Source organism: Mycoplana sp. ABR4_002, assembly GCF_056159645.1.
This window is the reverse complement of sequence record NZ_JBSWVO010000001.1, coordinates 950,753-1,006,946: the sequence shown is the minus strand read 5'-3', so window position 1 is coordinate 1,006,946 and position 56,194 is coordinate 950,753. Positions and strand designations below refer to the sequence as shown.

51 protein-coding genes and 1 riboswitch (2 of these 52 cut by a window edge) are annotated in these 56,194 nt (G+C 67.1%); of the genes, 29 read left to right on the top strand and 22 right to left on the bottom strand.

Annotation, left to right across the window (positions count from 1 at the left end):
• The 3 genes from ACXAGF_RS04765 to coxB form a co-directional block, all read right to left on the bottom strand.
• A protein-coding gene (locus tag ACXAGF_RS04765; protein WP_475014885.1) for a heme o synthase crosses the window boundary here: on the bottom strand, window positions 1-143 show its 5' portion. Its footprint begins 814 nt before the window's first position; only the first 143 of its 957 coding nucleotides appear in the window; it begins with the start codon at window positions 141-143; its stop codon lies off the left edge, out of view.
• An 85-nt stretch (window positions 144-228) separates the two neighbouring features.
• Complete coding sequence (gene ctaD, locus ACXAGF_RS04760) at window positions 229-1,893, bottom strand: cytochrome c oxidase subunit I (RefSeq protein WP_475014884.1); 1,665 nt, start codon at window positions 1,891-1,893, stop codon at window positions 229-231.
• Between the two features lie 19 nt (window positions 1,894-1,912).
• Complete coding sequence (gene coxB / locus ACXAGF_RS04755; RefSeq protein ID WP_475014882.1) at window positions 1,913-2,797, bottom strand: cytochrome c oxidase subunit II; 885 nt, start codon at window positions 2,795-2,797, stop codon at window positions 1,913-1,915.
• A 383-nt stretch (window positions 2,798-3,180) separates the two neighbouring features.
• Between coxB and ACXAGF_RS04750 the strand changes: the two genes are divergently transcribed.
• The 3 genes from ACXAGF_RS04750 (at window position 3,181) to ACXAGF_RS04740 (ending at window position 6,361) form a co-directional block, all read left to right on the top strand.
• Window positions 3,181-3,714, top strand: coding sequence for an invasion associated locus B family protein (locus ACXAGF_RS04750; protein WP_475014881.1), 534 nt, complete (start codon window positions 3,181-3,183; stop codon window positions 3,712-3,714).
• Window positions 3,715-3,795: 81 nt separating this feature from the next.
• Entirely contained in the window at window positions 3,796-5,211 is a 1,416-nt protein-coding gene (tldD, locus tag ACXAGF_RS04745; RefSeq protein WP_475014880.1) for a metalloprotease TldD, read from the top strand.
• A gap of 94 nt (window positions 5,212-5,305) precedes the next feature.
• On the top strand, window positions 5,306-6,361 hold the full coding sequence (locus tag ACXAGF_RS04740; RefSeq protein WP_475014879.1) for a polysaccharide deacetylase family protein: 1,056 nt from the start codon (window positions 5,306-5,308) through the stop codon (window positions 6,359-6,361).
• A 6-nt stretch (window positions 6,362-6,367) separates the two neighbouring features.
• Here ACXAGF_RS04740 and ACXAGF_RS04735 read toward each other — a convergent pair whose 3' ends face one another.
• The 3 genes from ACXAGF_RS04735 to pdxH all read right to left on the bottom strand — a co-directional run bounded on the left by ACXAGF_RS04735 (window position 6,368) and on the right by pdxH (window position 9,038).
• Entirely contained in the window at window positions 6,368-6,865 is a 498-nt protein-coding gene (locus ACXAGF_RS04735) for a hypothetical protein (RefSeq protein WP_475014877.1), read from the bottom strand.
• Window positions 6,866-6,961: 96 nt separating this feature from the next.
• Window positions 6,962-8,161: a DUF937 domain-containing protein gene (locus ACXAGF_RS04730; protein WP_475014876.1), complete on the bottom strand. Its 1,200-nt coding sequence runs from the start codon at window positions 8,159-8,161 to the stop codon at window positions 6,962-6,964.
• Window positions 8,162-8,417: 256 nt separating this feature from the next.
• Window positions 8,418-9,038 (bottom strand): pyridoxamine 5'-phosphate oxidase, encoded by a 621-nt coding sequence (gene pdxH / locus ACXAGF_RS04725; RefSeq protein WP_475014875.1) that lies wholly within the window; start codon window positions 9,036-9,038, stop codon window positions 8,418-8,420.
• An 84-nt stretch (window positions 9,039-9,122) separates the two neighbouring features.
• Here pdxH and ACXAGF_RS04720 point away from each other — a divergent pair, with 84 nt between their 5' ends.
• The 4 genes from ACXAGF_RS04720 (at window position 9,123) to ACXAGF_RS04705 (ending at window position 12,347) form a co-directional block, all read left to right on the top strand.
• Window positions 9,123-9,536 carry an RT0821/Lpp0805 family surface protein gene (locus ACXAGF_RS04720; RefSeq protein WP_475014874.1) on the top strand — a complete coding sequence of 138 codons (414 nt, stop codon included), beginning with the start codon at window positions 9,123-9,125 and terminating at the stop codon, window positions 9,534-9,536.
• Window positions 9,537-9,709: 173 nt separating this feature from the next.
• A complete protein-coding gene (locus tag ACXAGF_RS04715; RefSeq protein WP_475019209.1) occupies window positions 9,710-10,774 on the top strand; it encodes a DnaJ C-terminal domain-containing protein in 1,065 nt (354 codons plus the stop codon).
• Window positions 10,775-10,932: 158 nt separating this feature from the next.
• The gene (gene fabI, locus ACXAGF_RS04710; RefSeq protein WP_475014872.1) at window positions 10,933-11,745 is read left to right on the top strand and encodes an enoyl-ACP reductase FabI; all 813 of its coding nucleotides are present in this window, start codon (window positions 10,933-10,935) and stop codon (window positions 11,743-11,745) included.
• A gap of 20 nt (window positions 11,746-11,765) precedes the next feature.
• Entirely contained in the window at window positions 11,766-12,347 is a 582-nt protein-coding gene (locus ACXAGF_RS04705) for a histidine phosphatase family protein (protein ID WP_475014870.1), read from the top strand.
• Window positions 12,348-12,391: 44 nt separating this feature from the next.
• Here ACXAGF_RS04705 and ACXAGF_RS04700 read toward each other — a convergent pair whose 3' ends face one another.
• The gene (locus ACXAGF_RS04700) at window positions 12,392-12,652 is read right to left on the bottom strand and encodes a DUF1344 domain-containing protein (RefSeq protein WP_475014868.1); all 261 of its coding nucleotides are present in this window, start codon (window positions 12,650-12,652) and stop codon (window positions 12,392-12,394) included.
• Window positions 12,653-12,906: 254 nt separating this feature from the next.
• On the opposite strand from ACXAGF_RS04700, the gene ACXAGF_RS04695 reads away from it, so the two are divergent.
• The 4 genes from ACXAGF_RS04695 to ACXAGF_RS04680 all read left to right on the top strand — a co-directional run bounded on the left by ACXAGF_RS04695 (window position 12,907) and on the right by ACXAGF_RS04680 (window position 19,584).
• Entirely contained in the window at window positions 12,907-16,029 is a 3,123-nt protein-coding gene (locus ACXAGF_RS04695; protein ID WP_475014867.1) for a bifunctional diguanylate cyclase/phosphodiesterase, read from the top strand.
• A gap of 149 nt (window positions 16,030-16,178) precedes the next feature.
• Window positions 16,179-17,276, top strand: coding sequence for a chorismate synthase (gene aroC, locus ACXAGF_RS04690; protein WP_475014865.1), 1,098 nt, complete (start codon window positions 16,179-16,181; stop codon window positions 17,274-17,276).
• Between the two features lie 25 nt (window positions 17,277-17,301).
• On the top strand, window positions 17,302-18,402 hold the full coding sequence (gene ribB / locus ACXAGF_RS04685) for a 3,4-dihydroxy-2-butanone-4-phosphate synthase (protein WP_475014863.1): 1,101 nt from the start codon (window positions 17,302-17,304) through the stop codon (window positions 18,400-18,402).
• The gene (locus ACXAGF_RS04680) at window positions 18,403-19,584 is read left to right on the top strand and encodes a hypothetical protein (protein ID WP_475014861.1); all 1,182 of its coding nucleotides are present in this window, start codon (window positions 18,403-18,405) and stop codon (window positions 19,582-19,584) included.
• Between the two features lie 4 nt (window positions 19,585-19,588).
• Here ACXAGF_RS04680 and ACXAGF_RS04675 read toward each other — a convergent pair whose 3' ends face one another.
• Window positions 19,589-20,782, bottom strand: a complete 1,194-nt coding sequence (locus ACXAGF_RS04675) for a winged helix-turn-helix domain-containing protein (protein WP_475014859.1) — start codon at window positions 20,780-20,782, stop codon at window positions 19,589-19,591.
• 100 nt (window positions 20,783-20,882) lie between these two features.
• Here ACXAGF_RS04675 and ACXAGF_RS04670 point away from each other — a divergent pair, with 100 nt between their 5' ends.
• The 9 genes from ACXAGF_RS04670 to ACXAGF_RS04630 all read left to right on the top strand — a co-directional run bounded on the left by ACXAGF_RS04670 (window position 20,883) and on the right by ACXAGF_RS04630 (window position 29,363).
• Complete coding sequence (locus ACXAGF_RS04670) at window positions 20,883-21,563, top strand: energy-coupling factor ABC transporter ATP-binding protein (protein ID WP_475014858.1); 681 nt, start codon at window positions 20,883-20,885, stop codon at window positions 21,561-21,563.
• Entirely contained in the window at window positions 21,557-22,162 is a 606-nt protein-coding gene (locus ACXAGF_RS04665; RefSeq protein WP_475014856.1) for an energy-coupling factor transporter transmembrane component T family protein, read from the top strand. The genes ACXAGF_RS04670 and ACXAGF_RS04665 overlap by 7 nt, the downstream gene beginning before the upstream one ends.
• A gap of 71 nt (window positions 22,163-22,233) precedes the next feature.
• Entirely contained in the window at window positions 22,234-22,797 is a 564-nt protein-coding gene (locus ACXAGF_RS04660; RefSeq protein ID WP_475014854.1) for a biotin transporter BioY, read from the top strand.
• Window positions 22,798-22,921: 124 nt separating this feature from the next.
• On the top strand, window positions 22,922-23,848 hold the full coding sequence (locus tag ACXAGF_RS04655) for a histone deacetylase family protein (protein WP_475014852.1): 927 nt from the start codon (window positions 22,922-22,924) through the stop codon (window positions 23,846-23,848).
• Between the two features lie 2 nt (window positions 23,849-23,850).
• Entirely contained in the window at window positions 23,851-24,108 is a 258-nt protein-coding gene (locus ACXAGF_RS04650; RefSeq protein WP_475014850.1) for an exodeoxyribonuclease VII small subunit, read from the top strand.
• Window positions 24,109-24,229: 121 nt separating this feature from the next.
• A complete protein-coding gene (locus ACXAGF_RS04645) occupies window positions 24,230-25,153 on the top strand; it encodes a pirin family protein (protein WP_475014848.1) in 924 nt (307 codons plus the stop codon).
• A gap of 212 nt (window positions 25,154-25,365) precedes the next feature.
• Window positions 25,366-27,285, top strand: a complete 1,920-nt coding sequence (gene dxs / locus ACXAGF_RS04640) for a 1-deoxy-D-xylulose-5-phosphate synthase (protein WP_475014846.1) — start codon at window positions 25,366-25,368, stop codon at window positions 27,283-27,285.
• 48 nt (window positions 27,286-27,333) lie between these two features.
• A complete protein-coding gene (locus tag ACXAGF_RS04635; RefSeq protein ID WP_475014845.1) occupies window positions 27,334-28,116 on the top strand; it encodes a TlyA family RNA methyltransferase in 783 nt (260 codons plus the stop codon).
• Complete coding sequence (locus ACXAGF_RS04630; RefSeq protein WP_475014842.1) at window positions 28,113-29,363, top strand: class I SAM-dependent RNA methyltransferase; 1,251 nt, start codon at window positions 28,113-28,115, stop codon at window positions 29,361-29,363. The genes ACXAGF_RS04635 and ACXAGF_RS04630 overlap by 4 nt, the downstream gene beginning before the upstream one ends.
• 73 nt (window positions 29,364-29,436) lie before the next feature.
• On the opposite strand, the gene ACXAGF_RS04625 is transcribed toward ACXAGF_RS04630, so the two are convergent.
• The 5 genes from ACXAGF_RS04625 to ACXAGF_RS04605 all read right to left on the bottom strand — a co-directional run bounded on the left by ACXAGF_RS04625 (window position 29,437) and on the right by ACXAGF_RS04605 (window position 35,536).
• Entirely contained in the window at window positions 29,437-30,072 is a 636-nt protein-coding gene (locus ACXAGF_RS04625; protein WP_475014840.1) for an Isoquinoline 1-oxidoreductase subunit, read from the bottom strand.
• 2 nt (window positions 30,073-30,074) lie between these two features.
• Window positions 30,075-32,228, bottom strand: a complete 2,154-nt coding sequence (locus ACXAGF_RS04620) for a xanthine dehydrogenase family protein molybdopterin-binding subunit (protein WP_475014839.1) — start codon at window positions 32,226-32,228, stop codon at window positions 30,075-30,077.
• A 4-nt stretch (window positions 32,229-32,232) separates the two neighbouring features.
• Entirely contained in the window at window positions 32,233-32,688 is a 456-nt protein-coding gene (locus ACXAGF_RS04615; protein WP_475014837.1) for a (2Fe-2S)-binding protein, read from the bottom strand.
• Between the two features lie 299 nt (window positions 32,689-32,987).
• Window positions 32,988-33,737, bottom strand: a complete 750-nt coding sequence (locus ACXAGF_RS04610) for a crotonase/enoyl-CoA hydratase family protein (RefSeq protein WP_475014835.1) — start codon at window positions 33,735-33,737, stop codon at window positions 32,988-32,990.
• Window positions 33,738-33,754: 17 nt separating this feature from the next.
• Window positions 33,755-35,536, bottom strand: a complete 1,782-nt coding sequence (locus ACXAGF_RS04605; protein WP_475014833.1) for an acyl-CoA dehydrogenase — start codon at window positions 35,534-35,536, stop codon at window positions 33,755-33,757.
• Window positions 35,537-35,741: 205 nt separating this feature from the next.
• On the opposite strand from ACXAGF_RS04605, the gene ACXAGF_RS04600 reads away from it, so the two are divergent.
• On the top strand, window positions 35,742-36,734 hold the full coding sequence (locus ACXAGF_RS04600) for a transporter (RefSeq protein ID WP_475014832.1): 993 nt from the start codon (window positions 35,742-35,744) through the stop codon (window positions 36,732-36,734).
• Window positions 36,735-36,991: 257 nt separating this feature from the next.
• Window positions 36,992-38,104, top strand: a complete 1,113-nt coding sequence (locus tag ACXAGF_RS04595) for a glycoside hydrolase family 25 protein (protein ID WP_475019208.1) — start codon at window positions 36,992-36,994, stop codon at window positions 38,102-38,104.
• A gap of 34 nt (window positions 38,105-38,138) precedes the next feature.
• Here the strand turns inward: ACXAGF_RS04595 and ACXAGF_RS04590 are convergent, their stop codons facing one another.
• Both ACXAGF_RS04590 and ACXAGF_RS04585 read right to left on the bottom strand, forming a co-directional pair.
• Window positions 38,139-39,221, bottom strand: a complete 1,083-nt coding sequence (locus tag ACXAGF_RS04590) for an FAD-binding oxidoreductase (RefSeq protein WP_475014830.1) — start codon at window positions 39,219-39,221, stop codon at window positions 38,139-38,141.
• Between the two features lies 1 nt (window position 39,222).
• A complete protein-coding gene (locus ACXAGF_RS04585; RefSeq protein WP_475014828.1) occupies window positions 39,223-40,467 on the bottom strand; it encodes an aromatic ring-hydroxylating oxygenase subunit alpha in 1,245 nt (414 codons plus the stop codon).
• A 103-nt stretch (window positions 40,468-40,570) separates the two neighbouring features.
• Window positions 40,571-40,769, bottom strand: a riboswitch (cobalamin riboswitch).
• Between the two features lie 347 nt (window positions 40,770-41,116).
• On the opposite strand from ACXAGF_RS04585, the gene ACXAGF_RS04580 reads away from it, so the two are divergent.
• Window positions 41,117-41,722: a DUF6656 family protein gene (locus tag ACXAGF_RS04580; protein ID WP_475014826.1), complete on the top strand. Its 606-nt coding sequence runs from the start codon at window positions 41,117-41,119 to the stop codon at window positions 41,720-41,722.
• A 5-nt stretch (window positions 41,723-41,727) separates the two neighbouring features.
• Here the strand turns inward: ACXAGF_RS04580 and ACXAGF_RS04575 are convergent, their stop codons facing one another.
• The 3 genes from ACXAGF_RS04575 to ACXAGF_RS04565 all read right to left on the bottom strand — a co-directional run bounded on the left by ACXAGF_RS04575 (window position 41,728) and on the right by ACXAGF_RS04565 (window position 44,677).
• Window positions 41,728-42,768 (bottom strand): MBL fold metallo-hydrolase, encoded by a 1,041-nt coding sequence (locus ACXAGF_RS04575; RefSeq protein ID WP_475014824.1) that lies wholly within the window; start codon window positions 42,766-42,768, stop codon window positions 41,728-41,730.
• Between the two features lie 37 nt (window positions 42,769-42,805).
• Window positions 42,806-43,468: a peroxiredoxin gene (locus tag ACXAGF_RS04570; protein ID WP_475014823.1), complete on the bottom strand. Its 663-nt coding sequence runs from the start codon at window positions 43,466-43,468 to the stop codon at window positions 42,806-42,808.
• Between the two features lie 144 nt (window positions 43,469-43,612).
• Window positions 43,613-44,677: a diguanylate cyclase domain-containing protein gene (locus ACXAGF_RS04565; protein WP_475014822.1), complete on the bottom strand. Its 1,065-nt coding sequence runs from the start codon at window positions 44,675-44,677 to the stop codon at window positions 43,613-43,615.
• Window positions 44,678-44,860: 183 nt separating this feature from the next.
• Between ACXAGF_RS04565 and ACXAGF_RS04560 the strand changes: the two genes are divergently transcribed.
• Both ACXAGF_RS04560 and ACXAGF_RS04555 read left to right on the top strand, forming a co-directional pair.
• Window positions 44,861-45,835 (top strand): L-threonylcarbamoyladenylate synthase, encoded by a 975-nt coding sequence (locus ACXAGF_RS04560; RefSeq protein ID WP_475014820.1) that lies wholly within the window; start codon window positions 44,861-44,863, stop codon window positions 45,833-45,835.
• Window positions 45,836-45,837: 2 nt separating this feature from the next.
• Window positions 45,838-47,271: an FAD-binding oxidoreductase gene (locus ACXAGF_RS04555; RefSeq protein WP_475014818.1), complete on the top strand. Its 1,434-nt coding sequence runs from the start codon at window positions 45,838-45,840 to the stop codon at window positions 47,269-47,271.
• A gap of 22 nt (window positions 47,272-47,293) precedes the next feature.
• Here ACXAGF_RS04555 and ACXAGF_RS04550 read toward each other — a convergent pair whose 3' ends face one another.
• Window positions 47,294-49,600, bottom strand: a complete 2,307-nt coding sequence (locus ACXAGF_RS04550) for a DUF1217 domain-containing protein (RefSeq protein WP_475014817.1) — start codon at window positions 49,598-49,600, stop codon at window positions 47,294-47,296.
• A gap of 280 nt (window positions 49,601-49,880) precedes the next feature.
• On the opposite strand from ACXAGF_RS04550, the gene ACXAGF_RS04545 reads away from it, so the two are divergent.
• Window positions 49,881-50,447 carry a DUF6101 family protein gene (locus ACXAGF_RS04545; protein ID WP_475014814.1) on the top strand — a complete coding sequence of 189 codons (567 nt, stop codon included), beginning with the start codon at window positions 49,881-49,883 and terminating at the stop codon, window positions 50,445-50,447.
• A 62-nt stretch (window positions 50,448-50,509) separates the two neighbouring features.
• Here the strand turns inward: ACXAGF_RS04545 and ubiA are convergent, their stop codons facing one another.
• Window positions 50,510-51,463, bottom strand: coding sequence for a 4-hydroxybenzoate octaprenyltransferase (gene ubiA / locus ACXAGF_RS04540; protein WP_475014812.1), 954 nt, complete (start codon window positions 51,461-51,463; stop codon window positions 50,510-50,512).
• 131 nt (window positions 51,464-51,594) lie between these two features.
• Between ubiA and ACXAGF_RS04535 the strand changes: the two genes are divergently transcribed.
• The 3 genes from ACXAGF_RS04535 to ACXAGF_RS04525 all read left to right on the top strand — a co-directional run bounded on the left by ACXAGF_RS04535 (window position 51,595) and on the right by ACXAGF_RS04525 (window position 53,818).
• Window positions 51,595-51,894 (top strand): hypothetical protein, encoded by a 300-nt coding sequence (locus ACXAGF_RS04535; RefSeq protein ID WP_475014811.1) that lies wholly within the window; start codon window positions 51,595-51,597, stop codon window positions 51,892-51,894.
• A gap of 58 nt (window positions 51,895-51,952) precedes the next feature.
• The gene (gene purD, locus ACXAGF_RS04530; protein ID WP_475014810.1) at window positions 51,953-53,224 is read left to right on the top strand and encodes a phosphoribosylamine--glycine ligase; all 1,272 of its coding nucleotides are present in this window, start codon (window positions 51,953-51,955) and stop codon (window positions 53,222-53,224) included.
• Between the two features lie 117 nt (window positions 53,225-53,341).
• Window positions 53,342-53,818, top strand: coding sequence for a plant virulence effector HPE1-like domain-containing protein (locus ACXAGF_RS04525; RefSeq protein WP_475014808.1), 477 nt, complete (start codon window positions 53,342-53,344; stop codon window positions 53,816-53,818).
• 107 nt (window positions 53,819-53,925) lie between these two features.
• On the opposite strand, the gene ACXAGF_RS04520 is transcribed toward ACXAGF_RS04525, so the two are convergent.
• Both ACXAGF_RS04520 and glyS read right to left on the bottom strand, forming a co-directional pair.
• Window positions 53,926-54,432, bottom strand: coding sequence for a 2-thiouracil desulfurase family protein (locus ACXAGF_RS04520; protein ID WP_475014806.1), 507 nt, complete (start codon window positions 54,430-54,432; stop codon window positions 53,926-53,928).
• Window positions 54,433-54,445: 13 nt separating this feature from the next.
• A protein-coding gene (glyS, locus tag ACXAGF_RS04515; RefSeq protein ID WP_475014805.1) for a glycine--tRNA ligase subunit beta crosses the window boundary here: on the bottom strand, window positions 54,446-56,194 show its 3' portion. 366 nt of this gene lie beyond the right edge of the window; only the last 1,749 of its 2,115 coding nucleotides appear in the window; its start codon lies beyond the right edge, outside the window; it ends in the stop codon at window positions 54,446-54,448.

Here is a 56,194-nt window from a genome sequence, read left to right as displayed (position 1 = left end):
AGAACCAGGCCGGCCAGGGCCGTAAAGACAACGAGCGACATGACGCGCGGCTTCAGAAGCTCGAAGTAATCGCGCGCAGTCGCCTCAGAGAGGATCATGTCCCCGCCCCCCGCAGCTGCTTCGTGATGATCGATAATTGCCATTGGCCTGTCGCTTGCTGGTGGCCGCTCGTCCGGCCCGGGATTTGGAGAGGCCGCCAGCTGGCGGCCTCCGTGTTCGGTCAAGATCCTACTTGATCTTCGGGAGCTGTTCCCACTGGTGGAACGGCGGCGGCGACGAGAGCTGCCACTCGAGCGTGTTTGCGCCCTCACCCCACGGGTTGTCGCCGGCGACGCGCTTCTTGGCGAACGCCTCAAACACGCAGAAGAGGAAGATCAGGACGCCGACGGCCGAGATGTAGGAGCCGTAGGACGACACCAGGTTCCAGCCGGCAAAGGCATCGGGGTAGTCGATGTAGCGGCGCGGCATGCCGGCGAGGCCGAGGAAATGCTGCGGGAAGAACACGAGGTTCACGCCGACGAACATGACCCAGAAGTGCAGCTTGCCGAGGAACTCGGAGTACATGTAGCCGCTCATCTTCGGGAACCAGTAGTACCAGGCCGCGAAGATCGCAAAGACAGCGCCGAGCGACAGCACGTAGTGGAAGTGCGCGACCACGTAGTAGGTGTCGTGCAGGGCGCGGTCGAGGCCGGCGTTGGCGAGCTGGACGCCCGTGACGCCACCGACGGTGAACAGGAAGATGAAACCGATCGCCCAGACCATCGGCGTGGTGAAGCGGATCGAGCCGCCCCACATCGTCGCGATCCAGGAGAAGATCTTGATGCCCGTCGGGATGGCGATGACCATCGTCGCGAACACGAAGTAGCGCTGCGTGTCGAGCGACAGGCCGACCGTGTACATGTGGTGCGCCCACACGATGAAGCCGACGGCGCCGATCGCGACCATGGCGTAGGCCATGCCGAGATAACCGAAGATCGGCTTGCGCGCGAAGGTCGAGACGATGTGGCTGACGATGCCGAAGCCCGGCAGGATCAGGATGTACACTTCCGGGTGGCCGAAGAACCAGAACAGGTGCTGGAACAGGATCGGGTCACCGCCGCCTTCCGGCGCGAAGAAGGTCGTGCCGAAGTTGCGGTCGGTCAGCAGCATGGTGATGGCACCAGCGAGCACCGGCAGCGACAGCAGCAGCAGGAAGGCGGTGATCAGCACCGACCATGCGAACAGCGGCATCTTGTGCAGGGTCATGCCCGGCGCCCGCATGTTCAGGATGGTGGTGATGAAATTGATCGCACCCAGGATCGACGAGGCACCGGCAATGTGCAGGCCGAGGATGGCAAAGTCCATCGCCGGACCGGGCATGCCGGAGGTCGAGAACGGCGGGTAGATCGTCCAGCCGCCACCCGCGCCGTAAGCACCGGCCGGGCCCTCGACGAACATCGACAGGAACACCAGCGTGAAGGCCGGCGGCAGCAGCCAGAACGAGATGTTGTTCATGCGCGGAAACGCCATGTCCGGCGCGCCGATCATGATCGGCACCATCCAGTTGGCGAAGCCGCCGATCAGCGCCGGCATCACCATGAAGAAGATCATGATGAGCGCGTGCGCCGTGGTGAAGACGTTGAACATGTTCTTGCCGCCATCGATGGCGGCATCGCCTTCGTAGCCGTAGACCATCGAGGCCAGGCCGTGGAAGATCTGGATGCCCGGCTCCTGCAGCTCGGCGCGCATGGCGACCGAGAGCGCGCCGCCGATGATGCCGGCGAAGATCGCGAAGATCAGGTAGAGGGTTCCGATGTCCTTGTGGTTCGTCGAGAGGAACCAACGGACGAAGAACGAGGGCTTGTGGTCGTGATGACCGTGGTGGTCATCGTGGGCAGCGGTTGTTCCGGCCATGGATTGCACTCCCTTGGAATTACTGCGCGGCGTTCTGCGCGACGTCGAGGGTCTTCTTCTCGCCGTCGACCGATGCCAGCAGGGCCTTGTTGGCATCGCCGAGATTGGTCGCCGCGGCGGCCAGCCAGCTGTCGAAGCGCTCCTGCGAGACGACGCGGATGGCGATCGGCATGTAGGCGTGATCCTTGCCGCACAGCTCGGAACACTGGCCGTAGAACAGGCCTTCGCGATCGGCCTTGAACCAGGTCTCGTTCATGCGGCCCGGAACGGCGTCGATCTTGATGCCGAAGGACGGCATGGCGAAGGCATGGATCACATCGGCGCCGGTCACGAGAAGGCGGACGTGCTTGCCGACCGGAACCACGAACTCGTTGTCGACGGCGAGCAGGCGCGGATAGACCGCCTTGTCTTCCTTGCCGAGGGCGGCGCGGTCCGCGTCCTGCAGCAGCAGTGAATCAAAGGAAAGCGGCTCTTCGCCGACCTGGTACTCATAGCCCCAGTACCACTGGAAGCCGGTGGCCTTCACGGTCAGCTCCGGCTCTTCGGTCGGCGCAAGCTGCCTGGTGAGGAGCTGGAAGGACGGAACGGCCAGGAACAGCAGGATGATCACCGGGCCGATGGTCCAGATGACCTCGATGGCGGTGTTGTGGCTCGTGCGGGACGGAACCGGGTTCGCGCGCTCCCGGAACTTGATCACGATGACGGCGAGGAGAACAAGAACCAGCAGCGTGATCGGGACGATAAACCAGAGGGTATACTGTTCGAACCAGCGGATCTCTTCCATGATCGAAGTGGCGGCGGGCTGCAGCCCCCTCTGCCAATCGACCGGCTGGTCGGCAAAGGCGCCCGTAGCAAACAGCAGACAGCCGCTGGCGGCCAGTGCTGCAAAAGCCTTGTTTATCACAACATATCTCCCCAAAGCGTTTGATTGGGATCAAACAATGCGCAGAATCCCTGCAATGCTGAGTGCTTAAAATCACAGTTTGATGCGCACCGCAACCGCCTCGGAAGATTGCCCATGCGGCATTTTTGCGCAAAGCCAAGACAGCGGCACGAGCCGTCAGAATTTTGCCTGACTCATTATAATATGGGCCGCGATCGAGCCGGCGAAAGGAGGACCGTCGTGCCGCCAACCGATGCGATGCAGCGCACGGCCCGGCACGGCGCGGGGTTTTGCCGCCACGGTCCAATTTCCGCCGCATAGACTGGAAAAGAGCGCTAAGGGCTTTTCATTTGCCTGCGCGCTATTCAAGAATGGCGCGTGTGATTCGAGATTTCGAGGTTCTCATGGGTTCCGGTTTCCCTTCGCGTCTGGCCAGGACGGTTCGCGCGGTCGCGGCTCTCGCCATCGTCGCGACGGCAACGCCGGCATTGTCGCAGGCTCCGCAGCAGCCGGGCACGGTGAAGTCGAACCACGGCGCCTGGTCGATCGTCTGCGACCAGCCGGCCGGCGCCTCGGCCGAGCAGTGCGCGCTGATGCAGAACGTGATCGCCGAGGACCGTCCGGAAGTCGGGTTATCGGTGGTCGTGCTCAAGACCGCCGACCGCAAGGCCAAGATCCTACGCGTGCTGGCGCCGCTCGGCGTGCTGCTGCCGAACGGCCTCGGCCTCAACGTCGACGGCAAGGACATCGGCCGCGCCTACTTCGTCCGCTGCTTCTCCGACGGCTGCTATGCGGAAGTCGTACTGGAGGAAGAGCTGCTCAAGACCTTCCGTTCCGGCGCAACCGCCACCTTCATCGTGTTCCAGACGCCCGAGGAAGGGATCGGCATCCCCGTCGACCTGAAGGGCTTCGGCGAAGGATACGACGCCCTGCCGTAACGGACGGCCCAGCCAAAACTTGTCGATCGGCACTTGCGCCTCTACATGGGGCAGGATGACAGATTGCGCGCGGAGCCCCTCATGAACACCGACCTACTCTCCCTGTTCGACGCCGACGAGGCAACGGTGCGCACAGTCCTGGCCGAAACGCTGAAGGACGCGGACGACGGGGAGCTCTACCTTGAGCACGCGCAGGCCGAGTCCCTGACCTTCGACAACGGCCGGCTGAAGGGCGGCAGCTTCAACACCGACCAGGGGTTCGGGCTTCGCGCCGTCGCCGGCGAGGCGGTGGGCTATGCGCATTCGGGCGAGATGTCGCTGGCGGCGCTGAAGCGGGCCGCGGATGCCGCCGCCGCCGTCACGCGCGGCCATGCCGGCAGCTACGCCGCCGCACCGCAGGGAACCAACCGCCGGCTTTACGGGCCGGAGAACCCTATCGGCAGCCCGACCTTCGAGGACAAGGTGGCGCTGCTGCAGGACATCGACGCCTATCTGCGCGGCAAGGAGCCGAAGGTGCGCCAGGTCACGGCGTCGATCGCGGCGAGCTGGCAGGTGGTGAACATCCTGCGCGCCGACGGCCACAGGGTCACCGATATCCGTCCGATGACGCGGCTGAACATTTCCGTCGTCGTCGGCGAAGGCGACCGCCAGGAGACCGGCTCCTTCGGCATGGGCGGCCGGCGCGGGTTCGGCGAGTTCCTGACCAGCGAGAGCTGGCGCCAGGGGGCTGACGAGGCGCTGCGCCAGGCGCTGGTCAACCTCGAGGCGATCGAGGCGCCGGCCGGTACGATGGACGTCGTCCTCTCGTCCGGCTGGCCCGGCGTGATGCTGCACGAGGCCGTCGGCCACGGTCTCGAGGGCGACTTCAATCGCAAGAAGACCTCGGCCTTTTCCGGCCTGCTCGGCGAGCAGGTGGCGGCGAAGGGCGTGACCGTCGTCGACGACGGCACGATCGAGGCGCGCCGCGGGTCGCTGACCATCGACGACGAGGGCACCCCCTCTGGCTACAATGTGCTGATCGAGGACGGCAAGCTGGTCGGCTACATGCAGGACCGGCAGAACGCGCGGCTGATGGGGATGACGGCGACCGGCAACGGCCGCCGCCAGTCCTATGCGCACAGCCCCATGCCGCGCATGACCAACACCTACATGCTGTCCGGCGACAGGACGCCGGAGGAGATCATCGCCTCGGTGAAGAACGGCATCTATGCCGTCTCGTTCGGCGGCGGCCAGGTCGACATCACCTCCGGCAAGTTCGTGTTCGGCTGCACCGAAGCCTACCTGATCGAAAACGGCAAGGTCGGCGCGCCGGTCAAGGGCGCGATGATCATCGGCAACGGCCCGGACGCGATGCGCCGGGTATCGATGATCGGCAACGACTCCAAGCTCGATACCGGCATCGGCATGTGCGGCAAGGCCGGCCAGAGCGTGCCGGTCGGCGTCGGCCAGCCGCATCTGCGCATGGACCAGATCACCGTCGGCGGCACCAAGGCCTGACCCATCGCCGCGCACAACGCGGCGGGCCGTTAACCGCGCGGATACCATGGCACCCGCATAAAGGGCGGCGGGAGAACCGCCAACGGGAGCGCAGATGCCGACATTGAAGAATGCCGTGCGCCGGAACCTGAAGCGCGCAGCAATCGCTGGCGGGCTGGAACTGTCCAACCTTGCCGGCCGCGCCGGCCTGTTGACGTCGGCGCGGGGCCGCGGCGCGATCTTCACATTGCACCACGTGCGGCCGAAGGTCGATCATGCCTTCGACCCCAATGCCCATCTCGAGATCACGCCGGAGTTCCTCGACGAGACGATCCGCTTTCTCGCCGGCGAAGGCTACCAGTTCGTCGCCCTGCATCACCTCGCCGCCCGCATGGCCGTGGCCCGGCCCGAGGAACGCTTTGCCGCCTTCACCCTCGACGACGGCTATCGCAACAATGCCGTCCATGCCCAGCCGGTCTTCACCGAGCACCGGGTTCCCTTCACCGTGTTCATCACCGGCGGCTTTGCCTGCCGGACGCACAGCATCTGGTGGGAAACGCTGGCCGAACTGCTGCGCGCCCTCCCCCATGTCGAGTTCGACTTCGGCTCCGGGAAGGTGACGCTGCCGCTGGCGACCGCCGGGCACAAGCAGGCCGCGTTCGCACGCTTGTCCGCCTTCGTCCAGTCGGCCGACGAGGCCGGGGCGATCAAGGCGCTCGACCGGGCGGCACGGGCCAGCGGCATCGACCCGCTCCTGATCACCGAACGGCTGGTCATGCGCGAGCCGGAACTGAAGAGCCTGGTATTGAACCCGCTCGCCACCCTTGGCGCCCACACCATCAGCCACCGCGCGCTCGCGCGCCTTGGCGAGCACGAGGCGCGCGAGGAGATGCAGGCTTCGGCGGAGCGGATCGAATGCATCACCGGCGTCCGCCCGGTCGCGTTCGCCTATCCCTACGGCGGCAGTGCCGCCGTCTCGGCGCGCGAACACGGCTTTGCCGCCGAACTCGGCTTCCAGCTCGCCGTCACAACCGAGCCGGGTACGCTCGACGGCCGCAGCTTCGACGCACCGATGGCGCTGCCCCGCATTTCGCTGAACGGGCTGTACCAGAAGCGCAAGTACGTCTCGGCGCTCGCCTCGGGCATCCCGTTCCGGCTGTTGCGGCGCTGACGCGGCCTAGGCCAGTCTCAGGGCCGACGCGATCTCCTCGACCGTCGCCTTTTCGGCCGCGCTCACCGGGGTTCCGCCGAAGCCGAGGAAGCCGCCCTCCTTGGCGGCCTCGGCGACATTCCGGCTGATCTGCAGGAGCCAGGCCTTGAAGGCCGGTGCATCCTCGGGCGCCTTGGCATCGACGATATCGCCGGCCTGCCCGACCACCGCGACGCACTTTGCCTTGATCTCCTCCGCCTTTGCGCCTTCGAGCTCCGCCTGCAACCCCTCGCGGGCCGCATTGCGGTCCTGCGTCGACTCGAAACTCTCGACGATCGCCGTCATCAACTGGGTCGAGCCCGGGGCGGACTTGGCCTGAAACAAGGCGCGGCTGCTGGCGAGCCCTTCCTTCAGCATGCCCCACAGCCCGCTCGGCTCTGCGGCGGTGACGGCAATGCCGGCCGCCATCACACCTTGCATCAACTGGCGCCATTCGTCGGCGGTAAAGGTGGATCTGTCAGCCATGGCCGGGGGCCTCCTCTCGCAATTTTCAGCTGGCGGAAAAATCGAACGTGGTCGGAGGACCGCCGGGCGCACTGGCGGCGATCCGGTCCGCGCTGGTCACGGCGCCAGCGCCCCGAGTTTTGCCCTTATCGCGTCGATCGTCGGCTTCAGCACGTCGGACACACCCGGGATCGCCAGCACCTTGTCGAACAGCGCGTCGAGCGAGGTGATACCGGGCTTGACCATGGCCGACAGCGCCGCCTTCTGCTCCTCCGAAAGCTGCCCGAGCATGCCGCTGACACCGTCGATCGATTCGATCGCCATCTGTAGCTGCGGTGCCGCCGCCTGGGCGGAGGCTGCATCGGTCACTCCATTGAGCGTGCCCTCGAGGCTGGCGATGGCATCGCTGACCTGCGCTCCGAGGTCCACGCCACCGACCTCGAGCGATGGCGCAGCGGGCGTCGCAGGCTGGGTCTGGGTCTGGGTCTCGGGAGCGGCCGGCGTTTCAGCCGGTGCCGCCGGTTCGGCCGTATCTGACGGCGCCTCCGGCGCGGTCTCGGTCTCCGGTGCCGGGGCGGTCTGCTCGACGGCCTGTTCGGCCGGGCGGCCGAACAGGTAGTAGAAGACGACCAACAGGGCAAGCGCGCCGAGCAGCCAGTACAGCCAGTTGCTGCGCGTGGCGGCGGTCGCCGTGGCCGCCGTGTCACGGGCGGCAGAACGTGCCGAGGCGGCGGCGCGAGCCGCAGCGTCGCTTCCCGCGGCCGCCGCGGAGCTGCCGAGCCCGCCGAGCAGGCCGGTTCCGCCGAGCAGCCCCTTCAGCCCGGCCGGCATTGCCGCAGCGATGTTGTCCTTCTCGCGATCGAACAGGGCGGAGATGCTTTCCGGGCTGACATCGGCGCCGAGCTTCTTGGCAACGCCGCCCATGACGAGCGGAGCCAGCATCCCCAGCAGCGATCCGCCCGCGTTCTGGCCAAGGCCGGTGTAGCTTCCGACGGCCCCCGCCAAGGCGCCGGCATTTCCGCCGAGCAGCGAAGCGAGCAGTTGCGACCCGGACTGGGCGAGCGTGGCCGAACTGTCGCCGGAGAGCAGGCTGCCGAGGTTGTCGAGCACACCGCTCTGCTGGCGCGCCGCGTCTGCGATCTTCCCGGCTCCACCCGGTTGCGACGCCACACCCGCCAGCCCCGCGAGGATGGCCGGAACCGCGGCGGCGATGCCGCGCTGGGCCTTGTCGCTGTCGAGTCCAAGCGCGGTGGCAATTCGTGCGACCGTGTCCGGGGTCAGGAACGTCATGAGGTATGAAACAAGATTGCCGGCCATCGAACTCTCCTCCGCGTGATTGCCTTGGATTTCAGCCTGTTCCCATGCGTGAGCGCCGCGCAATGCAAAGCCGTGCGCTTCAAGGGGCTGTGAGGGAGATGCGTTCTTGCTTGGCGCAGAATATATCACACCAGTGCGAGTTGTATACCTCGCGGGCGGTATGCGCCTCGATTGCGCGACCCCGGGAGCCGGAAAGACGGCAATGTACGCGCACCAGAGGCCGGCCGGCGCTCAAGCGCTGGCCGCGCCGTTCCGGTCAGGGATACATCCGGACCTTTTCCCACCCCTCACCCTCGGCGGGGCGACGGAACTCGATGCGGTCGTGCAGGCGGAACGGGCGGTCGTGCCAGAACTCGATCGATACCGGCTTGATGCGGAAGCCGGACCAGTGCGGGGGGCGCGGGATGTCGCCGAGGCCGTAGCGCGCGGTATATTCGGCCACGGCCTTCTCCAGTGCAAAGCGGCTTTCCAGCGGGCGCGACTGCTTCGAGGCCCAGGCACCGATGCGGCTGCCGCGCGGGCGCGATCGATAGTAGGCATCGGCCTCCTCGGCGGACACGACCTCAACCGGCCCGCGCAGCCGCACCTGGCGCCGCAGCGATTTCCAGTGGAAACACATGGCCGCCTTTCCGGTCTCCAGCAATTCCTGGCCTTTCCGGCTTTCGAAATTGGTGTAAAAAACGAAACCGTCTTCGTCGAATCCCTTCAGGAGCACCATGCGCACATTGGGCAGGCCGGAAGCATCAACCGTCGCCAGCGCCACCGCGTTCGGATCATTCGGCTCGCTCTTCTCGGCGTCCTGCAACCACTTGCCGAACAGGGAAAAGGGCTCGCGCTCCTCGGTGAAGTCACCAGTTGTTAACTCTCTGTCGCTCATATTCGCTTCCGTTGCCGAAGATCGGTCCGTTGGGGCGTGCGGGAGTTGGAAGTCATAGCAAAGTCGCGACGGGAGACAATGATATTGTGGACGCAACCGCTACGGATCGCCCTCGCCGCCTTGTGCATTGGCCCGCTGTCGGGCTGCATGGGCAGCGGCTTCGACCTCCTGCCGGACCGTTCGGTCGACAGGGGCGTCCGGACGAGCGCGGTCGCCGAGCGGCCCGACAGCACCTCTGACGCCACCACCGTCGGCAATGCGGTGTCCTCCGCCGACCTCGCCCGCAATGCCGGCAACCCGATCCCGTGGGCCAATGCCGCCTCGGGCAGCGCCGGCATCGTCAGCAGCGTGGCCGAGAGCAGCGACGGGGCCGGACGGACCTGCCGCGACTTCACCACGACGCTGCACTCCTACAGCGGCATCGCCAATTACGACGGCCGGACCTGCACCGGCGGCAACGGCCTGTGGACGCTGACGCGCTTCGACCGCCAAGGCTAGTCTCGAGACCTGCGCGGGCCGTTTCCAGGCCTGCATCCTATGCTCTATTTCCCCCCATCCCGCGTAACCAACGGTTAGGAGGTTGCTGGCATCATCCGTCCGCGCGGGCCTTGCAGGGAGCCCGAAACACAAGGGGCGCAAAAGCCTCGACCAAGAAGAGCGGGTATATGTTGATGCGCGATCCGTATGCGGTGCTGGGTGTGAGGCGCGACGCGGGCCAGGAAGAGATCAAGGCCGCATGGCGCTCCGTAGCCAAGGCCGTCCATCCCGACCAGAACCAGGACGACCCGTTCGCCACCATCCGCTTCACCGAGGCCGGACGCGCCTATGACCTCCTGCGCGACCCGGAGAAGCGCAGCCGCTACGACCGCGCCCACCGCGACGCCGAGGTGCGGCGCGAGATGGAACTGCGCCGGATGGAACAGATGCGCCGCCAGCAGAGCGCCCGCAAGGCACAAGGCGGCAGCGCCCAAGGCGTGGGCGAAAGCGCCGAGGACATGGTCTCGCGCATCTTCGGCGTCGACGCGCGCCAGCATCAGGCCGCCAGCAATGCCGCCGCCTCTCCCCAGCCCGCCGCACCGGCCCCGGAACGGCAGGCCGCCGCTCCGAAGGCGCCCCCTCCGGCGAGCGAAGGGATCGACAGCGCGAAGGCGGCACCGCGTCCGGCGACGGCCGCCTCCGACATCATCTCCTCCCTCCTGCGGCGCATCCGCGGCTCGCGCCCGATGGTCGACAAGGCGCCCGACCTGGCCTGCGAGCTGACCGTCACCGTCGAGGACCTGCTGAACCAGGCGAAAATGACGCTGGAGATCAATGGCGAATCGCTCAGGGTGCCGCTGCCCGCCGGCACCACCGCGGGAACAGTCATCCGCCTGTCGGAACAGGGGCACCGCATCAACGACCTCAAGCGCGGCGACACGGTCGTGACGGTCCGCATCGCCCCCGGCCCCTTCCGCGTGGACGGCTTCGACCTGCGCACCAGCCTTCCGGTGACGATCGAGAACGCCGTTCTCGGCTGCGAGACGACCGTTCCGGGGCCTGCCGGCGACGACCTGCCGGTGACCGTGCCGGCCTGGTCCAGTTCCGACCACACCATCTGTATCGAGGGCCATGGCCTGATCGACCCCGACGGCAAGCGCGGGAACCTGATCGTCGAGGTCCGGCTACAACTGTGGGACAGGCCGGACGCCAAGATGATCGACCTGATGCGCAGCCTGCGCGAAGGGCTGTATCTGTAGGCGACGGGCTTTTCTGCAGGCATCGCCGGTTTCGTGACATTTCGGTGAAATACGCACCCATTGTTACGGGCGCTAACAGTTCCTGAACCTGTTGCGCTTGAACGGCATTGCGGCCTATGCCATAGGCAAAATCCAACGAAATCAGCAAGGGACATTCCATGGCTCAGGGTCTCATGAGCGGCAAGCGCGGCGTCATCATGGGCGTTGCCAACAACCGCTCGATTGCGTGGGGGATTGCCAAGGCCCTGCGTGCGCACGGGGCGGAGATTGCCCTCACCTATCAGGGCGACGCCCTCAAGAAGCGCGTCGAGCCGCTCGCGGCCGAGCTGGGCGGCGTCCTCGCCGGCCATTGCGATGTCGCCGACGAGGCCTCCATCGATGCCGTCTTCGAGAATGTCGAGAAGATGTGGGGCAAGATCGACTTCCTCGTTCATGCCATCGGCTTTTCCGACAAGGACGAGCTGACCGGCCGCTACATCGACACGTCGGCGGACAACTTCGCCAAAACGATGCAGATCTCGGTCTACTCGTTCACCTCGGTCGCCCGTCGCGCCGAGAAGCTCATGACCGACGGCGGGTCGATGCTGACGCTGACCTACTACGGCGCCGAAAAGGTGATGCCGAACTACAACGTCATGGGCGTTGCCAAGGCGGCGCTGGAAGCGAGCGTCAAGTACCTCGCGGTGGACCTCGGGCCGAAAAACATCCGCGTGAACGCGATCTCGGCCGGGCCGATCAAGACGCTTGCCGCCTCCGGGATCGGCGACTTCCGCTACATCCTGAAATGGAACGAGTACAACGCGCCGCTGCGCCGTACCGTCAGCATCGAGGAAGTGGGCGACGTCGGCCTGTACATGCTCTCCGACCTGTCCCGCTCCGTGACCGGCGAGGTACACCATGCCGACAGCGGCTACCACGTCGTCGGGATGAAGGCGGTGGACGCGCCCGACATCTCCGTCGTCAAGGACTGAGCAGCGCCGGAGCACGCAACGTGCTGGTATACATGATCCGCCACGGCCAGACCGACTGGAATGCCGAAGGCCGGCTGCAGGGGCAGAAGGATATTCCGCTCAACGACCTCGGGCGCCGGCAGGCGTCCGAGAACGGCGGCGCCCTGCGGCGCCTCCTCGGCGCCCACGCCGAGGCGTTCGATTTCGTCGCGAGCCCGCTCGGTCGCACGCGCGAGACGATGGAGCTCGTCCGCGCCGCGATGGGGATGGATCCCCGCCTCTACCGCACCGACGACCGGCTGATCGAGGTCTCCTTCGGCGACTGGGAAGGCTTCACCATTTCGGAACTGAAGAAGAGCGTTCGCGACCGGGTAAAGGAGCGCTCGCGCGCGAAATGGGACTTCATTCCGCCCGGCAACGACGCCGAGAGCTACGAGATCCTGTCCTGGCGCGTTGGCTCCTGGTTCAACAACATCACCCGGCCGACGGTATGCGTCAGCCATGGCGGCGTTGTCCGTGCGCTGTTGAAATTCAGCGGCATGCCGCTGCACGACGCCGCCAATGCCCCGATCCACCAGGACCGGATCCTGCGCGTCGACGACGAGGGAGCAACCTGGCTCTGACGTGGTCCGGCGCTTGCCGGGGCCGCGCCCGTTGCCGGTTCCGGCTACTGGATGATTTCCAGGTCGTCGATCACGCGCTTGCCGTCAACCTCGGTATAGAACACCAGCACCTTCACGCCCGGGGCAAGGCCTTCGAAGTTGAACTCTTCCGGCGCCTGGTAGCTCTTGCCGTCGTCCAGCGACAGGCTCAGCTCGGCGGTGTCGACGCTGGTGATCGTGGCCTCGACGTCGGCGCTCTCGGCATGGGCTGTCAGCGGCGCCAGGATGCTGGCCGCGGCCACCAGCGCGGCGATGATGAAACGCATCTTGCGAACCCCCTTGAGTATTCCAGTCTTGCTGCTCGTCACGCTTGATGCCCCTCGATTATGGCGAAATTCGCCGTGGCACCGCGCCGGTGTTCATGGATGCCGGGAAACGCCCGGCCGATCAAGCCCTTATGGCTCGCCATCCCCGACGCCGTTGCCGCCGCCGCGCACGGTCACAGGCCGGCCGGCGAACATCAATCCAATCTTAATTAAAACTGCCTAACGTGCAGGGCTGGTGTGGGGATGGCTGTGCAGTGCGGACCGGGCACATAACAAACAAAATCAAGAGCATTGCCGATTGGGCCAAGCCGTCGCTGTTTCCGGCCGCGATCGCCGCAACCGTCATTCTTCTCGCGGGCCAGGCGTATGAGCAACAGAACGAAAGGCTGTACCGAAACAAGCTGAACGCGCGCGTTTCCACCGACCTCAGCCTGATCGGGGCCCAGCTCGAAGGCGAGATCAACAGGGACGTGGCGGCGCTGCAGGGTCTGGCGAACATGTTTGCCGCCGCACCGAAACAGGCGGCCTCCCGGTTCAACCTCTTCGCCCGCAAGCTGCTGGTCCAGAACGTCCAGTTCCGGCGCATTGCCGCGGCGCCGGGTGCGGTCGTCGCCCAGACCTTTCCGCTGAGGGGCAACGAAAAGTACAACGGCACCGACCTCAATCGATTCCAGTCCTTCCGCCAGGCGGCGGAGACAAACCGGGCCTTCGGCCGCCCGGTGATGATCGGGCCGGTGCAGATGCCGGACGGCAGCCGCAGCTTCAACCTGCTGATCCCCGTGTTCGGCACCGAGGCCGGCCCGTTCGCCTTCTGGGGTTATGTCGAGGGCACCATAGACGAGTACCGGCTGTTCGCCGAGGCCGGCCTGATCAGCAAGGCAGGCGGCGCCCGGCGTGAACACGGCGCAGGCCACCCCGCGCTGCAGCTGGCGATCCGCGACACCAGCGTTGCAGACAGCAACCAGGAGCCGCTGTTCGGCAGGGCCGAGGTCTTTCGCAACGCGCCCGTCCGTCGCAACGTCGACTTCCCCGGCGGCACCTGGGAGCTTGCGGCCATTCCGGCAGAAGGTTGGGACACCCCCGCCGACAACCTGACGGAAATCCGGCTCCTGACCGCCGGCGCAGCCCTTGTCATCATCGTGCCGATCCTTCTGACCGGCGGTCTCGTCAGCGAACGGCAGCGGCACATCGCCGGGCTGAAGGCGCGCGAGACCCAGATCCGCTCGCTTTCGCAACGGCTCGACCTGGCGCTGGAGGCGTCCAAGACCGGAATCTGGGAAATTGCGCTCGCCGACCACAAATTCGAGTGGGACCGCCAGATGTACAATCTGCTCGGACTTGACGAGCAGATGCCGGCCAGTGCCGACACCTGGCGGGCAATCGTCCATCGCGATGACCTCGCCAGTGCCGAGGCCGCCATCTCGCAGGCCATCGACGGCCAGTCCGGCTACTGGTCGCAGTACCGGGTCGTGCTGCGCGACGGCGGCGTCCGCCATATCCGCAGCGTCGGCTCGCACCTGACGGTCGGGACCGAGGAAAAACTGACGGGCATCAGCTGGGACGTCACCGAGGACGTCATCCTCAACGAGCGGCTGAGGGCGGCCAAGGAGCAGGCGGACCGGCAGAAGGACGCGCTCATCAAGATCACCCAGCGCCTCGACATGGCGCTCGACGCCTACCAATGCGGCCTATGGGAGGCGGACCTCGATGACGGTCTGACGCTGTGGGACGACCGCATGCACCAGCTCTACGGCGTCCCCAGCACGGGCGACCGCATCACCCACGCGACCTGGCTCAACGCGATCCATCCCGACGACCGCTCGGATGCCGAGGCGACGGCCAACGCGGCGATCGCGGACGGCTCGGCCTACATGCGCAAGTCCCGCGTGGTGCACCCCGACGGGGCCGTGCGCTACATCCAGTCCGTCGGCAAGCTGCACGTCGAGGCTGACGGGCGCCGCACCTTCGTCGGCCTTGCCTTCGACGTGACCGACGACGTGATGATGACCGAACAGCTGAAGCATGCCAAGGCGATGGCGGATGCGAAGAACGTCGAACTGGAGCAGGCCAAGGACCGTATCGAGCACAACTCGCTGCACGACCCGCTGACCGGCCTCGGCAACCGCAGGAAGCTCGACGCCGAGCTCGAGGCTCTGGCCGCACGCAGCGAGGGCGAGAACGTGGGGATCGGAATCCTCCATATCGATCTCGACCGCTTCAAGCAGATCAACGACACGCTGGGCCACGCGGCGGGCGACGCGCTGCTCGTCCATGCCGCGGGAATCCTCCGCGCCTCCGTCAATCGCGGCGACCTGGTGGCCCGCATCGGCGGCGACGAATTCGTGGTGGTCACCGAGGGCAACGACCATGGACGACTGGCGGCACTGTCGCAACGCATCATCGGCCTGATGCGCCAGCCGCTCGACTACAACGGGCACATGTGCCGGTTCGGCGTCAGCATCGGTGTCGCCGTCGGCAACGGCAGGGCGCTCGACACCCGCAAGCTGCTCGTCAATGCCGACATCGCGCTCTACCGGGCCAAGGCGTCGGGTCGCAACCGCCACGAATTCTTCAATGCCGCGCTCGAAGCCGAGATCGTATCGAACAAGCGCATGGCGGACGACATCCTCGCCGGCATCGAGAACAACGAATTCATCCCCTACTACCAGCCGCAGATCTGCGCGCGCACGCTCGAGCTCGCCGGAGCCGAGGCCCTGATCCGCTGGCGGCATCCGCGGGACGGACTGCTGCCACCCGACCGCTTTCTCAGGATCGCCGAGGACCTGAACGTCATGGGCGCGCTCGACCGGGTGATGCTGGAGAAGGCGCTGATCGATTGCAGCCTGTGGGCGGCAGGCGGGATCCGGATTCCGAAAATCTCGGTCAACGTCTCAGCCCGGCGCCTGCGCGACGCGACCCTTGTCAACAGCCTGACCGGTCTCCAGATCCTGCCCGGGCAGATTTCGTTCGAACTGGTGGAATCGATCTTCCTCGACGAGACCGACGATATAGTCCTGCGCAACATCGAGCGCATCAAGGAACTCGGAATCGATATCGAGATCGATGACTTCGGCACCGGCCATACCTCGATCGTCAGCCTGTTGAAGGTACGGCCGAAACGGCTGAAAATCGACCGCCAGCTGGTGGCGCCGATCCTGACCTCCCGCCACGAGCAGGCGCTGGTGCGCTCGATCATCGACATCGGCCGGTCGCTCGGCATCGAGATCGTGGCTGAAGGCGTGGAAACGATGGCTCATGCGGAGCTGCTGAGCGCACTCGGCTGCGACCTGCTGCAGGGATACGCCTTCGCCCGGCCGCTGTCGCGCGACGAGTTCCGGGCCTGCGCGCTCGAGCGGCACTGGAAGGCCGCCTCCTAGGCCCTTTTGCAGCCTCTGTGCCCGGCCCGGCGCTTTCGCGCCAAAAACGCTTCAACTTTGCGGCAATCGGCTCTATGAGTGCGGCCAGAGGAAGGACCGGATCGTGGCGCATCCCTGCGCCCGGCCCCGAGCACTCCGGACAGGGATTCATGTCGCACAACACTTTCGGCCATCTTTTCCGCGTGACCACCTGGGGCGAGAGCCATGGCCCGGCGCTCGGCTGCGTCGTCGACGGCTGCCCCCCCGGCCTTCGCTTCAAGCTCGCCGAGATCCAGGCCTGGCTCGACAAGCGCAAGCCCGGCCAGTCGCGCTTCGTCACCCAGCGGCGTGAGGACGACCTCGTGCGTATCCTCTCCGGCGTGATGCTGGATGACGACGGCGAGACGATGATCTCGACCGGCACGCCGATCTCGATGCTGATCGAGAACACCGACCAGCGCTCGAAGGACTATTCCGAGATCGCCAAGCGCTATCGACCGGGCCATGCCGACTATACCTACGACGTGAAGTACGGCATCCGCGACTATCGCGGCGGCGGCCGTTCCTCGGCGCGAGAGACGGCAGCCCGCGTCGCCGCCGGCGGCCTCGCCCGCAAGGTGGTCCCCGGCATGTCCGTGCGCGCCGCGCTGGTGCAGATCGGCAAGCACAGGATCGATCGCGCCAACTGGGACTGGAGCGTGGTCGGCACGAATCCGTTCTTCGCACCCGACGCGGCGATCGTGCCCGTCTGGGAAGAGTATCTGGACGGCATCCGCAAGGCCGGCTCCTCTGTCGGCGCGGTCGTCGAGGTGGTGGCGGAGGGTGTGCCGGCCGGCATCGGAGCGCCGATCTACGCCAAGCTCGACCAGGACATCGCCGCCAACCTGATGTCGATCAACGCCGTCAAGGGCGTCGAGATCGGCAACGGCTTCGGCGCGGCCGAGATCACCGGCGAGGAAAACGCCGACGAGATGCGGATCGGTCCCGACGGCAAGCCGGTGTTTCTCTCCAACCATGCCGGCGGCATCCTCGGCGGCATCTCCACCGGCCAGCCGGTGGTGGCGCGCTTCGCGATCAAGCCGACCTCGTCGATCCTGACCGAGCGCCGCTCGATCGACAGCGACGGCAAGGAGGTGGACGTGCGCACGAAGGGCCGGCACGATCCCTGTGTCGGCATCCGCGCGGTGCCGATCGGCGAGGCGATGGTCGCCTGCGCGATCGCCGACCACTATCTGCGGGACCGGGGCCAGACCGGACGGCTGGAATAACCGCAAAACGACCGGGAGGAGCATGATGACCTTTGACCAGAAGCGCGTTGTCGAAGCCATCCGCGCGTTCGAGGCGGGAGAAATCGTCGTCGTCACCGACGACGACGGCCGCGAGAACGAGGGCGACCTGATCGTCGCCGCCGTGCATTGCACGCCCGAGAAGATGGCGTTCATCGTCCGGCACACCTCCGGGATCGTCTGCGCGCCGATGCCGCGCGAGGAGGCCAAGCGGCTGAACCTGAGCGCCATGGTGGCCGAGAACGACTCGGCGCACACCACTGCGTTCACGGTGTCGGTCGACTTCAAGCACGGCACGACCACCGGCATCTCCGCTGACGACCGGACGCTGACGGCAAGAAACCTCGCCAACCCCAATGTCGGCCCGAGCGACTTCGTCCGTCCCGGCCACATCTTCCCGTTGGTTGCGCGCGAGGGCGGCGTGCTGATGCGCTCCGGCCACACCGAAGCCGCCGTCGACCTCTGCAGACTTGCGAGCCTGCCGCCGGTCGGCGTCATTTGCGAGCTCGTGAACGATGACGGCACGGTGACGCGCGGGCCGCAGGTGGTCGAATTCGCCGCCAGGCACGGGCTCAAACAGGTTTCGGTCGCGGACCTGATCGCCTATCGCCAACGCAAGGAGACGCTGATCGAGCAGGTCGGCGTGATCGACATCGAAACCCCCTACGGCGAGGCCAAGGGCTATACCTACACCCTGCCCTGGGACCCGATGCAGCACCTGGCCGTCGTCTTCGGCGACATCCGCGACGGCGTCGACATCCCGGTGCGGCTGCATCTGGAGAACGTCGGCGAAGATGTGTTCGGCCGCGACCGACAGATCGAGACGATCCTGAAGCGCATCGCCGACCACGGCCGCGGCGTGGTCGTCTACCTGCGCGAAGGGTCCGTCGGCGTCGGCGTCTCGCGGACAGCACGCAAGGGCAACCATGAGCGCGAAGGGCATGACGAGGCGAAGGCTCGCGAGAACGAGTGGCTCGAGATCGGCCTCGGCGCCCAGATCCTCAAGGACCTCGGCATCAGCTCCATCCGGCTGATGGCCTCGCGCGAGCGCCACTACGTCGGGCTCGAGGGCTTCGGCATCCGCATTGCGGCCACGGATATCTGCTGAATGGGAGCGTCACCCTCGGGGGCCGGCAAGCCTGCGCCCGCCGCGGAAGCCGCAGGCCACCTGAAGCAGGGCAAGCCGCTGCGCCTGGTGATGCACATCGGTCCGCACAAGACCGCGACCACCTACATGCAGGCCAACTTTCACCACAATGCCGACCGGCTGCTTCAGCGCGGCTGGCTCTATCCGGCCATCGGCGAACGCGTCGGCATCGCCCATCACGACCTGTCCGACCACGAGAGCCAGTTCATCACCCGCTCGGGGCCGGCCTATAGCGACTTCCTCAAAGTGTTGCGGAGGGCTGACCGGGATGGCTTGAACATCCTGCTCTCCTCGGAAGGCTTCCGGCGCTGGAAGAAGGAGCATTTCCGGGCGATCAAGAAAATCATCGGCAAGCGCTCGTTGCACATTGTCTACACGCTGCGCGACCCGCTCGACACCGTCTATTCGCTCTGGGCGCAAAAGGCGGGCATGGGCTCGGCGCCGAGCCTGCCCGTCTGGATGGCGCGGCCGCGGCGGAACCCGTTGCGCAACGTCTACATGAACCCGCTCGTCGAGATCCGGCCGATCCTGTCGCTGCCGTTCGCGGACTATACGGTGCTGAACTACGAGGAGATCCGCAGGCGGGATCTCGACATCTTCACCTACTTCCTCCAGACGGCGCTCGGCATTCATGACCTGAAGGCGACGAGGCCTTCGGCCAACGAACGGATGTCGATCGAAATGACGGTGTTCATCCGGATGCTGTCCCGTGCAAGCGCGTTTCCCACCGGCCGGTCAAACAGCCGCAAGGCACTCCATATCGGTCAGGTGATGCGCTACCTGTTCACGCCGAAGGAGAAGGCACGGATCGTAGATACGATCGCCGGCGCCGGCCACTCGGCGCGCCGGACCATGACGCTGTCGCGCGAGTCCAGGAGCTTCCTGACCGTGGAGAGGCGCCTGCTCGCCGTCCTGCGCGAGCACATGCATCCCCGTCCCGAAGGCGACAGCATCTTCGGGCGGCACCCCGCCGAACTGACCTATTACGACGAGGAGAAACTGCGCAGGATTCCCGCCGTCGAGAGCCTGCTGCAGAGCGCATCGCGGAAGACGCGGCGGACCTATCCGCCGCTCGCGGCGCTGAACCTGGGCAAGCTGCTGCTTGTCAACTGGCGCAGGATCCGCAAGCGGGTCCTGTTCTGAACCGTCAGTCCGAACGCCAGCCGTCAAGGTAGCGGACCGTCTCGACGCCGGTAAAGCGCGCCAGGCGGGTCAATTCGGCCTCAAGCCGCTCCAGCCGGCCGGCGGAAGGCCGCACCCCCGGCTCGAGCCACAGCCTTCGCACGGCAAGCTGGCCGGCCTTGCGGTCCGCCTTCATGTCGATGCGCCCGACGAGGCGGTCCCCTTCCAGCAGCGGAAAGACATAGTAGCCGTATTGACGCTTCGGCTCCGGCACGAACACCTCGATCCGGTAGAGGAAGCCGAACAGCCGCTCCGTGCGGTTTCGGTCGCGGATGAGCGGATCGAAGGGCGAGAGCACGCGCAGCCGCGCCGGCGCCTCCGGCACGCCGGCCGCCTCTTGCCAAAATCCGTCAAGAGCGAAACAGGCGCGCGGCCTGCCGTCGTCGGCCGGCTCGACCAGCATCGGCCGCAACTCGTCGCGATGGGCCGCGACCCAGGCCTTCGCCTCTTCCGGCGAAACCAGGTCCCAGAAGGCGGCGATCTCGCCGTGAGTCGCAAAGCCGAGCCGCGCCAGCGCGCTGCGGCAGGCCCAGTCGACGAAGGCGTCGTGGTCGACCTCGGGGTCGTGGTGGTGGCGCGGCACGACCCGTTCGGCGAGGTCGTACACCTTCTGGAAGTTCTCGCGCCGGGCGATCGCGACCTTGCCGGTGCGCCAGAGATATTCGAGCGCCGTCTTGCTCGGGTGCCAGTTCCACCAGCCGCCGGATTCGTGCTCGTCGGACTTCAGCTCGCGCGAGAGCACCGCGCCGCCTTCGGCGATCCGCCGGAAGGTCTCCTCGAAGCTCGCCTCGAAGCCCTCGCCGTGCCAGCGCCGCCAGCGCTCGAGGATGGCGCCGTGTTCGCGCTGGAACTTGTGCTTCCAGTAGCGATAGAAGGTGCTCGGGATGATCGAGGCGTCGTGTGTCCAGTTCTCGAACAGCTCTCCGTCCTTCTCCAGAAGGGTGGCGAGATGTTCGCGCCGGTAGGTCTGGTTGCGGGAAAAGAGAATCTGGTGATGGGCGCGCTCGACCGTGGCGATGCTGTCGACCTGGACGAAGCCGATGGCGTGGATCAGCTGCAAGAGCCCGTCCTTGCCCAGCGACCGGCCGGGCGGGGCGGAGAGCCCCTGCCTGGCGAGAAAGATGCGGCGGGCGTCGGCGTTCTTCAGCAGATTCGTCATGCCCGATCATAGGCAAATATTCCCACGCCTTCCAACCCGGTTTCCTTTGACCGGCGAACTGGCTATAGCTCCGCCGACGTCAAGGGCTCTGGAGCAGCAGGTGGACATCGTTTTCAGCGACGCTTCGGTCAGCTTCGCCGGACGGACGGCGCTCCATCCGCTGTCGCTGGCACTGACCGAGCGGCGCGTCGGCATCATCGGCCTCAACGGCTCGGGCAAGACCACCTTCGCGCGGCTGATCAACGGCTTGGTGCGACCGACGACCGGTCGGGTGACGGTCGGCGGCCTCGATACGGTCGAGGACGAGGCGGCGGCGCGGGGTCGCGCGGGCTTCATCTTCCAGAACCCGCAGCACCAGATGATCCTGCCGGTGCTGGCCGAGGACATCGCCTTCGGCCTGAAGAACCGCGGCCTGGCCAGGGACGAGGTGGCGCGGCGGACGGAGGCCGTGCTGGAGCGCTTCGGCATCCCCCATCTGGCCAGGCGGCGCATCCACGAACTTTCCGGCGGCGAGACGCAACTCGCGGCGATCGCGAGCGTGCTGGTGACCGGGCCGGACATCCTGATCCTCGACGAACCGACCAACCAGCTCGACCTGAAGAACCGCGACCTGATCGTGCGGACGATCGCCGGGCTGCCGGAGCAGGCAATCGTGATCACCCACGACCTGTCGCTGCTCGACGGCTTCGACCGCGTGCTGCTGTTCCACCAGGGTCGCCTTGCCGCCGACACCGCCCCTGCCGAGGCGATCCGCACCTACCGGGAGATCGCGGCATGCTGACCGGCCTCGACATCGAAGGCGACTCTTTTTTCCATTGGCTCCCGGCCGGCACGAAGCTGTTGCTGCTGTTCATCGCCGCGGTCGCCCTCTTTGTCGTTGCCGATCCGTGGATCCTTGGTGGCGCCTGCCTGGTTGCGGCCGGCCTCTACGCCTCGACCGGGATCGGGGTCGGCGAGGCGGTGCGCCGGGTTCGCTTCGTGCTCTTCACCGTGCTGCTGGTGGCGGCGGCGAACTACTTTTTCCACTCACTCGCCGATGCGCTGGCCGTTCTGTTCCGCCTGACCGCGCTGGTGCTTTTGGCCGCGGCGGTCACCGCGACGACGACGATCTCGGCCTTCATGGACGAAATCACCCGGCTGCTGCGCCCGCTCGAGCGATTCGGTTTTCCGCGCGCCGCCGATGTCAGCCTCGCCGTCGGGCTGGTGCTGCGCTTCGCCCCGGAGATCCTGGAGCGTTACGCCGACATCCGCGAGGCCCATCGTGCCCGCGGCGTGCCGGCGCGGCCCCTCGGAGTGCTCGTTCCGTTGATCATCCTGACGCTTCGCGATGCCGACACGATCGCGATGGCGATTGACGCTCGCGGCTTTCGGCGGCAATAACCGCATATTAGGAAATCACGATTCGACCCCTGCCCTTCTTGGCAGGCGCGCCGATCGGCGGAGGGGCTGACATGACCACCAGAGACATCGTCCTCATTGCGCTGTTTGCCGCCATCGTCGTCGTGCTCGGGCTGCTGCCGCCGATCACGCTCGGTTTCATCCCGGTGCCGGTCACCGCGCAGTCGCTGGGCGTGATGCTGGCCGGCTGCATCCTCGGCGCCAGGCGCGGAGCCGCGGCGCTGCTGCTGGTGATGCTGCTGGTGGCGATCGGCCTGCCGGTGCTGTCGGGCGGGCGCGGCGGACTGGCCGTCTTCGCCGGACCGACGGCCGGGTTCCTGGCCGGCTGGGTCGCCGGCGCCTATGTGACCGGGCTGCTCGCCGAGCGGCTGGTGCGCGAGGGCCAGGCCGAGTTCCAGCAGTATATCGGCTTCCTCGTCGCCGCCGTCGTCGGCGGGATCGGCGTCGTCTATCTGTTCGGCATCGCCTGGCTCTGCGTCATGAGCGGCCGGGCCGTCATCGAGACGACGCTCGCCTCGCTCGTCTTCATCCCGGGCGACCTGGTCAAGGCCTTCGTTGCGATGCTGGCGGGCCGCGCCGTGCTCGCCGGATACCCGCTGCTGCCGGCCCGAACCTGACCTCGCACGGAAAACGGGATTCCGGCCACCAAGACATACCTCGAATTGTACAATTGTTGAAAAACGCAACACGTCTGGGCATTTCCCGTGGACCACTCACGGGACAGAGGTTAGCCTCGCGCCCATGACAACGATCCTCTTCGAAAACCCGGTCTTTCTGGAACACCAGACCCCGGAAGGCCATCCCGAGCGGGCCGACCGGCTGCGCGCGCTGAACCTCGCGCTCGAACACGAGCGGTTCCAGACGCTGGTGCGGAAGAACGCCGAACAGGCGGCCGAGGACTTCGTCCTGCTCGCCCATCCTGAAAGCCACCTGCGCGAGGTGATCGACGTCATCCCCGAGGACGGCATCCATCATTTCGAGGCGGACACCTATGCCTGCCCGGCAAGCCTGCGGGCAGCGCTGGCCGGCGTCGGCGGCGCGGTCGCGGCGGTCGATGCGGTCTTCGCCGGCGAGGCGGACAACGCGTTCGTTGCCGCACGGCCGCCGGGCCACCACGCCGAGAAGACGAAGGCGATGGGCTTCTGCCTGTTCAACAACGCGGCGATCGCCGCGCGACACGCGCAGCGGGCCCACGGCGCCGAGCGCGTCGCCATCGTCGACTGGGACGTGCACCACGGCAACGGCACCCAGGACATCTTCTGGGACGACCCGTCGGTGCTGTTCTGCTCGACCCACCAGATGCCGCTCTATCCCGGTAGCGGCGCCAGGGACGAGACCGGGGCCGGCAACATCGTCAATGCGCCGCTGTCGCCGGACACCGGCAGCGACCATTTCCGCGAGGCGTTCCGCAGCCGGGTGCTCCCGCGGCTGACCGAGTTCCGTCCGGACCTGATCGTGATCTCGGCCGGTTTCGACGCGCATTACCGCGACCCGCTGGCGCAACTGAACCTGGTGGCCGACGATTTCGACTGGGCGACCGCCAAGCTGATGGACATCGCCGGGCGGACCGCGTCGCACCGGGTGGTCAGCCTGCTCGAAGGGGGCTACGACCTGCAGGGGCTCGCCGAATCGGCGGCGACCCACATCTACCGGCTAATGAAAGGCTGATCATGAGCACATCGACCACCCCGGCCGCGGACGTCTCGGCCCTGTCCTTCGAACAGGCCGTGGAAGAGCTGGAGAAGATCGTGGCGGCGCTGGAACGCGGCGACGTCGCGCTCGACAGGTCGATCGAGATCTACGAGCGCGGCGAGGCGCTGAAGAAACACTGCGAGACGCTGCTGAACGCGGCCGAGAACCGGATCGAGAAGATCCGCCTCGACCGCGCCGGAAACCCGCAAGGAACCGAGCCGCTCGACAACGGCTGAAGCCGTAACGAGAAACGCGCGTGACCTTGAACACAATGTTCACGCGGCGGCGCTGCCCGAGCCCTTGTCATCGCGGGCGGCCTCCTGCTTCACTGCGCGGACCAGAAACGGAGTGGGCCTCATGAGCTTCTTCCCCAGCAAGGACCCGGCCGCGGGCGACACCTCGGCCTGCGATGCACTCGATCTTCTCGTCATTCCCCGCACCAGCGACATCGGCGGCTTCGAGGTGCGGCGGGCCTTGCCGACGGCAAAGCGCCGGCTGGTCGGCCCCTTCATCTTCTTCGACCGCATGGGACCGGCGCTGCTCAGGGCGGATCAGGCGATCGACGTGCGGCCGCACCCGCATATCGGCCTTTCGACCGTGACCTATCTGTTCGACGGCGAGATCAAGCACCGCGACAGCCTCGGCACCGAGATGGTGATCCGCCCCGGCGACCTCAACCTGATGACGGCGGGGCGCGGCATCGTCCACTCCGAACGCTCGCCCGAAAACCTGCGCGGCCACCCCCACAGCCTCTCCGGGCTGCAGACATGGCTGGCGCTTCCCGACGGCCAGGAGGAGGTCGACCCGGCCTTTGTCCACACCACCCGTGACGCATTGCCGACCTTTGACAGCGACGGGATCAGCGGCCGCGTCATCATCGGCCATTACGAGGGGCATCGCTCTTCGGTCAAGGTGCCGACCGACACGCTCTACACCGACATGACGCTGGCACCGGGCGCAAGCGCGCCGCTGCCGCCCGACTGGGAGGAACGCGCGGTCTACGTGCTCTCCGGCGAACTCGATGTCGCCGGCGACCTGTTCGAGGCCGACCGGCTTCTGGTGTTCAGTCCGGGCGACACGATCACGCTGAAGGCCGGCGCGCAGGGCTGCCAGCTGGCGCTGTTCGGCGGTGCCGCCCTCGGTTCGAAACGCTACATCTGGTGGAACTTCGTCTCGTCCTCGAAAGAGCGCATCGAACAGGCCAAGCAGGAGTGGCGCACCGGCCGCTTCGACATCGTGCCGGGCGACGAGGAAGAATTCATTCCCCTGCCGGAAAATTGACGGCGCGGTGGCGCCGCGCCGCGACAATGCCTATCTGTGGCGCCAGGAAGCCCGGATGCGGCGTTCGGCCCGGTTTCCTTGCCGGGAAATAGCATCTAGTCTGGCGTGAGAGTTGCAAAGCGCCGCTGCATCGGCAATGACAGGCAGAACAGGACGACGGCAAGGCCGAGCAAGGACGTGGCCGGCCGACGATCCGCAAAAGGGCATCGAGAGTGAAACAATTGCCAGCCACCCCCCTGCTCGACCAGGTCGACCTTCCCTCGGATCTGAAGAAGCTGGAGGACCGTGACCTGCCGCAGCTCGCCGCCGAACTGCGCAGCGAAATGGTCGACGCCGTCTCGGTGACCGGCGGCCATCTCGGCGCCGGCCTGGGTGTCGTCGAGCTGACCATCGCCATCCACAAGGTGTTCGACACTCCGCATGACCGGCTGATCTTCGATGTCGGCCACCAGTGCTATCCGCACAAGATCCTCACCGGCCGCCGCGACCGGATCCGCACGCTGCGTCAGGAGGACGGACTGTCGGGCTTCACCCGCCGGGCGGAGAGCGAATACGACCCCTTCGGCGCCGCCCATTCGTCGACCTCGATCTCCGCCGGCCTCGGCATGGCGGTGGCGGCGGAGCTCTCGGGCACGGAGCGCAACGTCATCGCCGTCATCGGCGACGGCGCCATGTCGGCCGGCATGGCCTACGAGGCGCTCAACAATGCCGGTGCGCTCGACGCCCGGCTGATCGTGATCCTGAACGACAACGACATGTCGATCGCGCCGCCGACCGGCGCCATGAGCGCCTACCTGGCGCGCCTGGCCTCGGGCCGCACCTATATGGGCTTCCGCGAGCTCGGCAAGAAGATGACGGCCTATCTCGGCAAGTCGGTCGACCGCGCCATCACCCGCGCCGTCGAACATGCGCGCGGCTACGTCACCGGCGGCACGCTGTTCGAGGAGATGGGTTTCTACCACATCGGCCCGATCGACGGCCACTCCTTCGACCACCTGCTGCCGGTGTTGCGCAATGTTCGCGACAACGCCAAGGGGCCGGTGCTGATCCATGTCGTGACGCAGAAAGGCAAGGGCTATGCCCCGGCCGAGGCTGCGGCGGACAAGTACCACGGCGTCAACCGCTTCGACGTCATCACCGGCGCACAGGCCAAGGCCAAGCCGAACGCCCCCTCCTACACCTCGGTCTTCGCCGAGGCGCTGATCCAGGAGGCGGCCCACGACGACAAGATCATCGGCATCACCGCGGCGATGCCGAGCGGCACCGGGCTCGACAAGTTCCGCGAGGTCTATCCGGCCCGCCTGTTCGACGTCGGCATTGCCGAGCAGCACGCCGTCACCTTCGCCGCCGGGCTGGCCGCCGAGGGCTACAAACCGTTCGCGGCACTCTATTCGACCTTCCTGCAGCGCGCCTACGACCAGGTCGTGCACGACGTCGCGATCCAGGGCCTGCCGGTGCGCTTCCCGATCGACCGCGCCGGGCTGGTCGGCGCCGACGGCCCGACGCACGCAGGTTCGTTCGACACCGCCTACCTTGCCACCCTCCCCGGTTTCGTCGTCATGGCGGCCGCGGACGAGGCGGAGCTGAAGCACATGGTGCGCACCGCCGCGGCCTATGACGAGGGCCCGATCTCGTTCCGCTATCCGCGCGGCGAAGGCGTGGGCGTGGACATGCCCGCGCGTGGCGAAATCCTGCAGATCGGCAAGGGGCGGCTCGTCAAGCAGGGCTCGAAGGTGGCGCTGCTCTCGTTCGGCACGCGGCTGCTGGAATGTCAGCTCGCGGCGGAAGATCTCGATGCCGCCGGCCTTTCCACCACGGTTGCCGACGCGCGTTTCGCCAAACCGCTCGACCACGACCTGATTCGCCAGCTCGCCCGCCACCACGAGGTGCTGGTGACGATCGAGGAAGGCTCGGTCGGCGGCTTCGGCAGCCAGGTGCTGCAGTTCCTGGCGCTGGAGGGGCTGCTGGACAGCGGCCTGAAGGTGCGGCCGATGGCGCTCCCCGACGTCTGGATGGAGCAGGGCAAGCCGGAGAGCATGTATGCCAGAGCCGGCCTCGACCGCGCCGGCATCGTCTCCACCGTATTCAAGGCGCTCGGCCAGAAGGACATCGGCGTCGGCGTCGCAGGATAGCGCAAGGCCGCGATCGCCGCCCCGAACGCAGAAAAGTAGCTTGCCTCCATGGCCGCGACGCGCCATGGAGTGGCGATGAGCGACCAAACCGCCCCTTCCCTCCGCCTCGACCAGTTGCTCGTGGCGCGCGGCCTGTTCGACAGCCGCTCGCGGGCCCGCGATGCGATCGACCGCGGCACCGTGCGCGTCGACGGCCGGATCGCGACCAAGGCGGGCGCGACGGTCGGCGCGGAGGCGGCCATCGAGATTGACGACCCGGCCCGCGGCTATGTCTCGCGGGCGGCGCTGAAGCTCGTCGCCGCCCTCGACCACTTCGGCCTCGACCCGGACGGGCTCGACGGCCTCGACATCGGCGCCTCGACCGGCGGCTTCACCGAGGTGCTGCTGCTGCGCGGCGCGCGCCACGTCGTCGCCGTCGACGTCGGCCACGGCCAGATGCATCCGAAGATCGCGCAGGATCCGCGCGTGACCAATCTGGAGGGCCTGAACGCGCGCACGCTGTCGGCCGCAGACGCCGGCGGCCGACCGATCGGCTGCGTCGTCTCGGACGTGTCCTTCATCTCGCTGCGACTGGCGCTGCCGCCGGCGCTGTCGCTGGCCGGTGCCGACGCCTTCGCCGTGCTGCTGGTGAAGCCGCAGTTCGAGGCCGGACGCGCGGCGATCGGCAAGGGCGGGCTGCTCAGGGACCCCAGCGCCGGACCGGCCATCGCCGCCTCGCTCGAGCGCTGGCTGGTCGAGGACATGGGCTGGCGCAGCCTCGGCATCATGCCCTCGCCGATCGCCGGCGGAGACGGAAACCAGGAATACCTACTCGCAGGACGGAAGCCATGAGCACGGAAACAGTGACGATCAAGCGGCTCGGGCACGGGGGCGACGGCATTGCCGACGGCCCGGACGGCCCCGTCTACGTGCCCTTCGCCCTGCCGGGCGAGACCGTGGCGATCGCGCGCGTAAAGAACCACGGCACCGTGATGTCGCTCACCGTCCCCTCGCCGCAGCGCGTCGCCCCCGCCTGCCGCCATTTCGGCCCCGACGGCAAGAACGGCACCTGCGGCGGCTGTTCGCTGCAGCATGCCGGCGAGGAGCTTTACCACGCCTTCAAGCGCGACGTCGTCGTCGATGCGCTGAAGGCGAGAGGACTGGTGCCGGCGGTGGCCCCGCTGGTGGTCGCGCGCCCCGGCGAACGGCGGCGCGTGGCTTTCACCGCGCGCAGGACCGAGAAGGGCATGCTGCTCGGGTTCAACCAGGCGTCGAGCCACCACATCGTCGACATCGACGAATGTCCGATCAGCAGTCCGGGTATCGTCGCGCGGCTCGATGCCGTGCGCGCGGTGGCGGCGGCGCTCACCACCGACAGCCAGGGATTTCGCCTGACCGTGCTGGAGACGCTCGCCGGCCTCGACCTCGCCTTCGAGGGCATCCGCAAGCTCGGCGACAGGCAGCGGCGCGCGGTCACCGAGCGGGTGCTGTCGCTGCGCGGCATCGCACGGGTCTCCCATGACGGCGAAATCCTGATCGAGCCGCAGAAGCCGCAGATCGATTTCGGCGGGGTTGCCGTCACGCCGCCGGCCGGCGGCTTCACCCAGGCGACCAGGCCGGCCGAGGATGCGATGGCGGCGCTCGTGCTCGACCATCTCGACAAGGCCAAGCGTGTCGCCGACCTCTTCTCCGGTTCCGGCACCTTCGCGCTGCGGATCGCCCGGATTGCCCGCGTGCACGCGGTGGAAGGCGACGAGAAGGCGCTGCAGGCGCTCGACCACGCCGCGCGCCACGCACAGGGCCTGAAGCCGGTGACGGTGGAGAAACGCGACCTGTTCCGCCGCCCGCTGATGGCCGCGGAACTGAAGGGGTTCGACGCGGTCGTGTTCGACCCGCCGCGCGCCGGGGCCGAAGAGCAGTGCCGCGAACTGGCGCGCTCGGGCGTCAAGCGGATCGCCGCCGTCTCCTGCAACCCGGCAACGCTCGCGCGCGACCTGTCGATCCTCGCCGCGGCCGGCTACCGCATCACCGGCGTGACGCCGATCGACCAGTTCCTGTGGTCGCCGCACGTCGAGGCCGTGGCGACGCTGGAGAAATAGCGCCACGCGGGCTGCCCGCTGCCGCACAACCGGGAGCGGTCACGTTCCGGTCCCCTCGTCAAGGCCTGCCCCGTCAGTCGGGACACTCTGCCCCGGTCTCCACCCAGGCGGCGATCAGGGCGGCGAGCTCCGCCTGCGAGCCGGGAGGCGTGCTCCGCCCCTCGCCCGGGTGCCAGGCCCAGCCGACCAGGTGATCCTCGCCCATGTGGCGGACGAGGTCGGCATGGGACCGATCGCCGTTGCGGCTCGGGTCCTTCACCTGCTGGCAGATCTCGCCGACCGTCAGCCCCTGCCAGGCCATGCTCTCCGGCGCCAGCGACCAGTGGGCGTTGCCGGGAATGGACTTCATCCGGCTGCCGACGATCGGCCGGTTCTCCTCGCCGTGGCAGGTGCCGCAGAAAAGCCCGGCCGGGCCGAGCGAGCTTTCGCTGGCAACGATCAGAGGCACGTGGGGATGCATGTCCTCGCCCTGGGTCGGGCTGCGCGTCGCCGGATGGCAGTTGATGCAGCGCGGATGGGTCAGGACGCGGCTGGCCTCCGCGAAGATGGCCTTCGAGCGCTCACCGGGATCGGATATCGAGCCGAAGTCGGATGCAGGCTTCAGCGCTCCACCGTCCGAGGTTTCGGCGTGGCCCCGAAGGGGGGCCAGACCGGCAATCACGGCCGTTGCGACAAGGGCAGCGGCAAGGGGGATGGCGTAGCGGGCCACGATCACACCCTCCGCAGGTCGTTCTGGTCGATCGGAAGCGACCGCAGCCGCTTGCCGGTCGCCACGAAGATCGCATTGAAGAGCGACGGCGCGACACCCGGCGTGCCAAGCTCGCCGATGCCGCCCGGAGCCTCCGAACTCGGCACGATATAAACCTCGATCGCCGGCATCTCGTTGATCCGCAGCACCGGGGAATCGTCGAAATTGCCTTCGACGACGGCGCCGTTTTCGACGGTGATGCGCCCGTAAAGGGCAGCGCTCAGCCCGTAGACGATGCCGCTCTGCACCTGCGCCTCGACCGTGTCCGGGTTGATGACCTGGCCGCAATCGACGGCGCAGACGATGCGGTCGGCCCGGACGTTGCCGTCTGCCACGGAGACTTCGGCGATCATCGCGGCAAAGCTGCCGAAATCCTCAGCGAGCGCAATTCCCCGGCCCTTGCCGGCGGGGAGTGGGGCGGACCAGCCGACCTTCTCGGCGGCAAGGTCGAGCACGCCGAGCAGCCGCGGCTTGTCCTGCAGCAGCCGCCGCCGATAGTCGAGCGGATCGATGCCGGCGATATGGGCCAGCTCGTCGATGCTGCCTTCGATCGGCGGCGTGTTGCGCGTGGCGCCGACGCCGCGCCAGTTGCCCGTCAACATGCCGTCCGGGGCCTCGTGGCGCACAAATTCGGTGTATCTGTGCGGGATGGCGTAGGGCGATTCCGCGCCTGCCATGATGTCGAGATCGATGCCTTCGCGCACGAAGGGCGGGTGCCAGCGCGCCATCACCGACGGGCCGATGACGCGGTGCCGCCAGGATACCGGCATGCCGTCAGGGCCCAGCGTCGCGCTGACCTTGCTGTAGTTGAGGTAGCGGTAGCAGTCGTGGCGGATGTCCTCCTCGCGGCTCCAGGTGACCTTGACCGGCCCATCCACCTGCCTTGCGATTTTCGCCGCCAGGATGACGCCGTCGACATCCAGCCTGCGGCCGAAGCCGCCGCCGAGCATGTGATTGTGCACGACGACCTGCTCCACCGGCAGGCCGGTCACGTCGGCCACCGCCTGTCTTGCCCGGCCCATGACCTGGGTGCCCACCCAGACCTCGCAGCCGTCGCCGCGGACATGGACGGTGCAGTTCATCGGCTCCATCGCCGAATGGGTGAGGATCGGCTGCCGGTAGATGAACTCATGAACGGGCCCATGTTCGGCTTCAACCTTCGCCACGTCGCCCTCCAGGATATGCGGCAGGGCGTCGCCCCCGCCGACCGCCTCCTCGATGCGCCTTTCGAGATCGGCGGTCGTGAGCCTGGCATGCGGACCCGGATCCCAGTCGATCGCCAGCGCTGCCAGCGCCTTGCGGGCCGAGCCGGTATTGTCGGCGACGACGGCGACCGCCTCGTCGATGCGGACGATCTGCTTGACGCCCTTGACCGCCATGGCCGGGCCATCGTCGACCGAGCGCAGCTTGCCGCCGAAGTGTGGACAGATGGCAATCGCGGCATAGGATACGCCTTCCGGACGCGCATCGATGCCGTATTTCGCCGTGCCGTTGACCTTCTCGGGACTGTCGAGACGCCGGGCAGGCTGGCCGATCAGCTTGAAGCTGGAGGCCGGCTTGAGCGGCACCTCCTGCGGAACCGCTTCCGCGGCCGCGACCTCGATCAGATCGCCATAGGCGATGCTTCGGCCGCTTGCGCCATGGAGGACGTGGCCGGCCTCGGCCGTGCACGTCCCAGGGGCGACGCCCCAGCCGCGCGCCGCGGCATTCACCAGCATGATGCGGGCGGCGGCACCCGCCTTGCGCATCTGTTCGTAGACCCCCCGCACGGCGAGCGAGCCGCCGGTGATCTGGTCGCCGAGCAAGGGGTTTGCGTAGAGCGAAGGATCGGCGGGGGCGTGCTCGAGGATCACCTGATCCATCGTCACGTCCAGCTCTTCGGCGAGCATCATGGCGACGGCGGTATAGATCCCCTGCCCCATTTCGACGGAGGCCATGACGAAGGCGATCTTGCCTTCGGCGGGTATGCGGATGAAGGCGTCCGGCGCGAAAGGCTCGGCGGCGGCGGACGCCGGCGACGGCCGCAGGCCGATGACGAGGCCCGCCCCGGTCAACGATGCGGCGATCAAGAAGTTGCGGCGCGAGACGGCAAGGCCGGTTCGATCGAAGACTGACATCGCATCACCCCTTTGCAGCCTGCTTGATGGCGGCGCGGATGCGCGCATAGGTGCCGCAGCGACAGATGTTGCCGGCCATCACGGCATCGATATCGTCGTCGGTCGGCGACGGGTTCGCGCCCAGCAGGGCGGCCGCGGACATGATCTGCCCGGACTGACAGTAGCCGCATTGCACCACGTCGAGGTCAAGCCAGGCCTTCTGGATCCGCGCGCCCTCGGCGGTCTCACCGATGGCCTCGATGGTGGTGATGGACCTGGAGACCGCGTCCGCGACCGGCATCACGCACGATCGCATCGGCAAGCCGTCGACATGGACGGTGCACGCGCCGCACATGGCGATGCCGCAGCCGAACTTGGTCCCGGTAAGGCCTATGGTGTCGCGCAACACCCATAGCAGCGGGATATCGCCGTCCACGTCGACGGCGTAGGTCGTGCCATTGACTGAAAGATCATAGGTCATGTGGATTTCGGCTGAAGCCGTCCCTGAACTGAACCACTTGCCGCGCGCATGATTGCAGCCGCCATCGGGAACGGCGAGTGAAAAGTTGTGAAATCGTCGCCGCGGGGCCATTGCGACGTCCCGGCCGCGGGCCGGCGCGCGTCCTCACCATGGGGCGGCGGCAGATGCCAAGAGTTGGGACGGCTGCGGCGACAACGACCTGGCCGGCGGCCGCCGCCGCGCATGAGGGCCGGACTTAGCCCAGGGCCTCGGACAATGGGGCGCCTCAGCCATCCGCAGCGCCCGACCGTCGCGGCTTCCTACTTCTTTGCCATGAACGCCTCGAAGGCGGCGCGGGCCTCGGCGCTGCGCAGGCGCACGGCAAAATGGTGAGCCTCCTCGTCGATCCGGCCCTCGACTTCCTCGCGGCTGCCGCGCATGAGCTCGCGCGCCGTGCGCAGCGCTTCCGGTGGCTTAGCCGCGAGCCGCGTGGCGATGGCCATCGCCTCGCTCTCGACCGCATCCACGATCTTCCAGATCAGGCCGGCGTCGCGCGCCTGCTCGGCCGTGAAGGCCTCGCCGGCAACGAGCAGGGCGAAGGCACGCTGGTGGCCCATGAGGCGCGGCGCGATCAGGCTGGAGGCCGCCTCCGGCACCAGCGCCAGGTCGACGAACGGCGTCTTGAACACCGCCTGCGACGAGGCGACGGTCATGTCGCAATGCAGGTGGATCGTCGTGCCGACGCCGATGGCCAGGCCGTCGACGCCGGAGACCAGCGGCTTGGTGTGGGCGGCGAGCGCGTGCAGGAAATCCACGACCTCGCGGCCCATGGTGCCGCCCATGGCAAAGGCGAGAAAATCGGACAGGTCGTTGCCCGCCGAAAAGCATCCCTCCGTGCCGAGCAGCACGGTCGCGCGGACCGCCGGGTCGACGTCGGCACCGCGCAGGGCCTCGGTCATCCGCTGGTACATGGCGCGGGTGATGGCGTTCTTCTTTTCCGGCCGGTTGAAGCGGATCACCTGCACGCCGGGGGCGGAGCCGGGGCGCTCGACAAGAATATGATCGGTCATGGTGATGTTCCTTCCCTTCAGCCCAGGACCACTCGCGCCGCCGCAAGGCTGGCCGCGCCGTTGACGACACGGTCCTTGAGGGCCGCCGTTTCGGCCAGCATGTTCTCGGCGGCGAAACGGCAAAGGGCGATCCGCTCACCGCTTCGGCCGTCGCCGGCCTTTGCCAGCGCACCCCTGGCCAGATAGGCGCCGGTCAGCGCCAGGCCGAACAGCCGCTGGTATGGCGTGGCGCCGGCCAGCGCCTCGGCCTGCCGGGCGTCCGAAAGTGCCGCACCGAGCCAGCCGGTCGCCGCCTCGAGGTCGGCCAGGCTCGCCTCTAGGCGGTCCGCCGTCTCGCCGAAGGCCGGATCGTTGGAGGCGGCGACCGCGCGCGCGACCGACCGCAGTTCCTCGATCAGCCCGCCGACCTGGCGACCGCCCGACAACGGCAGCTTGCGCGTGACGAGATCGATCGCCTGGATGCCGTTGGTGCCCTCGTAAATCGGCGCGATGCGGGCATCGCGGTAGAGCCGGGCGGCGCCGGTCTCCTCGATGAAGCCCATGCCGCCGTGAACCTGCACGCCGAGCGAGGCGACGTCGACCCCGGCATCGGTGGCAAAGCTCTTGGCGATCGGCGTCAGGAGGCTGGCGCGCTCGGCCCAGTGGCGGGCGTCGTCGCCCTCGGTGGCGTGCGCCATGTCCACCGCATGGGCGCAGGCATAGGTGATGGCGCGCGCGCCTTGGGTCAGCGCCTTCATCGTCAGCAGCATCCGGGCGACGTCGGGATGCGCGATGATCGGGCTCATGCCGTCGCCCTGCCAGCCGGGCGCCCTGCCCTGCGTGCGTTCCCGGGCATAGGCGGTCGCTTTTTGCGTCGCGGCCTCGGCGATCGCCACCCCTTGCATGCCGACCGCAAGGCGGGCGTTGTTCATCATGGTGAACATGCAGGCCAGCCCCTTGTTCTCCTCGCCGACCAGCCAGGCGATCGCGCCGGGCTCGTCGCCGAAGCGGCCGTCGCCATAGATCATCGTGCAGGTGGGTGAGCCGTGGATGCCGAGCTTGTGCTCGAGCGAGTGGCAGAACACGTCATTGCGCGGCCCGAGCGACCCGTCGGCACTGACCAGGAACTTCGGCACCAGGAACAGGGAAATGCCGCGGGTGCCGGCCGGGGCATCGGGCAGGCGGGCGAGCACCAGATGGACGATGTTGTCGGTGAAGTCGTGCTCGCCATAGGTGATGAAGATCTTCTGGCCGAACAGGCGATAGGTGCCGTCGGCGCGCCGTTCCGCCCGGGTCTTCATCACACCGAGGTCGGAGCCGGCATGCGGCTCGGTCAGGTTCATCGAACCCATCCACTCGCCCGACACCATCCTCGGCAGATACATCTGTTTCAGCTCCGCCGATCCGTGCGCGGCCAGGGCCTCGACGGCGCCGATCGTCAGCGTCGGGCCGATGGCGAAGGCCATCGATCCGCTGTTCCACATCTCCATCGTGGCGACATGGAGCATGTGCGGCAGCCCCTGCCCGCCGAATTCCGACGCGGACGTCAAGCCGTTCCAGCCCCCCTCGGCCCAGGCCCGGTAGAGGGCCGGCCAGCCCTCGGGCGTCCGCACCTCGGCATTGTCGAGCGTGACCCCCTCGCGGTCCCCGATCTCGGCCAGCGGGGCGATCTCCTCGCTGGCGAAGCGGCCGGCCTCGGACAGGATCGCGTCGACGAGATCGTCGGAAAGCTCGCCGAAGCGGTTTTCGGACAGCGCGGATGCGAGCCCGGCCACGTGCCGCAGCGTGAAGGCGATCTCCTCGACCGGAGCCTTGTACATGATGGTCCTCCTCATAGACGGCCTGCGCCTGGCGCCCGCCAGCATGGCGGGTGTACTGCTTCGGCGCAATGCGAGGGCAGATTATTTATTTTTACGTAAACGTCAATCCAAGGGAAGCACGCCCTCGCCACGCCGGGCCCACCCGCAACACAACTGTCACACAGTGCGGCTAGACCGGTGCCAAACCTGCCAGCCCTTGCCGCCCATGGATCACCTAACACCCGAAATTCCCGGCCTTGTCTGGGCCTATCGAATCGATCCGGAGACCGGGTCGTGCAGCCGCATCGAGGCGACCTCGCCGGAATCGGCGCTGACGGCGGGCGACGGCTTTGTCTGGCTGCACCTGGCGCTCAGCGACGCTCGGACCCCGGCGCTGCTGGAGCGGCTGGGCCAGTTGCCGGAACCGGCCCTGCAGACACTGACGAGCAGCGACACCCAGGCGGCACTCACCGTCTCGGGCGACATCGCCTACGGCACGCTGGTCGATTTCGAGCGCACCTTCGACGAGATGACCAAGGAGATCGGCTGGCTGCATTTCGCCGTCACCGACCGGGTCATGGTCACCACCCGCCTGCACCCGCTGCGCAGCGTCGACCGCGTCAAGGCGGCGCTCGAGAAAAGCCCGAAATGCCGGCGGCCGATCGACGTCTTCGAACTGCTGGTGGTCGAGTTCCAGCGCACGCTGATCACCATGGTGCTGGAACTGACCCAGGAGTTGAACCTGATCGAGGACAGCGTCTATGGCGACCACGCCCGCGACGAGCGTCGTCGGCTGGCGCCGCTGCGCCGGACGGCGGTGCGGCTGCACCGGCACCTGCGCACCGTGCTCGCGCTGCTGCGGCGCGCCGGGGCCGCCGACGAGGACGAGATGCCGGCCGGCTTTGCCGAGACGGCGGAGCGGCTGACCGGAAGGCTGGAGGCGGTGGACCGCGACGTCTTCGCCCTGCAGGAGCGCGCCCGGCTGCTGCACGAGGAAATGGATTCCAGGCTGTCGTCGGAAACCAATCGCCACCTCTACATCCTGTCGCTCCTGACCGCCTTTCTCCTGCCACCGACGCTCGTCACCGGCTTCTTCGGCATGAACACCTCGGCCATGCCCTTTGCCGGGACCACGCATGGAACGGCCTTCGCCTTCGGCCTGATCGTGCTCTCGGTCGCCTTCGCCTGGTGGGTGCTGCGGCGCACCGGCATTCTCTGACGTCGGCCGGCCGAGGTGTTCCCGACATGCCACACTGCCGCGGCTTGTACGGACCGGCCGGCCATTTGCGCTTTCCAAGCCGGATCGCGGGTGTACATTAGAGATCACTTGTCCGGCAACGAGGGGACCAGCTCACCATCCGGCGGCAGCCCGGGCCTAGCCAGGCCCAATCCGGCGTCCGCCCGTTAACGTCTTGCTAACCATGTCGAAGCACCATTGGGGGCGGAGGGGCAGAACGCGGGGATCGCGGCATGACGATGATGAAAAGACTGTCTGCGCTCGCAGCCGGCGCACTCTTGCTGATTGGGGCCGGAGCGGCCTCTGCCGCCGACCTTGAGCCCTGGAAGAAGCCCGAGCACGCCATCGTCATCGACGCCTATGAGATGAACGAGATCGAGTGGCCGCTGATGCTCACCGACAAGCGCATCGCCGGCTTCATTTCCAAGGCCTCCGACGGCCTGCCGGAGAGCTTCTCATGCAAGGGCGACCACGGCGGCGACACCATCGCCCACTGCAAGACCATGTGGCGCAAATATGCCGTCAGCCGGGAGCTGTACGAGACCCGGCGGTTGCTTGCCAAATCCCACGGCCTGCTGTGGGGCGCCTACCACCTCGCCCGACCCGACAATCCGGTCGACCAGGCCAACCACTTCCTCGACTATGCCAAGCCGCAGCCGGACGAGATGATGGTGCTCGACATCGAGGGCATCGATCCCGAACAGTTCATGTCGCTGGAAGACGCCCAGATCTTCGCCGGCCATATCAGGACGCGCACCGGGCGCTACCCCGTGCTCTACACCAACCACTCGACGGCGCGCCACATCGCGGCGAACCGCGACAAGTATCGCATCCTGTCGCGCCTGCCGTTGTGGTATGCCCGCTACAAGCCCGGTATCCGCTCCGTCTTCCCGCTCGGCAACTGGGACAACTATGCGCTCTGGCAGTTCTCCGCGGGCGCCAACTGCAACAAGCGGCGATGCCCCTACCGCGTGAAGGGAACGTTCAACGACATCGACGTCAACGTCGCACCGATGACCCGCGCGCAGCTGACCAAGATCTGGGCCTTCGGCGACCTCGTCCCGGAAAAGCCGCTCCCGCCGACGGACGACGGGCCGATCGACGACATCGTGACGGCCGCGCTGGAACGCGGCGCAGCATCGCCGGAGCCGGCCTCGCTGCCGCTCACCGCCAGCGCCGAGACCGCCGTCGGCGTCGGCGCCCTCGCCAAGGTGCAGGTCGCGCAGGAAGCCTCCGTCCTCGTCGCCGGGCCAGGCAAGCCGGGCCCGGAGGGAGAAACGGCCAAGGTGGTGCCGGTCACGGCGCATCCGGATCGGCGAGAAATGACGCCGCAGAACTACCAGGACTTCTAGCGCGACCCCTGGTCGCGCCAGCCGTCAATCGGCGTCAGGCCTCGATCTGCACGTCGCCGATCGGACGCGAGCAGCAGGCGAGGATGTAGCCCTCGGCGATCTCATCGTCGAGAATGCCGCCATTGTGGGTCATCTCGACATCGCCCGACAGCTTCATCACCCGGCAGGTGCCGCAGAGCCCGCCCTCGCAGGCGGCGCCGATGCGCACACCCGCCAGCCGCGCGGTCTGCAGGATGGTCTGGCCCGGCTGGCACTTCGCCTCCTTGCCGGCGCGTGCGAAGGTGACCGTGCCCGCGTCCGCGGCAACGCCATTCGCCACCGACATCGGTACCGGTGCGGACGGTGCAGCCGGCTGGAAGCTTTCCTCGTGATAGCGCCCCATCTCGAAACCGACGCTCTGCAGCATCGCCTTGACGCCGCGCATGAACGGTTCCGGGCCGCAGCAGAAGACGGTCCGGTCCTTGAAGTCGGGCGCCAGCAGCGCGAGCTTGGCCGTCTCGATCCGCCCGCGCAGGCCGTGCCAGCCATCGCGCGGGTTGTGGCTCTCGACGACGAAGCCGAGCGACAGGTTCGGCATCTGCGCCGCCATGAACTCCAGCTCCGGGCGGAACAGCAGGTCCGACGGCGTGCGCGCGCAGGAAATGAAGGTGACGTCGGACTGCGGGGCGCAGTCCGCCATCCACCGCGTCATCGACATCATCGGGGTGATGCCAGAGCCGGCGGAGATGAACAGGTACTTCTCCCCCGGATGCCGGACGAAGGAGAAATCGCCGAGCGGCCCGAAGGCCTTCAGCTTCATCCCCGGCCTCAGGTGATCGAACATCCAGCGCGTGCCGACGCTGTCCTTCTGCGCCTTCACCGTCACCGCGACGGAGAACGGGCGCGACGGCGTCGACGACAGGGTGTAGGTCCGCATCACCGACTCCGGACCGACCGGCAGCTCGAGCGTGACGAACTGACCGGGAATGTAGCGGAACCAGTTCGCCCGGTCGGAGCGGAAGGCGAAGGTCATCACGTCCGGCGCCTCGACCGTGACCGCGATGCATTCCAGCAGCTGCCGGCGATCGCTCCAGGGCTCCAGTTCATCGAAATGGCGGAATTCGCTGTGAATCGTCATCTCAGGCCACCCGGAACAGGATCTGGTCTTCGCCCTGAAGGCGCTGCTCCATGAAGGCGCAGTACCACTCGACGAACTGCATCACGCCGCCCTCGTCCTCGGGCGAGTAGGGACCCGGCTCATAGGCGGGCGAACGGATACCGAAGGCATTCTCCTCGACGATGCGGCGGTCCTGGTCGTTGGTCTCGGTCCAGACGTGGGTCAGCTCCTCCAGCGTGTAGTCCACGCCCTCGACCGCGTCCTTGTTGACCAGCCACTTGGTGGTCACCTGCGTCAGTTCCGGGCCAAGCGGCAGAACACGGAAGGTGATCGCGTGGTCGGCAAGAACGTGGTTCCAGGTGGTCGGATAGTGGAACATCAGCAGCGTGCCGATCCGGCGCTCGTCCAGGCCCGTCGCCAGCGGACGGCGGACGGCCGGCCCACCCGACATGGTGTAGCTTTCCGCGTCCCCGACCAGCGGCATCCGCGCGAAGCGGAACTGCCCTGTCGGCGACATGCGGAACTCGCTCGGCAGCCCGGCCGCCTCGCAGCGCTGCCAGTGTTCGGCGATCACCGGATCATCCTTGGCGCCCTGGACGCCGGTGGCGCTCGGCGCCTCCGGATAGGTCCGGCAAAGCTCGGGATGGTTGGCCGCGCAGTGGTAGCACTCGCGGTTGTTCTCCCAGACCAGCTTCCAGTTGCCCTTTTCGACGATCGTGCTTTCGAAGGCGACCTTCGTCTCGCCGAGGCGGTGACGGACGAGGTAGGGCTCGGCCAGCTCGCGGTAGGGCCCGAAGTCCGGCGCCTGGTCGGCGAGGCAGATGAAGATGTAGCCGCCGACGGTCTCGCAATGGATCGGCTTCAGGCCGTGCGCGGTCCGGTCGAAGTCCTCGGCCATGTGGCGGGCGAACAGCAGCGTGCCGTCCAGTTCGTAGGTCCACTGGTGATAGGGGCAGACGAGCTTGGCGGAGGAACCCTTGTGCTGGGTGCAGACGCGCGAGCCGCGGTGCCGGCAGGAGTTGTGCAGCGCGCGGACGGTGCCTTGCCGGTCGCGCGTGACGACGACCGGATAGTCGCCGACCTGCACTGTGAAATAGTTCCCCGGGCGCGGGATCTCGCAGTCGTGGCCGATGAACAGCCAGTCGCGATACCAGATCGTCTCGAGGTCGAGGCGATAATGGTCGGGGTCGATGTAGAAAGCCTGGTCGAGGCTGTAGCCCTCGCGCCGGTTCCTGATCTTGCGAAGCACGTCGTTGCGGATATCCATTGCCGGTCCTCAAAGCCCTGGTTCGACCGATGCGGACGCGGACGGAAGCGGCCGGTCACAGGACACGGCTTCGCTGCGCCCCGGCCGCCCGCCGCAGCCAGTCACGTTACGTTTCTCCAAGGCTGGTTTCCGGGCTCGGGAGATGTCCTCTGCGGACCTGCGCGGCGCCTTCCCGGGTCTCCCCAGTGGCACTTCGCCGCGATTTCTTCCCTTACCGTTGCGGGGGCAGCGCCGGATTTTCACCGGCTTCCCAATTCTCCACCCCTCCCTATCGAGGCAGCACCTTGAGCCTCTTCATCTAAGCGGAAAGCCGGGACGCGGACACGCCCTAAAGCGACATCGCCTTCCGCTTTGACGACAGCAATTCATCCCGGTATCAATTAAAATTATTATTTATATTCAGATGCTTATAAAGCCATAAACGCAACGCCGCCAAGATTTTGCGCAAACTGCGCGTTCGACAGGCAGATATTCTCTTTGCGCCACCAGTGTCACGACGGCAGCCGGCGCGGTTCCTGTGCCGCGCCATCCACGCCGACCATCCGGCAAAGCGGAGCCAGCCGTCCCATTGCGGCACCGCGTAAGGGGGACATTAACCATGAGGGCGCATGATTGCGCTCAAAAAGCACCAGCCCCGGAGCGCCTTTCCGTGCAGCCCACGCCGAAATTCCGATACTACGACGCCGTCGCCTTCAAGCGTTCGCAGAGCGCGCGCTGGTTCGCCTATACCGAATACCTGCGCAGCGGCAAGCTCGAGCGGCGGGAATGGAGCGAGGCGGACAGGCGCTATCTCAGCCATGGCGAGGTCGCCGCGCGGACCGGCCGCAGGCTGGAGAAGGCAGGTAGTGTCACCCACGAGCGCATCAACAGCTTCCACGGCTCGATCCGCTTTCCCAGGCTGATCTTCCACCGCACGCTCGCCTCCATGCCACACCTCGGCTACTGCCACGTCACCGTCTCGAGCACGCGGCTGACCCAGGACGAAAACGTGCAGTGGTCCTTCTACATGGCGAACTTCTATGCCGAACTCGGCGAGGGAGAGCGCTTCTTCGAGGCGATCGATCCGCAGCACCGCCGGATGTATTTCGCCGTCGCCATCAGCCCGTCCGAAATCGAGGGCCGGCTGGAAATCAATCGAACCGTGGGCGACGACGGCGTGCTGTTCCAGACCCACGATCCGAAGGTGGCGATGAAGAACGTGCTGCTGCTCGGGGCGCGCAGCGAGGAACTGCGCAAGATCATCCGCGCGATCTGAGCCGCCTACGAGCGCGCAACCGGGCCGCTGGCCCGCTTCCAGGCGTCGATCCCGCCCTCGATGTGGCAGGCGCCGGCCAGGCCGGCGCCTTGCGCCGCCACCACCGCCATGGCCGAGCGCTCGCCGTAGGCGCAGTAGAAGACGATGCGCCTGCCGGTGGCCGCCGCCAGTTCGTGCAGCACGCCACCCGGCCCGATGTTCTCCTGCAGGTCCGGATAGGGCGCATGCAGCGATCCCGGAATGGTGCCGTGCTTCTCCCGCTCGGCCCGCTCCCGCAGGTCGACGAGCGCCACGTCCGGACGGCCAAGCAGCGCCAGCGCCTCGACCGCCGTCACCGCCCAGCCCTTGCGGGCGATCTCGTCCTGATGCAGCCCGACATGCATGTTGGCCGGGACGGCCACGTCCATCATCTTCGGATTAGGCAGGTTCAGGCTGTTCATCAGGTCGACGTACTCGTCGACCGATCGCACCTTCAGGCGCGGATTGAACTGCCGCTCCTCTCCGATCGTCGACACCGTGTCGCCCTTGTAGTCATGGGCCGGAAAGACCAGCGTCTCGTCCGGCAGCTTCAGCAGCTTGTTGAAGATCGAATCATACTGCTGGCGCGGGTCGCCATTCTGGAAATCGGTGCGGCCGGTGCCGCGGATGAGCAGCGTGTCGCCGGTGAAGACGCGCCCGGCCATCAGGAAGGAGTAGGAATCGTCGGTGTGGCCGGGCGTATAGAGCACGTCCAGGCTGAGGCCCTCGATCGCCACGCGGTCGCCTTCGGCGACCCGCATCGACACCACGTCCGCAGCGGTCTGCTCGCCCATCACCGTGACGCAGTGCGTCCTGTCGCGCAGCGCCCCGAGCCCGGTGACGTGATCGGCGTGAAGATGGGTGTCGACCGCCTTGACCAGTTTCAGGTCAAGCTCGCGCACGAGCTGCAGGTAGCGATCGACCTTCTCCAGCACCGGATCGATGATCAGCGCCTCTCCCCCGCGCCGGCTGGCGACGAGGTAGGTATAGGTGCCGGAGGTGCTGTCGAACAGCTGCCGGAAGATCATCGCCGCCGCGTTGGCCCGCCACGGCGGGCCCTCCCTGTCAGGTTCGCGGCTGCGGCACGATCCGGATATAGGGCTTCGGTGCGCGCCAGCCGTCCGGATACTGCTTGCGGGCGTCGTCGTCGGACACCGACCCGGCGATGATCACGTCCTCACCCTGCTGCCAGTTGACCGGCGTGGCGACCTTGTGCCGGGCCGTCAGTTGAAGCGAGTCGATCACCCGCAGCACCTCGTCGAAGTTGCGGCCCGTGGTCATCGGATAGACCAGGATCAGCTTGACCCGCTTGTCCGGACCGATGACGAACACGTTGCGCACGGTCTGGTTGTCGGCGGGTGTGCGGCCGGTCGGATCGCCCGACACCTCGGCCGGCAACATGCCGTAGAGCTTCGAGACCGTGTAGTCGACATCGGCGATCATCGGGAAATTCGGCGCATGACCCTGGGTCTCCTCGATGTCGCTGGCCCAGCCGGCGTGCCTGTCGAGCGGGTCGACGGACAGACCGACGATCTTGACGCCACGCTTGTCGAACTCCGGCTTGATCTTCGCCATGTAGCCCAGCTCGGTCGTGCAGACGGGGGTGTAGTCCTTGGGATGCGAGAAAAGCACCGCCCAGGAATCGCCGATCCAGTCATGGAACTGGATCTCGCCTTCGGTCGTCTGCGCCTTGAAGTCCGGTGCCAGATCGTTGATTGCAAGTCTCACGTCACACCTCCTTGCCTCCAGGTAACGAAATTACCATGGCCCCCAAGGCGAGACAGTTTGCACCAATCGCCGCATTAGGCAACGGAAAAGGTCGCCGCCTGGCCGGGCCGTGCGCGGTCGTCGGGAAGGTCGCTCGGGAGACGGTCAGACGGTCTTGTAGAGCATCCAGTCCTTGCCCTCGGATCCGCCGTCGCTGCTGCGATGAACGACGAGGCGGTTGCCGCCGCCGGCCTGGGCCTGGTGCAGTGCCTTCTCGGCGAAGCTGACGAAGTCGAAGGCGTTACCGGCCGACCCGGCCATGCAGACGCCGGCCGAGAACGTCAGGCTGCCGAGGCTGCGCATCGTCTCGGGATGCTTGAGCGGGGCGGCGGCGAAGGCGGCCCGCAGCAGCGCCAGCAGCCGCTGGATCTCGGTCTCGTCCGATGTGTAGAACAGGAACCCGAAGCGCAGCCCCTCGAAACGGCTGGCGACGTCGGCCGACGGCGTGGCCCGCTTGACGAGCGCGCCGTAGTGCTGGACCAGATAGCCGTTGAGCGCCTCGACCTGCACGGGAGAGAACCGCTTGCCGACATCCACTTCGACGATCGCAAGGCCGCATGACGCCGGCATCTCGGGATTGGCGTAGACCTTGGCGACCGCCTTGTTGAAGGCGCGCCGGTTGCCGAGGCCGGTCGGCGCATCGGTGAACTTCGTCGCCTCGAACGCCGCCATCTCCTTCTGGATCGCATCCATGTTTTCCGATTGCGCGGCGACGCTCGCCTCCAGGGCGGCATTGCGCGTCACCTGCTGCTCCGTCGCCTGCCGCAGGCGCTCGATCGAGGTTCCGAGGGCTTCCGAGGACGGCTCGCCATCGGCAAGGATCGCCTGCGACGCCTCGCCGATCAGGCGGCTGTAATCGCTGAGCGAGATCTTCTCCTGCTGCAGCAACGCCATGAAGTTGGTCATTTCGTCGCGTACGGCGCCAGCCGATCGCTGCAGCACGCTCTCTTCGTGATGGTGCGGCAGATACTTGCGGCCAAGCTCGTCCAGGGCCGCCTGGGTCTTGTACTTGCCGAGCGCAATGAATTCGCGAACAAGGTCCGGATTGGCACCGGCATAGGCCTCGTAGACCAGCTCGTAGTTCCGCGGCAGGCCGTCGATGCCCATCTGGTGCATGGCCGTGGCGATCCGCAAAGCAATGTCGTTGGTAGAGGATTTCCTTTGGTTCATTTTGATCAACCCCGTCCGTATCGGACATTTGGTAGCAGTCATCCGTTACGAAGCATCTAACGGGTCGTCACCAATTACTAGAAAACCGGAACCTCACACGCAGTGCGTGCGCGACCTTTCTGATTGGCAATCGTTCCGCAAAGGCTGTAAGGCAGGGACCGACAGTGAAGAAGAGCGGGCGAGATGGCAGAGGTCATCGACACGAGAACGAACCCGGAGGCGGCCCTGCGGCGCGCGACCGAGGTGCTGGAGCGGGGGGCGCCGATCGCGATCCCGACGGAGACCGTTTACGGGCTCGCCGCGGACGCGACCAATCCGCAGGCGATCGCCCGCATCTATGAAACCAAGGGGCGGCCGCGCTTCAATCCGCTCATCTGCCACATGGCCGATATCGCCATGGCCGAGCGCCATGCCCGCTTCGATCCGCTGACCCGGCAGATCGCGCAAGCCTTCTGGCCCGGTCCGCTGACGCTGGTGCTGCCGATCCGCGCGGACAGCTCGATCCATCCGCTGGCACGCGCCGGGCTCGATACCGTCGGCATCCGCGTGCCCACCGGCTTTGCAAACCGGCTGCTTTCCTCGTTCGGGCGGCCGCTGGCCGCGCCGAGCGCCAACACCTCCGGGCGCATCAGCCCGACGACGGCGGAGCACGTCAGGGGCGATCTCGGCGATCGGATCGACCTGATCCTGGACGGCGGCGCGGCGACGGTCGGGCTGGAATCGACGATCCTGAAAATCGACGACGGCAAGATCCGTTTGCTGCGACCGGGCGGGCTCGAGGTTTCCGAGATCGAGCGACTGACCGGCACCTCGGTGATCCGGCCGGAAGGTGCGGGCGCCGCGATCGAGGCGCCGGGCATGCTCGCCTCGCATTATGCGCCGGTTGCCGGGGTACGGCTCAATGCCCGCGAGGTCGTCGCCGGCGAGGCACTGATCCGCTTCGGGGGTACGGCCCTGCCCGGCGAGGATCAGGCCGCGATCGTCCTCGACCTCAGCCCGGCCGGCGACCTGCGCGAGGCGGCCGCCAACCTGTTCGGCTACATGCAGCGGGCGGACGCCACGGGCGCCCGCTCGATCGCGTTCGCACCGGTGCCGGCCACCGGGCTCGGCGAGGCCATCAACGACCGGCTCGAACGCGCGGCGGCGCCGAGGAGCTAGCCATGCCATCCCCCCTCGTCCCCGACCTGATCGCCCGCTTTGCCGCCATCACCGGCACTGCCCACGCGCTGGCCGATGCCGCAGCGATCGCGCCCTACCTCGTCGAGACACGCGGCCTCTACCACGGCACGACCCCTCTGGTGCTGCGGCCGGGCAGCGTCGCCGAGGTGTCGGACATCCTGAAACTCGCAACGGCGACCGGCACGGCGATCGTGCCGCAGGGCGGCAACACCGGGCACGTGGCCGGGCAGATCCCGCGCGAAGGGGCCGCAGACGTCGTGCTGTCGCTCTCGCGCATGAACCGCATTCGCGACGTCGACCCGGTCGGCAACGTGATCGTCGCCGACGCCGGCTGCGTCCTGACCGACGTCCAGAGCGCGGCGGAGGCGGTCGACCGGCTGTTTCCGCTTTCGCTCGGTTCGGAGGGCACCTGCCAGATCGGTGGCAACCTTGCCACCAACGCCGGCGGAACAGCCGTGCTCGCCTATGGCAATGCGCGCCAGCTCTGCCTCGGGCTGGAAGTGGTGCTGCCGACCGGCGAGATCTGGAACGGGCTGCGACGCCTGAAAAAGGACAATACCGGCTATGACCTGCGCGACCTGTTCATCGGCGCGGAGGGTACGCTCGGCGTCATCACCGGCGCGGTGCTGAGGCTGGTGCCGAGGCCGGCCGGCCACGAGGTCGCCTTCGCCGGCCTGCGTTCCGTCGCCGATGCGCTTGCGCTGTTCGACCGCGCCATGCGCCGCTGCGGCCCGGCGCTGACCGGCTTCGAACTGATGCCGCGGATCGGCATCGACTTCACCACGCGGCATATTCCGGGCGTGCGCGATCCGCTGCCGACGCGGCACGACTGGTATGCGCTGATCGACGTCTCCACCTCGGACTCGCCGGAGGCGGCGCGGCGGATGATCGAGGCATTGCTGGAGGAGGCACTCGCCGACGACCTCGCGCAGGACGCGGTGATCGCCGAAAGCGGCGCGCAGCGGCGGGCGCTATGGCACATGCGCGAAAGCATGTCGCCGGCGCAGAAGCCCGAGGGCGGCTCGATCAAGCACGATGTCTCCGTGCCCGTCTCCAGCATTCCGGCGTTCATGGCGGACGCGGACGCCGCGGTGACGGCGATGATCCCGGGCGCACGTGTTTGCGCCTTCGGCCACATGGGCGACGGCAACATCCACTACAACATCTCCCAGCCGGTCGGCGCCGACAAGCAGGCCTTCCTCGATCGCTGGCGGGACTTGAACGCTGTGGTGCACGGCATCGTCCGCAGGTTCGGCGGATCGATCTCGGCCGAGCACGGCATCGGCCAGCTGAAGCGCGACGAACTGGCCGAGGTGCGCGAGCCGATCGAGATCGAGCTGATGCGGCGGATCAAGCGCGCCTTCGACCCCGCCGGAATCATGAATCCCGGCAAGGTGTTGCGGGCAGAAGCCTAGAATCCGGATACGGCCCGGCCGATCAGGCCCCGCCGGTGCGCAATTGCGCCATGGTCAACAGAGTGTCGGCGCTGATGCTGCCGCCGCCACCGCTCAGGATCGCCACGGCGCCGGAGGTCTCGCCGCCGTTCTGCAGATCGTAGAGGACCGCGAACTTGGCGATCATCTTCGACACCTTCTCCGGGTCCTGCAGGTCCTCGAGCGTCAGATAGCGCTCGATCAGCTCCGCCTGGGCGTCGATGTCGGCGCTGCCGATGTCGTCGGGGAGGTCGTTCAGGATCTTGAAGACCTGATAGAGCGCATCGTCGGCCAGGATGTCGTAGGCGTTCGAGATCGAGTTCGCGCTGCGCTCGAAATAGAGCGCCAGGCGCACACCGGCATTCTCCTCGCCAGCCTCGACTTCCATTGCCTGGCGGATGAAGGAGTCGAGCGTCTGATAGATCCCGCGCTTCGTCTGGATCGCCGCGTCGTGCGGGCGCGCCACCTTGCCCTCGGCATCGAAGTTGAAGGAGGCGACGATGGTGCGGTAGCTGCGGTCGGCCTGCTGGTTGACGAAGCTGTCGGGGTCATCGAGGTCGGACGCAAAGATCTCCGCCATGAACCCTTCCGGGACCGTGCCGGGGTCGATGTTGTTCGCTTCCAGGACGAAGGCGACCAGCCGGGTATCGGCCAGGAACTCGGCCAGCGATGAGACCTTCTGGATCTCTTCGCTGTAGTAGCTCGCCTCCGCCTGCGCCTTCTTCTTGTCGTCCTCCGTACCGAAGCGGGACTTTTCGACGACATAGGCCTTGGAGACGATCTGGATTTCCGCCTCGGTCTGGGCCATCACCGGGACGTCGATGTCGCCACTGTCGTCGAAGTTGAAGGCCTTGGCCAGCTCGAGATAGCGGCTGTCCTTCAAGCGGTAGACGTAGCTTTTCGGGTCGTTGAGGTCGCTCAGCAGGACCTGCTTGATCTTCCAGGCGCTCTCGGTGCTCGGGTCCAGGCCAAAGGCGTTCAATGCGACCTGATAGACGCTCGACGCCACGAAGAAGTCGTTGACCGTGGTGATGTTGCCGACGTCGGACTTGTACCTTGCGATCAGCTTCGCGTCGGCTTCGTCGTCCTTGTCGTTGTATCGGGTCATGTAATAGTTGCCGGCGATCACGGTCTTGTCGGGATCCTGGGCCACGTCGCCGGGGGCCAGCGTGCCGTCGGTGCGGAAGTTGAACGCCCTGGCGAGTTCAACGTAGCGCTTGTCGCCCTTGCCCACCGTGTAGATGTAGCTCGTCGGATCGTCCGGGTCGCTGGTCAGGATGTTCTTGATCGTCGAGGGCACGATGGTGACGCCGTTCAGGTCGTAGGCAACCCGGATATAGTTCAGGACGCGGCTGTCGCTGAGAAGTCCCTCCACCGTGGTCGCCGTCGCCACCGCCTCCTCGAAATGCGCCTTGTTCAAAAGGGCCGCGGCCGAGGTGACCCGCGGCGTCGAGAGGACATAGGCCTCGTTGGTGGATTGCTTCTGCTGCGCGGTCTGGGCGAGCGTTCCGGCCGGAAGGGTGCCGTCGGCGTTGAACTCGAAGGCCGCCGCCAGGGCGAGATACCTGCTCGCGGCGATGATCTGCGCCCTCCACCCGGTGATGCTCGCGGTCAGCGCCGCCTTTTCGGCGGGCGTCAGGTTTCCGTTGGCGATCTGGTCGTTCGCATCGTCGATCTTGGCCTGGTAGCCGTTGATCGCCGCGCCAAAGGTCGTGTTGACGTAGCTGTCCGGGTCATCGAGGTCGCTCGTCAGCGCCCCGCGCACGGCCTGGTAGGAGTAGGTGTTGGGATCGATGCCGAAGGCGGTGAAGAGGTAGTCCTTCATCCGCTCGTTCTGCAACAGCTGGTCGACGGTCGTGACCTTGTCGATCACGATGTTGTAGTAGCGCGTCTCCTCCTGCTGCGCCTTTCCGGCATTGTTCGCGGTCGCGGTGTAGAGCCCGATCACCTCGTCCAGCTGGGCGTCCGACTGCGCGACCGCGGTCTCGCCGTTGAAAGAGAACGACTGCGCGAAGGTACGGTAACGGGTGTCGGTGAGAAGATTGACGAAGCTGTTCTCGTCGGTCAGGTCGCTTTCCAGCACCTTGCGCATGAAGGCCTTGGCATAGGCCATCTCCTCCAGCCCGTAGGCTTTCATCGCATAGGTATAGAGCCGGTAGTCGTCCAGGAACTCGTCGACGGAAGAAACCTTGCCGATGTTCTCCTTGTAATAGGCCGAGTCGCGCGCGTTGATCGTCTGCTGGGACACGCGGTTGATGGTGGTCAGGAGGTCCTTGGAGAGTAGGTTGTAGCTCGTATAGGTCGAAAGCATCGCAAGACATTTCCCTGGCGCGCCGGCATCCCCGCGCGCGAATGGCGCCGACGGCACCATGGGCGACGATCCTTGTCCGGGGCTGTCGGGGAGCATGTTCACGGAACGGAAACCCTGCCCGGCCGGCATTTGCTAACCATCAGCTCCGGCAAAAATTTCTTAACCGCGATTTTTAAGCCGGACAGAAGGCGGCCAACCCTACCTTCACGCCATCAGAGGACGAAAAAGTCCCGAGGAGAAGACCGGAAACCGGCTCTCAAGGAAGACAAGGGTGAAAGACATGCTGAACACCGTTTTCAAACCGGCCTGGGCCGAGTCAACGCTGCGCCTCGACCCGAAGCGCTTTCCCCACCAGATCAGCTATGCCCCGGATAGCGGCCCCGACGCCGTCATGATCAGCCTTGACGAACGCGGCGCGGTGCTGCGCAAGACCCTGCCCTCCAGCGGGCTACCGCTTTCGTTCGCCCTGCCCGCACGCGCCTTCAAGGGCGTCGCGGCGCGCGCCATCGACCACGGCAACGGCGAGGTGACAGTGACGCTCGAACTGCATCACGACGATCCCGACCTGTGCATCCCGCTGCTCGTCGCGCATGACCTGTGCGACATCGCGGCCGACTGGCGCGGCTGGGCGGAGGCTTATCGCATCCCCATGCTGATGGTCGAGGCCGACGGCGTCGCCCGGCCACTGGAGATGCACCTCGGCGCGATCCCGACGCGGCCAGCACGGCAGCGTCGCCGCCATTCCTTCTTCGCCGATCGCCGGCCGCGCTTCCTCGTGCGTCGCTCGCCCGGCAATCTCGGCCTATCGATGACGATCAACGGTCGCGAGATCATCGCCCGCAGCTAGCACCTGGCGCATCAGCCGGCTGGTGACGGGACGCCGGCGGGCGTCCCGTTTCGTTGTCGGGCTCAGGCGAATGCGAGCGCGGCGAGCAGCCCGAGGAAGATAATGAGGCCGACGACGCTGTTGAACTTGAACAGCGCGAGGCACTGGTCGGGGTCGTCTATGTCGATCCTCACGATCTGCCAGGCGAGCATTGCAGCAGCGCCGGCCAGGCCGGCATAGGCGAGCACGCCGACCCCGGCGAGGGTGCACGAAAGGCCGATCAGCAGCACGGCGAGCCCGTAAAGCCCGACCAGCCAAGCTCGGGTCCGCTCGCCGAACAGCCGTGCGGTCGAGCGCACGCCGATCAGCGCATCGTCCTCCTTGTCCTGGTGCGCGTAGATCGTGTCATAGCCGATCGTCCAGACGACCGCGCCGGCATAGAGCAAGAGCGCAGCAGGCGACAGGGCGCCGAACTGGGCGGACCAGCCCATCAGCGCTCCCCAGGAAAACGCAAGCCCCAGAAACAGTTGCGGCCAGTCGGTAAAGCGCTTGGCAAAGGGATAGACCGCGACGATCACGAGCGAGGCAATGCCCAGCCCCACGGTGAACAGGTTGAACTGCAGCAGCACGAACAGCCCGACCAGCGCCTGCAGCACGATGAAGGCCTTCGCCTGGCCGCGGCTCACCCGGCCCGACGGCAGCGGCCGCGAGCGCGTCCGTGCCACCGCCTTGTCGATCTCGTGGTCGACGAGGTCGTTGTAGGTGCAGCCGGCGCCGCGCATTGCAATCGCGCCGACGACAAAGAGCAGGATGTGCCAGGCGAACTGCGGCAGAGAATAGGCCGCCTGCGCACGCGCGACGTTGGCGGCGAGCGCCGCCGACCAGAGGCAGGGCCACATCAGGAGCTGCCAGCCGATCGGCCGGTCCCAACGGGCAAGCTGCGCATACGGCCAGAGCGAGCGCGGCAGGACACGATAAACCCAGTTGTCGGAGGGCGCGTCGGCGACGCGGCCGGAATCGGGAGGATTTGTGCTCATGCGCCTAGTTCGCAGCCCGTCCGCTACGGGTCAAGACCGATGTGCGGAGGCGCCGACCGGAACGTTTCCGAGCGTCCCGCGTTGGGAAGAGCAGGCCGCCAACACAGGAGTGTTTCATGCCCACGAGCTCGATGGCACTGCGAGTGAATGCGATCTGCGCCGACGCCGGGCTGTCGACCACCGAGAAGATCGCAAGGCTGCGCCGGCTACGCAACCTCGCCCGCGCCCTCCAGCAGGCCGCGCACCAGTGCGCTGTCGTCGAGGACGACGGGTGGTACGAAGAGGTGGACATCATCGAGCGCACGCTCGGCGGGCTTCGCCGGACGCGCGCGGCAACACGCCGCCCATCCACCGCGGAAGCCCCGCCGGCACCCCCTGCTCCGCCGCCGGACCTGCCGGCATTGCGCCGCGCCACGCGCGGTCGCCCTTGACCTTTGCCGCCCGCCCCCTTAACCCCGCGGACACACGCGGATTGCAGGGGATATGGCAATGAAGGTTCTGTTGATCGGTTCGGGCGGACGCGAGCATGCACTCGCCTGGAAGCTCGCGCAGTCGCCGCAACTGACCACGCTTTTCGCCGCCCCGGGCAACCCCGGTATGGCCGAGTGCGCCACGCTCGTCCCCCTCGACAGCGAGGACCACGCCGCCGTTGCCGCCTTCTGCCACGACAACGGCGTGGGCCTCGTCGTCGTCGGCCCGGAGGCACCGCTCGTTGCGGGCCTGGCCGACCGGCTGCGCGCCGACGGCATCGCCGTCTTCGGCCCCTCCCGGGCCGCGGCACGCCTCGAAGGTTCGAAGGGGTTCACCAAGGATCTTTGCGCCCGCCATGACATCCCGACCGGCGCCTACAAGCGGTTCTCCGACGCGGTTGCGGCAAAGGCCTATGTCATCGCGCAGGGCGCGCCGATCGTCATCAAGGCCGACGGGCTCGCCGCCGGCAAGGGCGTGACCGTGGCGATGACGGTCGACGAAGCGCTCGCCGCCATCGACGACTGCTTCGACGGCGCCTTCGGCGCGGCCGGTGCGGAGGTGGTGGTCGAAGCCTTCCTCGACGGCGAGGAAGCGAGCTTCTTCTGCCTGTGCGACGGCACCCACGCCCTGCCGCTGGCCTCGGCGCAGGACCACAAGCGCGTCGGCGACGGCGATACCGGTCCGAATACCGGCGGCATGGGCGCCTACTCCCCGGCCCCGGTTATGACGCCGGCGATGGTCGAGCGGACGATGCGGGAGATCATCGAACCCACCATCCGCGGCATGGCCGAGGACGGCCATCCCTTCAGCGGCGTCCTGTTCGCCGGACTGATGATCACCGCCAAAGGACCGGAACTGATCGAGTACAATGTCCGCTTCGGCGACCCGGAGTGCCAGGTGCTGATGATGCGGCTCGACAGTGACCTGCTGCCGCTGCTGCATGCCGCGGCGACCGGCACGCTCGAGAAGCAGTCCGCCGCGTGGAAAGAGGAGACCGCCCTGACCGTCGTGCTCGCCTCGAAGGGCTACCCGGGATCCTACGACAAGAACACGCCGATCGCCTTCATCCCGGCCGATTCCGAGGCCGCCAAGGTGTTTCATGCCGGCACGGCACGGCAGGACGGCGGGCTGGTGGCGACCGGCGGCCGCGTGCTGAACGCCACCGCAATGGCGCCGACGGTGGCCGAGGCGCAGACACGCGCCTATGCGCTGGCGGACCGGGTCGAATGGCCGAACGGCTTTTGCCGCCGCGACATCGGCTGGCGCGCAATCGGGCGCGAAGGCGGCTGACGCCGGCACCGGGGCTTAACGCGGCCAGGCGGCGAGTCATTCAATTTTTACCAATTCTCCTGACCGGAACGTAACGGAAAGCGCGTAGTCTCGCCCTGACCTTAGGGGAGAACCATCATGCGTTTGCATCTGTCGACCATTGCCCTGGCGCTACTGGCCTCGCCTGCGCTTGCGTCCTCGATCGAGCCTGTGACCTCGGGCGACGGCGAAGGCCAGGGAAGCATCCATACCATCACCTGTGGCGAATGCCCCGCCCTCCGGGAAAAGCCGAAAGGCCAGGCCTATTTCGTGCCCGACATCGATCCCGGCACGCAGAAGGTGGAGATCCGCGAAATCGGCGGCGAGAAGAAGATGTTCCGCAGCGAGGCCTGGCTCGGCGGCTCGCCGGTTGTCTTCGTCAGCAAGGCGCCGGAAGCGGGCGTCGACGCGACGGCGATGCCGCCGTCCGAAACCGCCAATGTCATCGATCCCGACGCCACCACCGGCGCGCTGGGCGCCAAGGCCGCCAGCCATGCCGTGACCGCCTCGGCCGGCGGAGAGCCGTCCGGTTCGCCCGCGCTTGATTCATCGACATTTGAACTTCGGGTCGAATGACCCCATAATAGGGCGGTTCCCTGCCCCATCGGCCCACCAGGCCGGTCGGGCATCCGTCCGCAAGGGCGGATGTCTTGCGCCCCTGAAGAGAAGCAGGGGCGCAAGTATTATGCGCCCCCCTTGTCCTCCGCCTCCAGCTGCTCGACCAGCCGGTCGACCTCGCCGTCCGAGAACACGGCAATGCCGTGGCGCCTAAGGTAGGCGGCGGTGACCCCCGCGCCCGCGTGGCGCCTGCCGGAAAAACTGCCGTCATAGAGGAAGCCCGAGCCGCAGGACGGACTGCCGTCGATCAGCAGCGCATGGCGGCAGCCATTGGCCCTTGCGATGTCCAGTGCACGCCGTGCGCCAGCGATGAAACCCTCGGAGACGTCGCGGCCGCTCGGTTCCACCACCTGCGCCGCGCCGTCGAGCACGTCGCCGCCGTCCATCCCGGCGGCGATTTCCGCCGGCGGACGCGGCACCGTAAAACCACCGGCGAGTTCGGGACAGAAGCTGACGAGCCGGCCCTCCGCCCGCCAGCGCGCCACCGCCTCGTGCAGCAGCGGCTTCGCCGAACCGTTGTAGCGGACCGGCAGGCCCATCAGGCAGGCGCTGATGAGGATCTTGCCGGCCATCAGCGCCCCTCGCTCAGCCCGCGATCTTGGAGAAATCGGCGACCGTTCCGGTCGCCGCGCGGATCGCGGCGAGCAATGCCAGCCGGTTGGCCCGGATCGCCGCGTCCTCATCGTTGACCAGGACGTCGTCGAAGAATCGGTCGACCGGCGCGCGCAGCTTCGACAGCGCCGCCATGGCCGCACGGAAGTCTTCCCCGGCGACCGCCGCGGCCGCCTCCCGCGTCGCCACGAGCACGGCGTCGTGCAATTCCTTCTCGGCGGTGATGCGGAAGAGTTCGGCGGCGACGCCGTCGGCGACGACCGTGCCCTTCTTCTCCTCGGCGGCGAGCAGCTGGGTGGCGCGCTTGGTGCCGGCGAGCAGGTTGATGCCGTCCTCGGAGGTGATGAAGGCGGTCAGCGCCTCGGCGCGACGCGCCACCATCAACAGGTCGTCGGCATCCGCCGTCAGCACCGCGTCGATGATGTCGTGGCGGGCGCCCTGGTCGCGCAGGTAGACCTTGAGGCGGTCGTGGAAGAACGCGAGGAGATCGGGATCCTGCGCGACCGACAGGATCGGCAGGCGGATGTTTTTCTCCAGCAGGACGCGGATCACGCCGAGTGCGGCGCGGCGCAGCGCGTAGGGGTCCTTCGAGCCGGTCGGCTTCTCGTCGATCGCCCAGAAGCCGGTCAGCGTGTCGAGCTTGTCGGCCAGCGCGACCGTGATCGCCACCGGGTCGGAGGGCACCCGATCGGAGGGCCCCTGCGGCTTGTAGTGATCCTCGATCGCATCGGCCACCGCCTGGGGCTCGCCCTGCAGCAGCGCGTACTTGTGACCCATGATGCCCTGCAGCTCGGGAAACTCGCCGACCGCCTCAGTGCGCAGGTCCGCCTTGGCGAGCACGACGGCGCGGTCGACGAGCGCCGGGTCGGCGCCGGTCACCTTGGCGAGTTCGGCCGCCAGCGAGCGGATGCGGCCCACGCGCGCGCCCTGGGTGCCGAGCTTGGCGTGGAAGGTCACATCGAGGGCGTCGAGCTTGGCCATGCGCTGGTCGAGCGGCTTCTTCAGGTCGAGGCCGAATTTCGCCGCCGAGGCTGCGAGCGTGCCGAGGTCCGGCAGGTCGTGCTGATCGCGGCTCCAGAAGTGGCGGGCGTCGGACAGGCGCGCGCGCACGACCTTGCCGTTGCCGTGGACGATCTCCTTGCCGCCGTCCTTCGCCTCGATGTTGGCGACGAGGATGAAGTGGTTGGAGAGGCCCTGCCCGCCGGCGGGCCGGGTGACGAAGCACTTCTGGTTGGTCTTGATCGTCAGCCGGATGATCTCGGACGGGATCGCCAGGAATTCCTCCTCGAAGGTGCCCATCAGCACCTGCGGCCACTCGACGAGGCCGGAGACTTCCTCGAGCAACCCCTCGTCCTCGACCAGTTCGAGACCGTTGGCGAAGGCGATGTTGGCGGCGTCGGTGGCGATGACCTGCTTGCGGCGTTCGGCGTCGAGGACGACCTTGGCCCTTTCGAGGCCGTCGGCATAGTCGGCAAAGCGGCGGACGGTGAAGGGTTCGGGCGCATGGAAGCGGTGGCCGACGGTGACGTTGCCGGCGACGATGCCGTCGACCTCGAACGGAACGACCTGCGTTTCCTCGGTTTCCGAGCCGAACAGGCAGACGATCGACTGCAGCGGGCGCACCCAGCGCTGCGCGCCCGGCCTGGACGAGGCTGCGCCCCAGCGCATCGACTTCGGCCAGGGGAAATTGCGGATGATGCCCGGCATCACCTCGGCAATGAT

What these genes read in the sequence shown, in the direction of transcription:
- ctaD (WP_475014884.1), bottom strand. Translation starts at nt 1,893, where the DNA reads ATGGCCGGAACAACCGCTGCCCACGATGACCACCACGGTCATCACGAC.
- ACXAGF_RS04750 (WP_475014881.1), top strand. Translation starts at nt 3,181, where the DNA reads ATGGGTTCCGGTTTCCCTTCGCGTCTGGCCAGGACGGTTCGCGCGGTC.
- tldD (WP_475014880.1), top strand. Translation starts at nt 3,796, where the DNA reads ATGAACACCGACCTACTCTCCCTGTTCGACGCCGACGAGGCAACGGTG.
- ACXAGF_RS04740 (WP_475014879.1), top strand. Translation starts at nt 5,306, where the DNA reads ATGCCGACATTGAAGAATGCCGTGCGCCGGAACCTGAAGCGCGCAGCA.
- ACXAGF_RS04735 (WP_475014877.1), bottom strand. Translation starts at nt 6,865, where the DNA reads ATGGCTGACAGATCCACCTTTACCGCCGACGAATGGCGCCAGTTGATG.
- ACXAGF_RS04730 (WP_475014876.1), bottom strand. Translation starts at nt 8,161, where the DNA reads ATGGCCGGCAATCTTGTTTCATACCTCATGACGTTCCTGACCCCGGAC.
- pdxH (WP_475014875.1), bottom strand. Translation starts at nt 9,038, where the DNA reads ATGAGCGACAGAGAGTTAACAACTGGTGACTTCACCGAGGAGCGCGAG.
- ACXAGF_RS04715 (WP_475019209.1), top strand. Translation starts at nt 9,710, where the DNA reads ATGCGCGATCCGTATGCGGTGCTGGGTGTGAGGCGCGACGCGGGCCAG.
- fabI (WP_475014872.1), top strand. Translation starts at nt 10,933, where the DNA reads ATGGCTCAGGGTCTCATGAGCGGCAAGCGCGGCGTCATCATGGGCGTT.
- ACXAGF_RS04700 (WP_475014868.1), bottom strand. Translation starts at nt 12,652, where the DNA reads ATGCGTTTCATCATCGCCGCGCTGGTGGCCGCGGCCAGCATCCTGGCG.
- aroC (WP_475014865.1), top strand. Translation starts at nt 16,179, where the DNA reads ATGTCGCACAACACTTTCGGCCATCTTTTCCGCGTGACCACCTGGGGC.
- ribB (WP_475014863.1), top strand. Translation starts at nt 17,302, where the DNA reads ATGACCTTTGACCAGAAGCGCGTTGTCGAAGCCATCCGCGCGTTCGAG.
- ACXAGF_RS04680 (WP_475014861.1), top strand. Translation starts at nt 18,403, where the DNA reads ATGGGAGCGTCACCCTCGGGGGCCGGCAAGCCTGCGCCCGCCGCGGAA.
- ACXAGF_RS04675 (WP_475014859.1), bottom strand. Translation starts at nt 20,782, where the DNA reads ATGACGAATCTGCTGAAGAACGCCGACGCCCGCCGCATCTTTCTCGCC.
- ACXAGF_RS04665 (WP_475014856.1), top strand. Translation starts at nt 21,557, where the DNA reads ATGCTGACCGGCCTCGACATCGAAGGCGACTCTTTTTTCCATTGGCTC.
- ACXAGF_RS04660 (WP_475014854.1), top strand. Translation starts at nt 22,234, where the DNA reads ATGACCACCAGAGACATCGTCCTCATTGCGCTGTTTGCCGCCATCGTC.
- ACXAGF_RS04655 (WP_475014852.1), top strand. Translation starts at nt 22,922, where the DNA reads ATGACAACGATCCTCTTCGAAAACCCGGTCTTTCTGGAACACCAGACC.
- ACXAGF_RS04650 (WP_475014850.1), top strand. Translation starts at nt 23,851, where the DNA reads ATGAGCACATCGACCACCCCGGCCGCGGACGTCTCGGCCCTGTCCTTC.
- ACXAGF_RS04645 (WP_475014848.1), top strand. Translation starts at nt 24,230, where the DNA reads ATGAGCTTCTTCCCCAGCAAGGACCCGGCCGCGGGCGACACCTCGGCC.
- ACXAGF_RS04635 (WP_475014845.1), top strand. Translation starts at nt 27,334, where the DNA reads ATGGCCGCGACGCGCCATGGAGTGGCGATGAGCGACCAAACCGCCCCT.
- ACXAGF_RS04630 (WP_475014842.1), top strand. Translation starts at nt 28,113, where the DNA reads ATGAGCACGGAAACAGTGACGATCAAGCGGCTCGGGCACGGGGGCGAC.
- ACXAGF_RS04620 (WP_475014839.1), bottom strand. Translation starts at nt 32,228, where the DNA reads ATGTCAGTCTTCGATCGAACCGGCCTTGCCGTCTCGCGCCGCAACTTC.
- ACXAGF_RS04615 (WP_475014837.1), bottom strand. Translation starts at nt 32,688, where the DNA reads ATGACCTATGATCTTTCAGTCAATGGCACGACCTACGCCGTCGACGTG.
- ACXAGF_RS04610 (WP_475014835.1), bottom strand. Translation starts at nt 33,737, where the DNA reads ATGACCGATCATATTCTTGTCGAGCGCCCCGGCTCCGCCCCCGGCGTG.
- ACXAGF_RS04605 (WP_475014833.1), bottom strand. Translation starts at nt 35,536, where the DNA reads ATGTACAAGGCTCCGGTCGAGGAGATCGCCTTCACGCTGCGGCACGTG.
- ACXAGF_RS04600 (WP_475014832.1), top strand. Translation starts at nt 35,742, where the DNA reads ATGGATCACCTAACACCCGAAATTCCCGGCCTTGTCTGGGCCTATCGA.
- ACXAGF_RS04595 (WP_475019208.1), top strand. Translation starts at nt 36,992, where the DNA reads ATGATGAAAAGACTGTCTGCGCTCGCAGCCGGCGCACTCTTGCTGATT.
- ACXAGF_RS04590 (WP_475014830.1), bottom strand. Translation starts at nt 39,221, where the DNA reads ATGACGATTCACAGCGAATTCCGCCATTTCGATGAACTGGAGCCCTGG.
- ACXAGF_RS04585 (WP_475014828.1), bottom strand. Translation starts at nt 40,467, where the DNA reads ATGGATATCCGCAACGACGTGCTTCGCAAGATCAGGAACCGGCGCGAG.
- ACXAGF_RS04575 (WP_475014824.1), bottom strand. Translation starts at nt 42,768, where the DNA reads ATGATCTTCCGGCAGCTGTTCGACAGCACCTCCGGCACCTATACCTAC.
- ACXAGF_RS04565 (WP_475014822.1), bottom strand. Translation starts at nt 44,677, where the DNA reads ATGAACCAAAGGAAATCCTCTACCAACGACATTGCTTTGCGGATCGCC.
- ACXAGF_RS04560 (WP_475014820.1), top strand. Translation starts at nt 44,861, where the DNA reads ATGGCAGAGGTCATCGACACGAGAACGAACCCGGAGGCGGCCCTGCGG.
- ACXAGF_RS04555 (WP_475014818.1), top strand. Translation starts at nt 45,838, where the DNA reads ATGCCATCCCCCCTCGTCCCCGACCTGATCGCCCGCTTTGCCGCCATC.
- ACXAGF_RS04550 (WP_475014817.1), bottom strand. Translation starts at nt 49,600, where the DNA reads ATGCTTTCGACCTATACGAGCTACAACCTACTCTCCAAGGACCTCCTG.
- ACXAGF_RS04545 (WP_475014814.1), top strand. Translation starts at nt 49,881, where the DNA reads ATGCTGAACACCGTTTTCAAACCGGCCTGGGCCGAGTCAACGCTGCGC.
- ubiA (WP_475014812.1), bottom strand. Translation starts at nt 51,463, where the DNA reads ATGAGCACAAATCCTCCCGATTCCGGCCGCGTCGCCGACGCGCCCTCC.
- ACXAGF_RS04535 (WP_475014811.1), top strand. Translation starts at nt 51,595, where the DNA reads ATGGCACTGCGAGTGAATGCGATCTGCGCCGACGCCGGGCTGTCGACC.
- purD (WP_475014810.1), top strand. Translation starts at nt 51,953, where the DNA reads ATGAAGGTTCTGTTGATCGGTTCGGGCGGACGCGAGCATGCACTCGCC.
- ACXAGF_RS04525 (WP_475014808.1), top strand. Translation starts at nt 53,342, where the DNA reads ATGCGTTTGCATCTGTCGACCATTGCCCTGGCGCTACTGGCCTCGCCT.
- ACXAGF_RS04520 (WP_475014806.1), bottom strand. Translation starts at nt 54,432, where the DNA reads ATGGCCGGCAAGATCCTCATCAGCGCCTGCCTGATGGGCCTGCCGGTC.